This window comes from Enterobacter sp. CCUG 70166 (assembly GCF_020224095.1).
Classification (GTDB): Bacteria; Pseudomonadota; Gammaproteobacteria; order Enterobacterales; family Enterobacteriaceae; genus Enterobacter; species Enterobacter intestinihominis.
Window position 1 is genome coordinate 1 of the sequence record NZ_NRIQ01000034.1, and the last position, 56,310, is coordinate 56,310.

58 protein-coding genes (1 of these 58 only partly in view) are annotated in these 56,310 nt (G+C 56.3%); 39 read left to right on the forward strand and 19 right to left on the reverse strand.

The features are described 5' to 3' along the window. Positions 1-56: 56 nt before the first annotated feature. Positions 57-1,673, reverse strand: a complete 1,617-nt coding sequence (gene pckA / locus CKK19_RS13875; protein WP_063853938.1) for a phosphoenolpyruvate carboxykinase (ATP) — start codon at positions 1,671-1,673, stop codon at positions 57-59. A 376-nt stretch (positions 1,674-2,049) separates the two neighbouring features. Here pckA and CKK19_RS13880 point away from each other — a divergent pair, with 376 nt between their 5' ends. Then, positions 2,050-3,807, forward strand: a complete 1,758-nt coding sequence (locus CKK19_RS13880; protein WP_048966605.1) for a DUF4153 domain-containing protein — start codon at positions 2,050-2,052, stop codon at positions 3,805-3,807. Positions 3,808-3,929: 122 nt separating this feature from the next. On the opposite strand, the gene hslO is transcribed toward CKK19_RS13880, so the two are convergent. The 4 genes from hslO to CKK19_RS13900 form a co-directional block, all read right to left on the reverse strand. Further along, positions 3,930-4,814: an Hsp33 family molecular chaperone HslO gene (hslO, locus tag CKK19_RS13885; RefSeq protein ID WP_225455163.1), complete on the reverse strand. Its 885-nt coding sequence runs from the start codon at positions 4,812-4,814 to the stop codon at positions 3,930-3,932. Positions 4,815-4,832: 18 nt separating this feature from the next. Then, positions 4,833-5,234 carry a ribosome-associated heat shock protein Hsp15 gene (hslR, locus tag CKK19_RS13890; protein ID WP_003861618.1) on the reverse strand — a complete coding sequence of 134 codons (402 nt, stop codon included), beginning with the start codon at positions 5,232-5,234 and terminating at the stop codon, positions 4,833-4,835. Next, positions 5,231-5,914 carry a GMP/IMP nucleotidase gene (yrfG, locus tag CKK19_RS13895; RefSeq protein WP_003861619.1) on the reverse strand — a complete coding sequence of 228 codons (684 nt, stop codon included), beginning with the start codon at positions 5,912-5,914 and terminating at the stop codon, positions 5,231-5,233. Before yrfG ends, hslR begins: the two co-directional genes overlap by 4 nt. A gap of 64 nt (positions 5,915-5,978) precedes the next feature. Next, entirely contained in the window at positions 5,979-8,117 is a 2,139-nt protein-coding gene (locus CKK19_RS13900) for an intracellular growth attenuator family protein (RefSeq protein ID WP_058645889.1), read from the reverse strand. Between the two features lie 327 nt (positions 8,118-8,444). Here CKK19_RS13900 and nudE point away from each other — a divergent pair, with 327 nt between their 5' ends. Next, on the forward strand, positions 8,445-9,005 hold the full coding sequence (nudE, locus tag CKK19_RS13905) for an ADP compounds hydrolase NudE (protein ID WP_003861622.1): 561 nt from the start codon (positions 8,445-8,447) through the stop codon (positions 9,003-9,005). Between the two features lie 93 nt (positions 9,006-9,098). Here nudE and mrcA read toward each other — a convergent pair whose 3' ends face one another. Further along, complete coding sequence (mrcA, locus tag CKK19_RS13910; protein WP_063853937.1) at positions 9,099-11,651, reverse strand: peptidoglycan glycosyltransferase/peptidoglycan DD-transpeptidase MrcA; 2,553 nt, start codon at positions 11,649-11,651, stop codon at positions 9,099-9,101. Between the two features lie 120 nt (positions 11,652-11,771). On the opposite strand from mrcA, the gene pilM reads away from it, so the two are divergent. The 12 genes from pilM to trpS all read left to right on the forward strand — a co-directional run bounded on the left by pilM (position 11,772) and on the right by trpS (position 21,732). After that, the gene (gene pilM / locus CKK19_RS13915) at positions 11,772-12,545 is read left to right on the forward strand and encodes a pilus assembly protein PilM (RefSeq protein WP_032626799.1); all 774 of its coding nucleotides are present in this window, start codon (positions 11,772-11,774) and stop codon (positions 12,543-12,545) included. After that, positions 12,545-13,039, forward strand: coding sequence for a PilN domain-containing protein (locus CKK19_RS13920; RefSeq protein ID WP_023307110.1), 495 nt, complete (start codon positions 12,545-12,547; stop codon positions 13,037-13,039). Before pilM ends, CKK19_RS13920 begins: the two co-directional genes overlap by 1 nt. Before the next feature lie 3 nt (positions 13,040-13,042). Continuing rightward, positions 13,043-13,495 carry a hypothetical protein gene (locus CKK19_RS13925; protein ID WP_023298776.1) on the forward strand — a complete coding sequence of 151 codons (453 nt, stop codon included), beginning with the start codon at positions 13,043-13,045 and terminating at the stop codon, positions 13,493-13,495. Beyond that, complete coding sequence (locus tag CKK19_RS13930) at positions 13,485-13,889, forward strand: HofP DNA utilization family protein (protein WP_032621951.1); 405 nt, start codon at positions 13,485-13,487, stop codon at positions 13,887-13,889. Before CKK19_RS13925 ends, CKK19_RS13930 begins: the two co-directional genes overlap by 11 nt. Continuing rightward, positions 13,801-15,039, forward strand: a complete 1,239-nt coding sequence (hofQ, locus tag CKK19_RS13935; protein ID WP_063853936.1) for a DNA uptake porin HofQ — start codon at positions 13,801-13,803, stop codon at positions 15,037-15,039. Before CKK19_RS13930 ends, hofQ begins: the two co-directional genes overlap by 89 nt. A gap of 286 nt (positions 15,040-15,325) precedes the next feature. Beyond that, positions 15,326-15,847, forward strand: coding sequence for a shikimate kinase AroK (aroK, locus tag CKK19_RS13940; protein WP_003861630.1), 522 nt, complete (start codon positions 15,326-15,328; stop codon positions 15,845-15,847). A gap of 57 nt (positions 15,848-15,904) precedes the next feature. Beyond that, the gene (gene aroB, locus CKK19_RS13945; RefSeq protein WP_022649622.1) at positions 15,905-16,993 is read left to right on the forward strand and encodes a 3-dehydroquinate synthase; all 1,089 of its coding nucleotides are present in this window, start codon (positions 15,905-15,907) and stop codon (positions 16,991-16,993) included. 92 nt (positions 16,994-17,085) lie between these two features. Further along, entirely contained in the window at positions 17,086-18,384 is a 1,299-nt protein-coding gene (gene damX, locus CKK19_RS13950) for a cell division protein DamX (protein ID WP_063853935.1), read from the forward strand. Positions 18,385-18,451: 67 nt separating this feature from the next. Continuing rightward, positions 18,452-19,264, forward strand: coding sequence for an adenine-specific DNA-methyltransferase (dam, locus tag CKK19_RS13955; protein ID WP_022649620.1), 813 nt, complete (start codon positions 18,452-18,454; stop codon positions 19,262-19,264). A gap of 39 nt (positions 19,265-19,303) precedes the next feature. Beyond that, complete coding sequence (gene rpe, locus CKK19_RS13960) at positions 19,304-19,981, forward strand: ribulose-phosphate 3-epimerase (protein ID WP_003861634.1); 678 nt, start codon at positions 19,304-19,306, stop codon at positions 19,979-19,981. Then, complete coding sequence (gene gph, locus CKK19_RS13965; protein WP_063853934.1) at positions 19,974-20,735, forward strand: phosphoglycolate phosphatase; 762 nt, start codon at positions 19,974-19,976, stop codon at positions 20,733-20,735. The genes rpe and gph overlap by 8 nt, the downstream gene beginning before the upstream one ends. Continuing rightward, positions 20,728-21,732, forward strand: coding sequence for a tryptophan--tRNA ligase (gene trpS / locus CKK19_RS13970; RefSeq protein WP_023298773.1), 1,005 nt, complete (start codon positions 20,728-20,730; stop codon positions 21,730-21,732). Before gph ends, trpS begins: the two co-directional genes overlap by 8 nt. A 137-nt stretch (positions 21,733-21,869) precedes the next feature. Here trpS and CKK19_RS13975 read toward each other — a convergent pair whose 3' ends face one another. The 5 genes from CKK19_RS13975 to tsgA form a co-directional block, all read right to left on the reverse strand. After that, positions 21,870-22,040, reverse strand: a complete 171-nt coding sequence (locus CKK19_RS13975) for a YhfL family protein (RefSeq protein WP_003861638.1) — start codon at positions 22,038-22,040, stop codon at positions 21,870-21,872. A 146-nt stretch (positions 22,041-22,186) separates the two neighbouring features. Then, complete coding sequence (gene cysG / locus CKK19_RS13980) at positions 22,187-23,560, reverse strand: siroheme synthase CysG (protein ID WP_063201600.1); 1,374 nt, start codon at positions 23,558-23,560, stop codon at positions 22,187-22,189. A 134-nt stretch (positions 23,561-23,694) separates the two neighbouring features. Continuing rightward, complete coding sequence (gene nirD, locus CKK19_RS13985; RefSeq protein WP_022649617.1) at positions 23,695-24,021, reverse strand: nitrite reductase small subunit NirD; 327 nt, start codon at positions 24,019-24,021, stop codon at positions 23,695-23,697. Then, positions 24,018-26,561: a nitrite reductase large subunit NirB gene (nirB, locus tag CKK19_RS13990; protein WP_022649616.1), complete on the reverse strand. Its 2,544-nt coding sequence runs from the start codon at positions 26,559-26,561 to the stop codon at positions 24,018-24,020. The genes nirD and nirB overlap by 4 nt, the downstream gene beginning before the upstream one ends. A gap of 260 nt (positions 26,562-26,821) precedes the next feature. Beyond that, on the reverse strand, positions 26,822-28,006 hold the full coding sequence (gene tsgA / locus CKK19_RS13995; RefSeq protein WP_022649615.1) for an MFS transporter TsgA: 1,185 nt from the start codon (positions 28,004-28,006) through the stop codon (positions 26,822-26,824). 278 nt (positions 28,007-28,284) lie between these two features. On the opposite strand from tsgA, the gene ppiA reads away from it, so the two are divergent. From ppiA to argD, 4 genes are all read left to right on the forward strand, one after another. Next, entirely contained in the window at positions 28,285-28,857 is a 573-nt protein-coding gene (gene ppiA / locus CKK19_RS14000) for a peptidylprolyl isomerase A (RefSeq protein WP_022649614.1), read from the forward strand. Between the two features lie 105 nt (positions 28,858-28,962). Beyond that, positions 28,963-29,547, forward strand: a complete 585-nt coding sequence (locus CKK19_RS14005) for a putative adenosine monophosphate-protein transferase Fic (protein ID WP_063853933.1) — start codon at positions 28,963-28,965, stop codon at positions 29,545-29,547. Positions 29,548-29,577: 30 nt separating this feature from the next. Further along, entirely contained in the window at positions 29,578-30,141 is a 564-nt protein-coding gene (gene pabA / locus CKK19_RS14010) for an aminodeoxychorismate synthase component 2 (RefSeq protein ID WP_023307105.1), read from the forward strand. Between the two features lie 87 nt (positions 30,142-30,228). Continuing rightward, positions 30,229-31,449, forward strand: coding sequence for a bifunctional acetylornithine/succinyldiaminopimelate transaminase (gene argD, locus CKK19_RS14015; protein WP_202816192.1), 1,221 nt, complete (start codon positions 30,229-30,231; stop codon positions 31,447-31,449). Here argD and CKK19_RS14020 read toward each other — a convergent pair. Both CKK19_RS14020 and crp read right to left on the reverse strand, forming a co-directional pair. Next, positions 31,446-33,533: a YccS/YhfK family putative transporter gene (locus tag CKK19_RS14020; RefSeq protein WP_046620320.1), complete on the reverse strand. Its 2,088-nt coding sequence runs from the start codon at positions 33,531-33,533 to the stop codon at positions 31,446-31,448. The two genes, argD and CKK19_RS14020, sit on opposite strands and share 4 nt — an antisense overlap. A gap of 57 nt (positions 33,534-33,590) precedes the next feature. Beyond that, entirely contained in the window at positions 33,591-34,223 is a 633-nt protein-coding gene (crp, locus tag CKK19_RS14025; RefSeq protein WP_000242758.1) for a cAMP-activated global transcriptional regulator CRP, read from the reverse strand. Between the two features lie 310 nt (positions 34,224-34,533). On the opposite strand from crp, the gene CKK19_RS14030 reads away from it, so the two are divergent. Beyond that, positions 34,534-34,938 (forward strand): OsmC family protein, encoded by a 405-nt coding sequence (locus CKK19_RS14030; RefSeq protein WP_022649609.1) that lies wholly within the window; start codon positions 34,534-34,536, stop codon positions 34,936-34,938. An 85-nt stretch (positions 34,939-35,023) separates the two neighbouring features. On the opposite strand, the gene CKK19_RS14035 is transcribed toward CKK19_RS14030, so the two are convergent. The 3 genes from CKK19_RS14035 to CKK19_RS14045 are packed head-to-tail and all read right to left on the reverse strand — an operon-like array spanning position 35,024 to position 37,160. Next, positions 35,024-35,893: a phosphoribulokinase gene (locus CKK19_RS14035; RefSeq protein ID WP_003861663.1), complete on the reverse strand. Its 870-nt coding sequence runs from the start codon at positions 35,891-35,893 to the stop codon at positions 35,024-35,026. Positions 35,894-35,922: 29 nt separating this feature from the next. Continuing rightward, positions 35,923-36,141, reverse strand: coding sequence for a YheU family protein (locus CKK19_RS14040; RefSeq protein ID WP_022649608.1), 219 nt, complete (start codon positions 36,139-36,141; stop codon positions 35,923-35,925). After that, positions 36,138-37,160, reverse strand: coding sequence for a hydrolase (locus CKK19_RS14045; RefSeq protein ID WP_063853931.1), 1,023 nt, complete (start codon positions 37,158-37,160; stop codon positions 36,138-36,140). The genes CKK19_RS14040 and CKK19_RS14045 overlap by 4 nt, the downstream gene beginning before the upstream one ends. A 228-nt stretch (positions 37,161-37,388) precedes the next feature. Here CKK19_RS14045 and mdcA point away from each other — a divergent pair, with 228 nt between their 5' ends. From mdcA to mdcH, 8 genes are all read left to right on the forward strand, one after another. Then, the gene (gene mdcA / locus CKK19_RS14050; protein ID WP_023298766.1) at positions 37,389-39,044 is read left to right on the forward strand and encodes a malonate decarboxylase subunit alpha; all 1,656 of its coding nucleotides are present in this window, start codon (positions 37,389-37,391) and stop codon (positions 39,042-39,044) included. Beyond that, positions 39,044-39,901, forward strand: a complete 858-nt coding sequence (locus CKK19_RS14055) for a triphosphoribosyl-dephospho-CoA synthase (protein WP_022649605.1) — start codon at positions 39,044-39,046, stop codon at positions 39,899-39,901. Before mdcA ends, CKK19_RS14055 begins: the two co-directional genes overlap by 1 nt. A 9-nt stretch (positions 39,902-39,910) precedes the next feature. Continuing rightward, complete coding sequence (gene mdcC / locus CKK19_RS14060) at positions 39,911-40,210, forward strand: malonate decarboxylase acyl carrier protein (protein WP_000411786.1); 300 nt, start codon at positions 39,911-39,913, stop codon at positions 40,208-40,210. Then, the gene (locus CKK19_RS14065) at positions 40,203-41,036 is read left to right on the forward strand and encodes a biotin-independent malonate decarboxylase subunit beta (protein ID WP_003861672.1); all 834 of its coding nucleotides are present in this window, start codon (positions 40,203-40,205) and stop codon (positions 41,034-41,036) included. The genes mdcC and CKK19_RS14065 overlap by 8 nt, the downstream gene beginning before the upstream one ends. Further along, a complete protein-coding gene (gene mdcE / locus CKK19_RS14070) occupies positions 41,036-41,836 on the forward strand; it encodes a biotin-independent malonate decarboxylase subunit gamma (protein ID WP_003861675.1) in 801 nt (266 codons plus the stop codon). The genes CKK19_RS14065 and mdcE overlap by 1 nt, the downstream gene beginning before the upstream one ends. A gap of 123 nt (positions 41,837-41,959) precedes the next feature. Next, on the forward strand, positions 41,960-42,919 hold the full coding sequence (locus tag CKK19_RS14075) for an AEC family transporter (protein WP_063853929.1): 960 nt from the start codon (positions 41,960-41,962) through the stop codon (positions 42,917-42,919). A 2-nt stretch (positions 42,920-42,921) separates the two neighbouring features. Continuing rightward, entirely contained in the window at positions 42,922-43,539 is a 618-nt protein-coding gene (locus CKK19_RS14080; RefSeq protein WP_022649601.1) for a malonate decarboxylase holo-ACP synthase, read from the forward strand. Next, positions 43,539-44,435 carry a malonate decarboxylase subunit epsilon gene (gene mdcH, locus CKK19_RS14085; protein ID WP_063853928.1) on the forward strand — a complete coding sequence of 299 codons (897 nt, stop codon included), beginning with the start codon at positions 43,539-43,541 and terminating at the stop codon, positions 44,433-44,435. The genes CKK19_RS14080 and mdcH overlap by 1 nt, the downstream gene beginning before the upstream one ends. A 102-nt stretch (positions 44,436-44,537) precedes the next feature. Here mdcH and CKK19_RS14090 read toward each other — a convergent pair whose 3' ends face one another. Continuing rightward, positions 44,538-45,470 (reverse strand): LysR substrate-binding domain-containing protein, encoded by a 933-nt coding sequence (locus CKK19_RS14090; RefSeq protein WP_022649599.1) that lies wholly within the window; start codon positions 45,468-45,470, stop codon positions 44,538-44,540. A gap of 15 nt (positions 45,471-45,485) precedes the next feature. Next, positions 45,486-47,390, reverse strand: coding sequence for an ABC transporter ATP-binding protein (locus CKK19_RS14095; RefSeq protein WP_063152845.1), 1,905 nt, complete (start codon positions 47,388-47,390; stop codon positions 45,486-45,488). Between the two features lie 132 nt (positions 47,391-47,522). Between CKK19_RS14095 and kefG the strand changes: the two genes are divergently transcribed. The 4 genes from kefG to slyD all read left to right on the forward strand — a co-directional run bounded on the left by kefG (position 47,523) and on the right by slyD (position 50,778). Beyond that, on the forward strand, positions 47,523-48,074 hold the full coding sequence (gene kefG, locus CKK19_RS14100; RefSeq protein WP_003861686.1) for a glutathione-regulated potassium-efflux system ancillary protein KefG: 552 nt from the start codon (positions 47,523-47,525) through the stop codon (positions 48,072-48,074). Next, on the forward strand, positions 48,074-49,879 hold the full coding sequence (gene kefB / locus CKK19_RS14105; protein ID WP_003861688.1) for a glutathione-regulated potassium-efflux system protein KefB: 1,806 nt from the start codon (positions 48,074-48,076) through the stop codon (positions 49,877-49,879). The genes kefG and kefB overlap by 1 nt, the downstream gene beginning before the upstream one ends. Before the next feature lie 13 nt (positions 49,880-49,892). Continuing rightward, positions 49,893-50,093, forward strand: coding sequence for a YheV family putative zinc ribbon protein (locus tag CKK19_RS14110; protein ID WP_022649597.1), 201 nt, complete (start codon positions 49,893-49,895; stop codon positions 50,091-50,093). A gap of 94 nt (positions 50,094-50,187) precedes the next feature. After that, on the forward strand, positions 50,188-50,778 hold the full coding sequence (slyD, locus tag CKK19_RS14115; protein ID WP_003861691.1) for a peptidylprolyl isomerase: 591 nt from the start codon (positions 50,188-50,190) through the stop codon (positions 50,776-50,778). Between the two features lie 51 nt (positions 50,779-50,829). Here the strand turns inward: slyD and CKK19_RS14120 are convergent, their stop codons facing one another. Then, positions 50,830-51,048, reverse strand: a complete 219-nt coding sequence (locus CKK19_RS14120; RefSeq protein WP_023298761.1) for a protein SlyX — start codon at positions 51,046-51,048, stop codon at positions 50,830-50,832. A gap of 238 nt (positions 51,049-51,286) precedes the next feature. On the opposite strand from CKK19_RS14120, the gene fkpA reads away from it, so the two are divergent. From fkpA to fusA, 8 genes are all read left to right on the forward strand, one after another. Beyond that, entirely contained in the window at positions 51,287-52,105 is an 819-nt protein-coding gene (gene fkpA / locus CKK19_RS14125) for an FKBP-type peptidyl-prolyl cis-trans isomerase (RefSeq protein ID WP_003861695.1), read from the forward strand. Positions 52,106-52,272: 167 nt separating this feature from the next. After that, positions 52,273-52,995: a transcriptional regulator gene (locus CKK19_RS14130; RefSeq protein WP_003861697.1), complete on the forward strand. Its 723-nt coding sequence runs from the start codon at positions 52,273-52,275 to the stop codon at positions 52,993-52,995. Further along, entirely contained in the window at positions 52,995-53,381 is a 387-nt protein-coding gene (gene tusD / locus CKK19_RS14135) for a sulfurtransferase complex subunit TusD (protein WP_003861699.1), read from the forward strand. The genes CKK19_RS14130 and tusD overlap by 1 nt, the downstream gene beginning before the upstream one ends. Then, positions 53,381-53,740, forward strand: coding sequence for a sulfurtransferase complex subunit TusC (gene tusC / locus CKK19_RS14140; protein WP_023298759.1), 360 nt, complete (start codon positions 53,381-53,383; stop codon positions 53,738-53,740). The genes tusD and tusC overlap by 1 nt, the downstream gene beginning before the upstream one ends. Positions 53,741-53,747: 7 nt before the next feature. After that, on the forward strand, positions 53,748-54,035 hold the full coding sequence (tusB, locus tag CKK19_RS14145; protein WP_063853927.1) for a sulfurtransferase complex subunit TusB: 288 nt from the start codon (positions 53,748-53,750) through the stop codon (positions 54,033-54,035). 124 nt (positions 54,036-54,159) lie between these two features. After that, positions 54,160-54,534 (forward strand): 30S ribosomal protein S12, encoded by a 375-nt coding sequence (gene rpsL, locus CKK19_RS14150; RefSeq protein WP_000246815.1) that lies wholly within the window; start codon positions 54,160-54,162, stop codon positions 54,532-54,534. 96 nt (positions 54,535-54,630) lie between these two features. Next, positions 54,631-55,101, forward strand: coding sequence for a 30S ribosomal protein S7 (gene rpsG, locus CKK19_RS14155; RefSeq protein WP_003861706.1), 471 nt, complete (start codon positions 54,631-54,633; stop codon positions 55,099-55,101). 96 nt (positions 55,102-55,197) lie between these two features. Further along, on the forward strand, positions 55,198-56,310 hold the 5' portion of the coding sequence (fusA, locus tag CKK19_RS14160; RefSeq protein ID WP_022649591.1) for an elongation factor G. The gene runs 1,002 nt beyond the window's last position; the window shows 1,113 of its 2,115 coding nt (coding positions 1-1,113); its start codon is at positions 55,198-55,200; its stop codon lies beyond the right edge, outside the window.

Consider the following 56,310-nt stretch of genomic DNA (forward strand, 5'->3'; position numbering starts at 1 on the left):
CCCACGGGGAGAGGGAGAAAACATTAAAAAAGGCAACTTTCGTTGCCTTTTTGCTTTTACCTTGGTCCCGCACTCACCAGCGCAGCACCCGCCGGGGTGTCGGTATACTTCTCGAAGTTTTCGATAAACAGTTTCGCCAACGATTCTGCCTTCTCACGCCACTGTTCCGGTGAACCATAGGTGTTGCGCGGATCGAGGATACGCGTATCCACGCCAGGCAGCTCTGTTGGGATCGCCAGATTGAACATCGGCAGCGCAAAGGTCTCGGCGTTATCCAATGAACCATCCAGAATCGCGTCGATGATGGCGCGTGTATCTTTGATGGAGATACGTTTGCCCGTCCCGTTCCAGCCGGTGTTCACCAGGTATGCCTGTGCGCCGGATGCCTGCATGCGTTTCACCAGCACTTCCGCATACTGCGTTGGGTGTAGCGACAGGAACGCCGCGCCGAAGCAGGCGGAGAAGGTTGGGGTTGGCTCGGTCACACCGCGCTCGGTACCCGCCAGTTTAGCGGTAAAGCCGGAGAGGAAATGGTACTGAGTCTGGCTGGCGGTCAGGCGGGAAACCGGTGGCAGCACGCCGAACGCATCCGCGGTCAGGAAAATCACCTTCGTGGCATGACCCGCCTTCGACACCGGCTTCACGATGTTCTCGATGTGGTAAATCGGGTAAGACACGCGGGTGTTTTCGGTTTTGGACGCATCGTCGAAGTCAACAGAGCCATCGGCACGCACGGTGACGTTTTCCAGCAGCGCATCGCGGCGAATCGCGTGGTAGATATCCGGCTCTGCCTCTTCAGACAGGCGAATGGTTTTCGCGTAGCAGCCGCCTTCAAAGTTAAACACACCGTCGTCGTCCCAGCCGTGCTCGTCGTCGCCAATCAGACGACGTTTTGGATCGGTGGACAGCGTCGTTTTACCGGTGCCGGAAAGGCCGAAGAACACCGCCACGTCACCTTTTTCACCGACGTTTGCCGAGCAGTGCATGGAGGCGATACCGCGCAGCGGCAGCAGGTAGTTCATGACCGAGAACATCCCTTTCTTCATTTCGCCGCCGTACCAGGTACCGCCGATCAGCTGGATACGCTCGGTCAGGTTGAAGGCGATGAAGTTTTCGGAGTTCAGACCCTGCTCTTTCCACTGCGGGTTGGTGCATTTCGCGCCGTTCATCACGATAAAGTCAGGGGTGAAGTTTTGCAGTTCTTCATCGGTCGGACGAATGAACATGTTCTTCACGAAATGCGCCTGCCAGGCCACTTCAGTGATAAACCGAACGGAGAGACGGGTGTCGGCGTTAGCGCCGCAGAAAGCATCGACGATGAACAGACGCTTGCCGGAAAGCTGATGGGTGACGAGCCCTTTCAGATGTTGCCAGGTTTCAGGAGAGAGCGGTTTGTTATCGTTCTTCCCTTTGCCTTTATCGGCCCACCACAGCGTATCGCGGGTGGTATCATCTCGGACGATGTATTTATCTTTCGGCGAACGGCCGGTAAAAATACCGGTATCGACGGCGATGGCACCAAGATTCGTCAACACACCTCGCTCGTACCCTTCCAGTGCCGGATTGAGCTCTTCCTGATACAGCGTATCGTAATCGGGGTTGTAGACCACTTCCTGGACGTCGTGAATACCATAAGCCTTGAGATCTTGCGGGGTTAAACCATTAACACGCATATCACTGCTCCTTAGCCAATATGTACTGCCTGAAATTGTAGGGTTTTTCTGGGGATGTTAACCGCGACGGGGCTCATAGATTTACGTATCTGGTCAAAACCCTTACTAACGGAAAACGCTGCGACTCCAGTCACAGGGCGGGCAGATTATCGCAGGAATCGCTTTTTGGTTGGGGAAAATGTTCTTAAAAGGTTAATCTCTGGTGAATTTATCCAGAAGAATGTGAATGTAATCGCATACATGAAAGAAAATTACGTAAGAGTTACATTGGGAAAACGATTCAGGTCTCTTGGGTCAGCTATTTTCAGAGTTTGAGGTGGGGGCCAGAGTTTTGCCTTGATGAGACAATAGATTTTTCATGAACAAGGGATGAGAAATGGAAAACCGTGAGACGTTATCTCCTTCAACGCGCGTAGCCGTCGTGCTGGCGGGGGCTCTACAGGGCGTAATTTGCTATGTAATTACGTGGTATATCGAGTACGCAAAATTGCCATCGGATACGCTGTGGCTGATGTGTGTAGTACCTGCCACCGTGGTAATGACAACCACGTTGTCTCTTGCCATGACGTCATTCAGAAAGCCATTTTTGTGGCTGTCACTCGGGATGATCGGCGCGGCAGTCGCGGGTATGGGCGGCTGGCTTAAGTGGAGCGTTGCAGGACTCGAAAGCTGGAATCTCAGAGATGAGATGCTCGTTTTCGGTTTTCATCTGCTGCTGATGACGCTGTTCGTGTTGCCATGGCTTCAGCGGCGTCTGGATCCCGTCCCGACTACCTCGTTCTACAGCGACTTTTATCAACGAAACTGGCATAACGCGCTGACGCTGCTCATTATTTTTGTTTCGAATGGTCTCTTCTGGCTGGTGCTTTTCCTCTGGGCCGAGCTTTTCGAACTTATCGGCATCGGCTTTTTTGATCGGCTTTTCTTTCATTCTGACGGATTTATTTCAGTGGCGATTGGCGTGGTTTCAGCCAGTGCGGCCGTGCTCACGCGCATGCAGGTAAGGTTAATCCTTGCCCTGCAAAATCTGCTGACCCTCATAGCCACCGGTCTGCTTCCCCTGATGGCGGCGCTGGCGCTGCTCTTTATTGGCGCGTTGCCTTTTGTCGGCTTTGAATCCATTTCAGCCAGAATATCCGCCGCGGGCTTGCTGACCACCTTAGCGCTGCTGCTGTTATTCCTGGTGACGATAGTGTGGCATCCACAGCGTCAAACGCTGCCTTACTATGCCCCGCTGCGAGGGATGATTCGCCTTGCTGTGGCTATCGTACCCGCGTACCCGGTTCTGGCGGGGTGGGCGCTGTGGCTACGCATTTCGCAATACGGCTGGTCACCCGAGCGTCTGTACGGGGTATTGATAACCATCGTGGCGCTGGTCTGGGCGGTCGGTTTTTGCGCCAGCGTTCTGATTCAGCGCCGTGAACCGCAGAAGATCCATGCGTACGTCATCCCGACGACCGGGCTGCTTTCCCTCATCTTCCTGGCGTTGATCCATACCCCCGTGCTGGATCCGTGGCGAATAAGCGTTGCAAGCCATATGGCCCGCTATCAGGACGGCAGAATAACGGCGGATCAAGTCAGCCTGTATATGCTCAGTAACGCTGGACGAAAGGGGCGGGAGGCGATGCTCACGCTGCAAAACGATCCGCAGTTTATCTCTAACCCAAAACGCCAGCGTGAAATAAATGGTCTTCTCTCCAGGAACGCTGGCGGAGCAGGTAAGATGACCGCCGCGATGCTGGAAAAACAGGTCCAGCTCGCACCGGGAATGGCTCGTCCTGATAAGACATTGTGGCAAGCCATGCTCAGCAATCAGTATCGCTTTGAGAGCTGCGATAGCGCCCAGAGTAACTGTTTACTCATGCCGCTGGATCTTAACGGCGACGGCAAGCCTGAGGCCGTGCTATTTCAATTTACCGATCGCACGATCGTGGCTTACACACAAACCAACACGGGCTGGAGGATCGCCGGGGACGCGTGGAAAATGCCGGAGGCATTGACCAGAGAAGAACTTGACCGCGCATTAAGGCAGAGGAAAGTGAAATCTGTCGTGAAGCCCTGGGCGGATATTGATATTTTTGGGGAGCGTGTCGATATGAGCTACGACAGTTACAATAATGCGCAGCGGCGTTAGTGCTCTTTCTTGCCGGGTGGCGCTACGCTTACCCGGCCTACAATTAGCAATCATATCAAAAAATTGCACAATTCATTGTAGGCCCGTGCAAGCGTAGCGCCGCCGGGCAACAGGCTCAGAGCTTAGTGAACCTGCGGATCCGCCGGAGAGGCGTTATTGCGGATCTCCGCGATATCCATCGAATTGAACACGTAGTGCGTACCGCAGTAGTCACAGTGCATATCGATTTCACCGTCTTCCGCCATGATGCTGTCGATCTCTTCATCCGGCAGCGTTTTCAGGGCGCCAGCACAACGCTCGCGGGAGCAGGTGCACTTAAATTCCACCGCCTGCGGATCGTAAACCGTCACTTCTTCTTCGTGGTAGAGACGCCACAGCACGTCGGTCGCCGACAGGGTGAACAGCTCTTCCGCTTTGATGGTTTCCGTCAGCGTTGCCAGATGTTCGAAATCATTGGTCTGCGCATCCTGCGCAGGCAGAACCTGAAGCAGCATACCGCCGGCAGCAGGCTGGCCATCCACTTCACCGGTGCGGATGAACAGACGGGTTGGCAGCTGTTCGGAACGCATGAAGTAATCTTCCAGGCAGGCGGCAGGCGTATCGCCTTCGAGACCGACAACGCCCTGATAGCGCTCACCTTCTTCAGGCGAAATCGTGATGACCAGGTAGCCGTTACCGACCAGCGTTTTCAGATCCGCATTTTCAGGGATATCGCCCTGAACGCGCGCCACGCCGCGCATCTGCTGCTGGTTATTGCCGTTGATCACCGCCAGCGACATTGGGCCATCGCCCTGCAACTGGACGGTAATATCGCCAGCAAACTTCAGCGTGGCGGTCAGCAGGCTGGTGGCAACCAGCAGTTCGCCCAACAGGGTTTTTACCGGCAGCGGGTAGTTGTGGTTTTCCAGAATCTGTTTCCAGGTTTCGGATACGGTGACCAGCTCGCCGCGCACGGCGAATTGTTCAAACAGATAGCGGTGTAATTGGTCGTGTTGGGCCATTTTCATCTCTCATGCAGGTGAGGGTTACTCGCTCTCACCGTGTTTAAATTTCATCAGATCGCGGCGCTCTTTTTTATCCGGTCGCCGGTCCGGGTGAGGCATCGTCAGCGCGTTCATTTTGCGCGCCAGCGCGGTTTTCTCGCGCTTCTCTATGCTTTCGGCCGTCTCTTCATACAGCAAAACGGCTTCGGTTGCGGGCCGCCGCTGTTCGGTAATGGCTTTCACCACCACCGTTTTCTCATCGTTGCCCTGGCGAAGCGTTAACGTGGCATTCAGTTCAACCAGCTTGCTCGGTTTGCTGCGCTGACCGTTGTAATGCACCTTTCCGCCGTCAACCATTTCTCGGGCAAGGGCGCGCGTTTTGTAAAAACGGGCGGCCCACAGCCATTTATCCAGTCTTACCCCATCAGAGGGTTTTTCTTTCATGGCGTCTCCTTCACGGTGAGTGAGGGGATCATCCGGCGATAGTCGTTCAGCCCCGGATGTCGCAGATAGCTTTTTTCAGCCAGGCCGGAATCAGGATTGGTCACGCCCAGACAATAGCGAATGCCAAATGCGGCCGCAGAATCCAGAATCGGCTCGCTGTCGTCAATGAACAGCGTGCGTTCCGGCTGTAAACCGGTCTCTTCCACCACGGCATGCCACAACCGCTGATCCTCTTTCGGATAACCAAATGTGTGGGTGGAAAGCAATAAATCAAGGTGCGAAGCAAGACCGGTATGTTCCAGCTTCACGGCCAGGTTATGGGGATGCGCATTTGTCAGCAAAATACGGCGCTTACCGCAGGCTTTCAGCGCGTCCAGGAACGGGACCGTATCTTCGCGTAGTACGGCGCGTGCGCCCTGGGCGGTGGTCATGGCGCAAATATCCAGACCGAGTCGCTCGCTCCAGTAGTCAAGACAGTACCAGTTTAGCGTATGCTGCACCGCGCTATATTGCGAACGAATGAATTCCTGCGCTTCCGCCGGGGAGATCCCCTGCTGTTCACCGTACGTTTCCGGAACCAGCTTTTGCCAGAAATAGTTATCAAAGGCGAGATCAAGCAGCGTGCCGTCCATATCAAGCAGGACGGTATCAACCGCCTGCCAGTCGATATTAAGATGCATAAGGGGGAACTCCAGCCAGAAGAAACGTGCGCGACAGGGTAGCACAACTTGTCGCGCAGGGACGTTATCCGATTAGGCTCTCAGAAGAGGAGACCAGTTTCGGGTTTAGGCAATTTTCGTAGTAGGCCTGGATTTCTGCCAGTCGCGTGCGGGAGCGCTGATAGCGGCGTACGGCCTGATAACCGTTCCAGATAATACACGCCAGCATCGCAATCAGCAGCAGGGATGTCCCTACATAGCGCCACAGGCCAGCGCTATCCGGCATACGGTGCAGGCCAATATGACGCGTGCCGTTGGCATCGGTAAAGAGGGTAGTGACGATCCCTTCCGCGCTGAATGGCGTCTGCATCAGCATCTGCGCCAGACGCTGGAATTCGCTCCACTGCTCCTGGGCAGGATAGTCATACAGCGAAACCTGCGGATAGGGTTGATCCACCAGGTCGCTGCCTTCATCGCTGGCAATCACAAAACCACCCGGCGCCGGGCTGTTAAGCGCCTGGGCGGCACGGGTGGTTTCACGCATCACGAAGGGGGCGGTAGAGGTCGCCACCAGGTTATCCAGCGACTCGGCGCTGACCGGACGCAAAAGCACATTCACACCATCGAGGCGTCCCGCTTCGGCGCGTTTCACCAGCGCGTCCCAGTCTTTGCTGTTGCCGAGGTTGACCAGCGCGTTCTTCAGCCGGATACAGTCATCCTGAGCTGAGCAGAGATCTTCTGTTTTCAGGACGATTTCGCCAAAGTCATCCAGCAGCACCATGCCGGACTTCTGAATGGCCGAACGCAGGGCAGGGCTGACGCGAGAATCATCATCCGGTTTTGGATGGAGCTGGCGATTAATCGTCTGGGTGAGCGCGGTGGCCTTATTGACCACATCCGATTCCGGAAGCGGCAGCGGAGAGGCGTCATTCCAGATGATCTGAGAGCAGTCGAACGGCGCGAACGGCGAGTTCTGGCGCGTGTTCCAGGCGCCCGGTGAGTGGATATTACACATCCCGGTGCCTTTCAGCCGCAACGTATCCCCCACGCGTACACCCGCTTCTTCGAGCTGCTGTACGCTGGTGGCTTCCACGGTTTGCGCCCCTTTGATCCATGACAGGGTAAATTTAATCGGCATATCCAGCGGCACGAAAAGCAGCAGCATGAGGAAGATTAACGCGGCGCCACCGGCAATCACCGCGCTGCGAAGCCAGTGCTGAAGCGGGAAGTTTTTTACTTCGTCGTGCAGGGATAAGTAACGTCCCTGGCGTACAACGTGGCGGTCGAGATAGATATCAATATCCGTTTTGTGGCCCAGGTCCTGCGCAATCCACGGCTGCCAGTGGCGCGGATAGATGAGATCGATGATCCCGAGCGAGATATTGTTGATATGTTCCTGATCGTTTTCGCCGAACAGTCCCCAGCGTTTTGGGGTTCCGCGCAGGCAGTGAATTTCGCGTAATGACGTTTTTGCCGGCGGGGCAAATATGCCCCACAGCCCGGCGGCCAGAAGCAGTACTGCGCCGCCCGCGAGCCACGGAACAAACACGTCCGGCGTCAGCAGGCAGATGAAAAAGAGCAGGAACGAGACGACAATCAGCACCGCTTCGCGAATACCATCCGGGCGGCTCAGGACGTACTCTTCATGCGTTTCCTGGCGGATGTTGAGCAGTTCAATCTGCTCTGTCTCTTCACCACGAATAGAGGCCTGCGTTCCGCTCGCGCGTTCCAGCGCAAAGCGTGGCGCTTCCTGAACATATTCGCTCAGAGTATGACCATTAAGGGAGATAACCAGCGGCAGCGTATCGGTATGGATGAGCTCGACGCTGTTTTCGTCGTTGATATACTGCTCCCAGAAGGGAGGCAGGTGCACTTCAACAGAGTCGAGATAGTAACGCCATTTGTTGGGATCGTCGGTTGTGATGCCGTAGCGGGTAATAGAGCGCGTTACGCACAAAACGGTGTCGCTTTGTGCGTTAAGGTTGAGCGATACGGGGGCGGCGCTGGCGCCGGTAGGGCCAGGCGAAAGCCGGGATCGGTTCAGCGTGTCGAGATACTGCTCAACGGTGCTGCGTTCCTCTGGCGAAAGCTTGCGCGTGTTTGCCCCGGCAAACGCGTTCAAAAAGGGCAGCCGATAACGGCGATGTACGCGGCGCCTGAATACCCACACCGCAATCGACGCGCAGGCCAGCACAGCAGCGAGAAAAATCAAAATGGTGCTCATGCTTTCCCCATCTTACTTATCTTCTTACAGGTGTTGTCAGTCGCACCTTTTGTACAATGAATGAGATTCTGTGGTCGGCTATCGGCAAGTATGGAGTCTAACTTGAGCATGTTGACGCGCATCCCAGTGACCGGTAATGATAACAAAGCCTGTTCCGGCGCGATATCAGCAAATTCCTGGAAACTTTTCAACCTCTTGACATTTGTTTTGAAATGAGAATTGCCTACAGTTACGTTGCATAAATGTAAATAAAGAGCAATTGACATTGCCGAAACCGTGCGGCGTATCGCACAATAAAGCCAGTTTACCCAGCAAAGACCCGTCAAGATGACCAAACCCTTACAAAAGCCCACCATTCTGAATGTTGAAACCGTCGCAAAATCGCGTCTGTTTAATGTTGAAAGCGTGGATCTGGAGTTCAGCAACGGTGTGCGTCGTGTTTATGAGCGTATGCGCCCCTCCTCGCGTGAAGCGGTGATGATAGTGCCTATCGTCGACGAGCACCTGATCCTCATTCGTGAATACGCCGTGGGCACAGAATCCTACGAGCTGGGCTTCTCCAAAGGACTGATCGATCCGGGCGAAACGGTGTTTGAAGCGGCAAACCGGGAGCTGAAAGAAGAGGTCGGCTTTGGCGCGAAAGAGCTGACGTTCCTGAAAAAGCTGAGCATGGCGCCGTCCTATTTCTCCAGCAAAATGAACATTGTTGTCGCGGAAGATCTCTATCCTGAATCGCTGGAAGGAGACGAGCCGGAACCGCTGCCGCAGGTTCGCTGGCCGCTGGCTCATCTGATGGATTTGCTGGAAGATCCTGACTTTAACGAGGCACGCAACGTGAGCGCACTTTTCCTGGTGCGGGAGTGGCTGAAGGGGCAGGGGCGTTTGTAGCGCCACCCGTAAAAACGGCAACCGATGGTTGCCGTTTTGCATTACGCTGTAGGCCGGGACAGGCGTCGCCACCGCCCGGCTTTTTTGTTGGCGTCAGAACAGTTCGTGCGTTTCGCCGTTATCAATGATTTCGGTACCCACCTCATGCACCGCCTGCGTGGTTGGCTGCGTACCCTCGATGAAATACTCGGCACGGCTGTTGCCGCCATTCGCGAGCTGTCCGGTGCTGCGGTCAATATTGATCGTGACAATGCCCGGCGGAGGCGTTAGCGGCTGCTCCGGCACGCCCTCGAGAGCGGCCTTCATGTAAGCATCCCAGGCCGGTTGCGCACTCTTAGCCCCACCCTCGTAACCGGAAATCTGATCTTTAATCGCGCCAGAAGCGGTTGTGCGCCCCAGAGTGCGGCGGTGATCGTCAAAACCAATCCAGACCGAGGTGACAACGCCCGGGCCATAACCTGAGAACCAGGCATCTTTTGAGCTGTTGGTTGTGCCTGTTTTGCCGCCGATGTCGCGGCGTTGCAAATCGCGGCCCGCTCGCCAGCCGGTGCCTTGCCAGCCCGGTTCGCCAAAGATGTTGGTGTTCAGCGCGCTCTTAATCAGGAACGACAGCGGCGTGCTGATCACGTGCGGAGCATACTCCTGCGCGCCACTCTGGGCGACCAGCGCCTGATTGGCCTGTTCCAGCTGAGGCTGCGGCACCGCCAGATTCTGACGTTCCTGAGAGATGGCAACATCTTCCATATCCTTGTTTTCAAGGACATTGGATTTTGGCGTGTCGCCGTAAATCACCGGAATATCGCATTCAGGGCAGGCAATTTTCGGCTTCGCTTCAAACAGTACGCCGCCCTGATCGTTCTCGATTTTGCTGATGAAATACGGATCGACCAGGAAGCCGCCGTTTGCCATTACCGAGTAGCCACGCGCGACCTGGAGCGGCGTGAAGGACGCGGAGCCGAGCGCCAAAGATTCGGTATGAACGATGTTTTGCGCCGGGAAGCCGAAGCGTTGCAGATACTCTGCCGCATAATCAACGCCCATCGCACGCATCGCGCGAACCATGACCACGTTCTTCGACTGGCCAAGGCCCTGACGCAGACGGATAGGGCCAGCGTATTGCGCCGGAGAGTTCTTCGGCTGCCAGTCAGAGCCCGCACCGGCATCCCATCGGGAAATAGGCACGTCGTTGAGAATGCTGGCGAGCGTTAGCCCCTTGTCCATCGCCGCGGTATACAGGAACGGTTTGATGTTCGAACCGACCTGACGCAGCGCCTGGGTTGCGCGGTTAAATTTGCTCTGGTTGAAATCGAACCCGCCAACCAGCGCCATCACGGCACCGTTCTGCGGATTGATGGAGACCAGGGCAGAGTTGACGTCCGGCACCTGTGCCAGCCACCAGGCATCGCCTACCTGACGCACCCAGATTTGTTGTCCGGTTTGTACCACATCCGTCACTTTACGTGGAGTAGGCCCCTGAAGGGTGTCAGAACGGTACGGACGCGCCCAGCGGATACCCTCCATACGCAGCGAAACGGATGTACCATCGGCCATCATCGCCACCGCTTCCTGCGGATCGGCCTGGGTGACCACCGCCGGACGCAGCGGGCCATAGGTCGGCAGCGCTTTCAGGGAATCAGTGATTTTTTTGCTGTCCCATGCGCCTTCGCCCACTCTCCACAGCACGTTGGACGGGCCGCGATAGCCGTGACGCATATCGTAATCCATCACGTTATTACGCACCGCCTGCTGGGCAGCCTGCTGCACCTTGCGGGTCACGGTGGTGTAAACGCGATAGCCGTCTTCATATGCTTTGTCGCCGTAGCGGCGCACCATCTCCTGGCGAACCATTTCCGTCAGATACGGCGATGAGAAAGCAATTTCCGGTGCATGGTAATTGGCATCAATCACATCGCTGAGTGCCCGATCGTACTCATCCTGGCTGATGTAGCCTTCGCTCAACATACGCGATAGCACAACGTTACGGCGCGCGGTGGCGCGGTCCAGCGAGTAGAGCGGGTTAAACGTTGATGGCGCTTTTGGCAGGCCGGCAATGGTCGCCATTTCGCTCAGCGTGAGCTGATCGATCGACTTACCGAAATAGACCTGAGCCGCAGCCCCTACACCATAGGCGCGGTAGCCCAGATAGATCTTGTTGAGGTAAAGCTCAAGGATCTCGTCTTTGCTCAGCAGTTGCTCAATGCGGATCGCGAGGAACACTTCTTTGATCTTACGTATCAGCGTCTTTTCCGGGCTGAGGAAGAAGTTACGCGCCAGCTGCTGGGTAATGGTACTTGCCCCCTGAGAGGCATGACCGGAGAACAGCGCCACGCTTGCCGCACGGAAAATACCGACCGGATCGACACCGTGGTGCTCGTAAAAACGGCTGTCCTCGGTGGCGATAAAAGCCTTCACCATCACGGGTGGAATTTGATTTAAGGTCAGTGGGATACGACGTTTCTCGCCGTATTGCGCCATCAGTTCACCATCGGCGCTATAGACCTGCATAGGGATCTGAAGCCGCACATCACGAAGTGTGGCGACATCAGGGAGTTGCGGCTCGACATATTTGTACAAACCAATAATCGAGCCTGCTCCCAGCAGAATGCAACAGACTGCAAGGATCAATAAATACTTTACGAACTTCACCGGAGATTTCCCATTTGGTTTAGCCTGGGCAGTTTCTAAACAATCGCGCGGTAGTATAAAGGCAAGCCTGATTCATTGATATAGCCGTCACTCCGACGGGCGATAAGGAGATCGTGAAGTATGGCTTTTAAAACGTGGCAAACAGGCGTTCATATTCAACAGGATAAGGTGATTGCCGTGGCGCTGACCAGAGAGCGGGCCGGCTGGCGTTTACGGCGCTGGTGGGCGGTGCCGCTGTCGGACGGGGTTATGGGTGAAGGCAAAATACTTAAGCCAGAACAACTGGTTAACGCATTACGTGGCTGGCGGAAAACATTGCCGCACTCGCATCGGGTATTTCTCTCATTTCCGGCAACGCGCGTTCTGCAACGCGCGTTGCCCCGTCCATCCGTTAACTTGCGTGACAGCGAACAGCTCACCTGGGTAGGCGCCGCATTAGCGCGTGAGCTGGAGATGCCTCCCGATACGCTCTGCTTTGACTACGCGCAGGATACGTTCAGCAACACTTTTCAGGTTACCGCCGCGCAAAACAGAGAGGTCGATACCCTGTTGTCGCTGGCGAAAGCGCTGCGTTTGCGCCTGGCCGCAATCGTCCCGGATGCCGGCGCACTGGCTAATCTTCTCTCTGCTGTTGCCCCCGTCCGGTGCGTAGCCTGGAGGGATAAAGACCAGTGGCTGTGGGCGATGCGTCACCAGTGGGGGCGGCGCTACACCACAGAAGCGGCGACGGTGAATGAGCTGGCGGCGTTGCTTGCACTTTCTCCTTCTGATATCGCCGTGTTTGATGCTGCCCGCGATCCGTGGGAAGCGGTGACGCTGTGTCAGCCGCCGTTGCCAGAATGTGGTGCTGATTACACCGTCGCCCTGGCGCTGGCCATGAGCGAGGCGCCGTAATGAGCATGCCCAATCTTTTACCCTGGCGTCGGCAGCAACGTAATCAGCGCCTGCGTTTTTGGGGGCTGCTGTTTACTGCCTCATTGTTGGTGATGCTGGCGGGAGGCGTCAGCCTTCGGGCGACGCAGACTCTCGCGTCACAGGCGTTGCAGAGCGATCTGGCGGGAACGCGTGCGGTGCAGAAGGTATTGAAAGCCCGTCAGCCGCAGTCTGCGGGGCTGGAACCCCTTTCGCAGCCGCCTGAGACGGTGGCATGGCAACCCGCGCTTGAATCCCTTGCCAGTGCAATGCCCCGGCAGGCGTGGCTGACGGCGCTGCGTTATCAGCCACCCTCGCTGATCCTGACGGGCTATACCACCTCACTCCCGACGCTCTCCGCCATGACCGATGCGCTGAAAAGGGTGACGGGGTTTAACCCCGGACCGGCAGGCGAACTGCAACAGGATAGCCAGGGGCGATGGATGTTCTCTTTTCAACTGCATAGCCGGAGGTAGCCAGTGGGCATCTGGTATCAACGCTGGACAGATGCACGTCCTTCCCGGCGCGTCCTTTGCTGGTTGATCGCGTCGGGGATTGTTGCGTTTGCGATTTGGGGAGCGCTGCTCAGACCCGCTGCTCTGTGCTACGCCGATATTCAGGCGCAGGCCAGCAGTGCGAAGCGAATCAACGCCTCGCTGTGGCCAAAGGCCGGGCGGCGACCTGTGGTTACGCAAGTGAAGCCGGTGCAGCCCTTTTCTCCGCTGGCATTTCAGCGTGAGGACGCAAGGCTGGTGTACTGGAAACCGCAGCAGAGTGGGGGAGAGCTGGCGCTGGATGCCTTATGGGGCGCAGTTCCGGCGCTCTTTTCCCGGCTGGCGCTTGAGAACGTGCGGGTGAGCGCGTTTTCCATCACCCCACAGGGAAAACAGCTACGCCTTAGCCTGCAACTGGAGATAGGTCATGCGCAGTAAAACCCGTTTGCTGATCCTGCTTTCTCCGCTTTTCCTGACCGGGATGCGGGATCCCTTCTCCGTGCCGGAAGAGCGTTGCGCAGCAGGGCAACTCAGCCAGTGGCGGTATCAGGGAGTCGTCAGCGGCAGCAGGGATATCGGCCTTATGCAGGACGGGCAGAACCGCTGGCACCGTGTAAAAACGCAGATGCGGTTACCGCCAGGCTGGCGGGTGAGTGCGATAGATACACAACAACTGACCGTTGATGTCGGCGAGATGTGCGAGCCGAAGCGATGGACATGGCAGCGAGAAGGAACGAAAAAAAGTGAAGATATGGATAGGGCTGTTACTGGCGGCACTCAGCCAGCCCCTGTGGGCCGCGACGCCAAAACCGGTCACCCTGCTGGTGGATGATGTCCCGGTGGTGCAGGTATTACAGGCGATGGTAGCGCAGGAGGATCGCAATCTGGTGGTGTCGCCGGATGTCAGCGGTTCGCTTTCGCTGAATCTAACGCGGGTGCCCTGGAGGCAGGCGCTTCAGACGGTAGTGAACAGTGCCGGGCTGGTATTGCGGGAAGAGGGCGGCATTTTTTATGTGCATACGGCGGCCTGGCAGCGGGAGCAACAGACGCGTAAAGAGCAGGAGCGGGCCCAGCGTCTGCTCGACGCTCCGCTGCTCTCTCACAGCATTCCGTTTGCTTATGCGGATGCGGCCGAATTGCAAAAAGCGGCGGAAAAGCTCTTAAGCCCGAAAGGCAGTCTCTCCGTCGACAAGCGCACCAACCGTCTCCTGGTCAGGGATAACAAGTCGGTGGTGGATATGCTCAAGCGCTGGGCAGCGCAGATGGATCTGCCCGTCGAGCAGGTAGAACTGGCGGCGCAGATTGTGACCATTAGTGAAAAAAGCCTGCGTGAACTGGGGGTGAAATGGAACCTCGCTGACGCAACGGAGGCCGGTAAGGTGGGTCAGGTCACGACGTTGGGCGCTGACCTGTCGGTGGCCAGTGCAACCACACACGTTGGGTTTAATATCGGGCGCATCAACGGCAGGATGCTGGATCTTGAGTTGTCGGCGCTTGAGCAAAAGCAGCAGGTGGATATCATCGCCAGCCCGCGGCTACTGGCGTCGCACATGCAGCCGGCCAGCATCAAGCAGGGCAGCGAAATCCCGTATCAGGTTTCCAGCGGCGAAAGCGGAGCGACCTCCGTTGAGTTTAAAGAGGCGGTATTAGGCATGGAGGTCACGCCGGTGGTGCTCCCGGGCGGCCGCGTTCGTCTGAAGCTGCATATCAGTGAAAATATGCCTGGCCAGGTGCTGCAACAGGCGGACGGCGAAACGCTGGCGATTGATAAGCAGGAGATCGAAACGCAGGTAGAGGTAAAAAGTGGGGAAACGCTCGCGCTGGGCGGGATCTTTTCGCAAAAGAATAAAACCGGACGCGACAGCGTGCCCGTGCTGGGCAACATTCCGTGGCTGGGTCAGTTGTTCCGCCATGACGGAAAAGATAACGAACGGCGCGAGTTAGTGGTGTTTATCACGCCACGTCTGGTCAGTATTCATTAATGGGTAACGATCCCCGCAATGATTTTGCATTCAGTTTGTTGCAGATGTTTGACGTGGGGCATGAATTAGCATACAAGGAGTACCGATTTGAGTTGGACTTACGTCTTATTTCCTTATGCGCCGGGAACGGTGATTTAATCAGTTGCCAAACAAGCCGGAGTATTGAGATAATTTTTCGTCTGACTCTCGCTCTATTGCAAATGAGGTTTCAGTTCATGTCCTGCTACGCCGGGTGTCTGCGCAGCGGGGATTACCATTAACGAATAGTCTTAGTAGTACCGAAAAAATGGCAGAGAAACGCAATATCTTTCTGGTTGGGCCTATGGGTGCCGGCAAAAGCACTATTGGGCGTCAGTTAGCTCAACAACTCAATATGGAATTTTACGATTCTGATCAAGAGATTGAGAAACGAACCGGAGCGGATGTGGGCTGGGTCTTCGACGTAGAAGGCGAAGAAGGTTTCCGTGACCGAGAAGAAAAAGTGATCAACGAACTCACGGAAAAACAGGGCATTGTGCTGGCAACAGGCGGCGGCTCTGTAAAATCTCGCGAAACCCGCAACCGTCTCTCCGCCCGTGGCGTAGTGGTCTATCTTGAGACGACCATCGAAAAACAGCTGGCACGCACGCAGCGTGATAAAAAGCGCCCGTTGTTGCAGGTTGAAACACCGCCACGTGAAGTTCTGGAAGCTTTGGCCGATGAACGCAATCCTCTGTACGAAGAGATTGCTGATGTGACCATTCGTACTGACGATCAAAGCGCTAAAGTGGTTGCAAACCAGATTATTCATATGCTGGAAAGCAACTGATTCTGGCTTTATATACACTCGCCTGCGGGTAAAAGCATTTAAGGTGGATGTCGCGTCATGGAGAGGATTACAGTTACTCTCGGGGAACGTAGTTACCCTATCACCATCGCGGCTGGTTTGTTTAACGATCCAGCTTCCTTCTTACCACTGAAAGCGGGTGATCAGGCGATGCTGGTCACCAACGAGACGCTGGCTCCGCTTTATCTCGACCGTGTACGCCACCTGCTTGAGCAGGCGGGCGTGAAGGTCGACAGTGTGATTCTGCCCGATGGCGAGCAGTACAAAAGCCTGACGGTACTGGATACCGTCTTTACCGCACTTCTGCAAAAACCGCACGGTCGTGATACAACACTGCTTGCCCTGGGCGGCGGCGTTGTGGGCGATCTGACCGGTTTTGCAGCCGCCAGCTACCAGCGCGGCGTGCGCTTTATTCAAATTCCAACCACGTTGCTCTCACAGGTCGATTCTTCTGTGGGCGGTAAAACGGCGGTTAACCATCCGCTCGGCAAAAACATGATTGGCGCGTTCTACCAGCCTGCATCGGTGGTGGTGGATCTCGACTGTCTGCAAACCTTGCCAGCGCGCGAACTGGCGTCCGGCCTTGCAGAAGTGATCAAATACGGCATTATTCTTGACGGTGAGTTCTTCACCTGGCTGGAAGAGAATATGGATGCGCTGCTGCGCCTCGATGGGCAGGCAATGGCCTACTGTATTCGCCGTTGCTGTGAGCTGAAAGCAGAAGTCGTTGCCGCAGATGAGCGTGAAACCGGCTTACGTGCTTTACTGAATCTGGGGCATACGTTTGGTCATGCGATCGAAGCCGAAATGGGCTACGGTAACTGGCTTCACGGTGAAGCTGTCGCTGCCGGAATGGTCATGGCGGCCCGTGCCTCTGAACGTCTGGGGCAGTTCAGGCCGGAAGAGACAGCACGTATCATCACGTTGCTTAAACGTGCTGGCTTGCCGGTGAGTGGTCCGCAGGAAATGTCTGCGCAAGCGTACCTTCCCCACATGATGCGCGATAAAAAAGTATTGGCAGGTGAGATGCGTCTGGTACTCCCGCTTGCAATAGGGAAAAGTGAAGTGCGCGGCGGAGTGCCGCACGAAGTCGTACTTGGCGCTATTGCTGATTGTCAGCAGGCGTAACAACTAGAAAGGTCAGGCTGCTTTAACAGGTGGTCGTTTTAGCTTCAGGTAAATGCAGAGTCGTTGGCAGAAGCCTTTGAGTGGGGTGTTAAATGGATGAATTCAAACCAGAAGACGAGCTGAAACCCGATCCCAGCGATCGTCGTACTGGTCGTTCTCGTCAATCTTCAGAACGTGATAACGAGCCGCAGATCAACTTTGACGATGTCGATCTGGATGCAGACGATCGTCGCCCTTCGCGTAGCCGTAACGCGCGAAATGAGCGTGAAGACGAGGAGTATGAATCCGAAGAAGAGTTAATGGATGAACAGCCTGTTGAACGTCGTCCGCGCAAACGTAAAAAAGCGGTAGCGGCAAAACCGGCCTCCCGTCAGTACATCATGATGGGCCTTGGCGTTTTGGTTCTGGTATTGCTGATTGTCGGCATTGGTTCCGCGCTAAAAGCACCTTCTACCCATTCTACCGAGCAGACAGCGTCTGCCGAGAAGAGCATCGACCTGTCTGGTAACGATGCGAGCAACCAGGCGAATGGCGCTCAGCCAGCGCCGGGCACCACTTCCGCAGAGCAGACCGCAGGTAACACCAGTGCCGGTCAGGATATCTCTCTGCCGCCCGTCTCTGCGACCCCAACTCAGGGCCAGGCGCCTGTTACGCCGGAGGGCCAGCAGCGTGTTGAAGTTCAGGGCGATCTGAATAACGCGCTGACGCAGCCGCAGAATCAGGAGCAGGTTAACGCTGCCGTGGTGAACTCCACGCTGCCTACTGAACCTGCCACCGTTGCGCCAGTTCATGGCAGCAATGCCCAGCAGCAAACGGCGGCAACGGAAACCAAACCGCGCCATACCCAGACTGCGCCGCGTCAGGAGCGTAAGCAGGCTGTGATTGAGCCGAAGCGTGAGACGAAACCGCAGACCGTGGCAAAAGCGCCAGAAACGAAAGCGCCAGCGCAGACAAAACTTGCGGTGAGCCAACCGGTTAAAGCGCCAACGCCTGCGGCAACCGCTGCACCTAAAGCAACGGCGACCACAACCGCGCCTGCTGCAACTGCGGCACCGGCTGCTACGCCAACCGCTAGCGCATCCAGCACCGCGGCAGGTAAAACGACGGGTAACGTGGGTTCTCTGAAATCCGCATCATCCAGCAACTACACGTTGCAGCTGAGCAGTTCGTCTAACTACGACAACCTCAACGCCTGGGCGAAGAAATCGAATCTGAAAAACTATGTGGTTTATCAGACGACCCGTAACGGACAGCCTTGGTACGTTCTGGTAAGCGGAGTTTATGCCTCAAAAGATGAAGCAAAACGAGCCGTCTCCACGCTGCCTGCCGATGTGCAGGCGAAAAACCCGTGGGCGAAGCCAATTCATCAGGTGCAGGCCGATCTGAAGTAATGTTTAAAGCGCAGGATGCTGTCGGAGCTTTCTCCACAGCCGGAGAAGGTGTAATCAGTTAGTCAGCATGAAAAAAAATCGCGCTTTTCTTAAATGGGCAGGGGGGAAATACCCCCTGCTCGACGATATTAAAAAGCACCTGCCGAAAGGCGAGTGTCTTATCGAGCCCTTCGTGGGTGCTGGATCGGTATTCCTGAATACCGATTTTTCTCGTTATATCCTGGCGGATATCAACAGCGACCTTATCAGCCTCTATAACATCGTGAAACTGCGTACCGATGAGTATGTGGAAGAGGCGCGGAAGCTGTTTACGCCAGAGAACAACAACCCGGACATTTACTATCAGTTCCGCGCTGAGTTTAATCAGAGCCAGGACCCGTTCCGTCGCGCGCTGTTGTTTCTTTATCTCAACCGCCATGGCTACAACGGTCTGTGCCGGTATAATCTGCGTGGCGAGTTTAACGTGCCGTTTGGCCGCTATAAGCGTCCCTATTTCCCGCAGGACGAGCTGTATCACTTTGCTGAAAAAGCGCAGAATGCCGAGTTCTACTGTCTCTCCTATGAAGAGTGCATGGAGCTGGCGGGTGTAAACTCGGTGGTCTACTGTGACCCGCCTTACGCGCCGCTGTCTGCCACGGCAAATTTCACCGCCTACCACACCAACAGCTTCAGCCCGGCCGAGCAGGCGCGTCTGGCTGAGATGGCGGAAAAGCTGGTCAGCAAAAGAATTCCGGTGTTAATTTCGAATCACGACACGCCTGATACGCGCGAATGGTACAAAGCCGCGAAGCATTTTCAGGTAAAAGTGCGGCGTAGCATTAGCAGCAACGGCGGCACACGTAAAAAGGTGGACGAACTTCTGGCGCTTTATCGACCCTGAGCCTTTGCCCGCCGGTAAACACATTTCAAGGAGATGCGGATGAAACAGTTTTTGATTGCCCCCTCAATTCTGTCGGCCGATTTTGCCCGCCTGGGTGAAGACACTGCCAAAGCTCTCGCGGCTGGCGCGGATGTCGTCCATTTCGACGTTATGGATAACCACTACGTTCCCAACCTGACCATCGGTCCGATGGTGCTTAAAGCACTGCGTAACTACGGGATCACCGCGCCCATTGACGTGCATCTGATGGTGAAACCGGTTGACCGCATCGTGCCTGATTTCGCCGCGGCGGGTGCCAGCATCATCACTTTCCACCCGGAAGCCTCCGAACACGTTGACCGCACGCTACAGCTGATCAAAGAGAACGGCTGTAAGGCGGGACTGGTCTTTAACCCGGCGACCCCGCTGAGCTATCTCGACTACGTGATGGACAAGCTGGACGTGATCCTGCTGATGTCCGTCAACCCGGGCTTTGGCGGCCAGTCGTTTATCCCTCAGACCCTCGACAAACTGCGTGAAGTGCGCCGCCGTATTGATGAGTCTGGCTATGATATTCGCCTGGAAGTGGATGGCGGCGTGAAGGTCAATAACATCGGTGAGATTGCGGCGGCAGGAGCGGATATGTTCGTCGCAGGCTCCGCCATCTTCGATCAACCGGATTACAAAAAAGTCATTGATGAAATGCGCCGTGAACTGGCGAAGGTAAGTCATGGATAAATTGCAGGCTATTCGGGGTGTAGCATTTGACCTCGACGGCACGCTGGTCGACAGCGCGCCAGGATTAACCCGCGCCGTCGATCAGGCGCTGTATGCCCTTGAACTCCCCGTTGCGGGCGAAGAGCGCGTTGTGACGTGGATTGGTAACGGTGCAGACGTGCTGATGGAGCGCGCGCTGACCTGGGCTCGTCAGGAGCGTGCCTCCCAGCGTTCCGCGCAAGGGAAACCGAGTGTTGACCACGCGGATATTCCCCAGGATGAGCAGCAGCGTATTCTGCGCAAACTGTTCGACCGTTTCTACGAAGAGACCGTCGAAGAGGGCAGCTTCCTGTTCCCGGATGTCGCTGAAACGCTGAGCGCGCTACATGCGAAAGGCATCCCGCTGGGGCTGGTGACCAACAAGCCAACACCGTTCGTTGCGCCTCTGCTGGAAGCGCTGGATATCGTGAAATACTTCTCCGTAATTGTGGGCGGCGATGACGTGCAGAATAAAAAGCCGCATCCGGAACCGCTATTGCTGGTGGCAGGAAAATTATCCTTAGCGCCTGCGGAGCTGCTCTTTGTCGGGGATTCCCGCAATGATATTCTGGCTGCCAGAGCGGCAGGTTGCCCGTCTGTTGGGTTGACCTACGGCTACAACTACGGTGAAGCCATTACGCTGAGTGAGCCGGACGTTGTGTTCGACCACTTCAATGATTTGTTGCCCGCACTCGGGCTCTCGCACAGTGAACATCAGGAATTGAATAATGACTAAGCCCATCGTTTTTAGTGGCGCACAGCCTTCAGGTGAACTGACCATTGGTAACTACATGGGTGCGTTACGTCAGTGGGTGAGCATGCAGGATGACTACCACTGCATTTACTGCATCGTAGATTTGCATGCTATCACCGCGCGTCAGGATCCCGAGAAGCTGCGCAAGGCGACGCTCGATACGCTGGCGCTGTACCTGGCGTGCGGTATCGATCCAGAGAAGAGCACCATTTTCGTTCAGTCTCACGTGCCAGAGCACGCGCAGCTGGGCTGGGCGCTGAACTGCTACACCTATTTCGGCGAGCTGAGCCGCATGACCCAGTTCAAGGATAAATCTGCGCGCTACTCTGAAAACATCAACGCCGGTCTGTTTGATTATCCGGTGCTGATGGCGGCAGATATTCTGCTGTACCAGACCAACCAAGTACCAGTGGGCGAAGATCAGAAGCAGCACCTGGAGCTGAGCCGCGATATCGCCCAGCGCTTCAATGCGCTTTACGGCGACGTGTTCAAAGTGCCTGAGCCGTTTATTCCGAAATCCGGCGCGCGCGTGATGTCGCTGCTGGAGCCGACCAAAAAGATGTCCAAGTCTGACGATAACCGCAACAACGTTATCGGCCTGCTGGAAGATCCGAAATCGGTGGTGAAAAAGCTCAAGCGTGCGGTGACCGACTCCGACGAGCCGCCAGTGGTGCGCTACGACGTGCAGAACAAAGCGGGCGTATCCAACCTGCTGGACATTCTCTCCGGTGTGACCGGACAGAGCATCCCTGAGCTGGAAAAACACTTTGAAGGCAAGATGTACGGCCACCTGAAAGGTGAAGTGGCAGACGCCGTTTCCGGCATGCTGACCGAGTTGCAGGAGCGCTATCACCGTTACCGTAACGACGAAGCTTTCCTGCAAAAAGTGATGAAAGAGGGCGCGGAAAAAGCCAGCGCGCGCGCCTCCGAAACCCTGAAAGCGGTGTACGAGGCGATTGGGTTTGTGGCGAAACCTTAAGCCGCTTTGCCGGGTGGCGCTTACGCTTACCCGGCCTACGGGACCGTGTAGGTCGGGTAAGACGGAGCCGCCACCCGACAAAACTGACGAAACAAAAAAACCGGGAAATCCCCGGTTTTTTTACGCCTGAAAAACGCTTACTGCTGTGCCGCCGGGCCGCAACCGCCAATGATCTTCGAAATGGAGATCGCCGGATGCAGCAGGTAATCGTAGCTGCAATTATTTTTAGTATTTTGAACGTGACCGGTGCAGGCCGTCAGAGTTGTTAACAGGCCGACCAGAACGGCAGCTTTTGCCAGTTTGAACATACGCATTCCTTGTCAATAAAATCAAAAAATTGGATGTAACACGAGGGAATAAATGGAAAAGTTCCATTACGCGGGCGGTATGTTATCGACTGAGGTAAGAAGGGAGTAGTCCGCTTCAAGACTACTCCCGGGAGAGAGATTGTGCGTTAGTGGCTGGAGAACCAGTTCAGTTTTTCACGCAGTGCTACCACGCGGCCCACCACGATCAGCGCCGGGCTTTCAACCTGCTGCGCCAGCTCGCCCAGCTGCGTCAGTACGCCATCGACCACGCGCTGCGTAATGGCGGTACCGTTTTCTACCAGCGCGACCGGCATATCTGCTTCCATGCCGTGCTCCAGCAGTTTCGCCTGAATCGTGGCTGCCTGATTTAGCCCCATGTAGAAGACCAGAGTCTGCTTTTCAGCGGCCAGATTATGCCAGTCCAGTTCGCTGCCGGTTTTCAGGTGGCCCGTCACCAGGCGCACGCTCTGGGCATAGTCGCGATGGGTTAACGGAATGCCGGAATAGGCAGAACAGCCGGATGCCGCCGTAATGCCCGGCACCACGGAGAACGGAATGCCCGCGTTGCAGAGAGTTTCCAGCTCCTCGCCGCCGCGACCAAAGATAAACGGATCGCCCCCTTTCAGACGCACCACGCGCTTACCTTTTTGCGCTTCCCGCAGCAGGATCTGGTTGATCTCCTCCTGCGGTACGCAGTGATAACCTGCCCGTTTGCCGACGAACACGCGGTCAGCATCGCGGCGCACCAGATTCATGATGTCATCAGAGACCAGACGGTCATATACCACGATGTCCGCCTGCTGGATCTGCTGGAGACCCTTCAGCGTCAGCAAGCCCGCATCGCCGGGACCTGCGCCCACCAGTACCACTTCACCGCGATGATCCAGCGGTTCAGAGAGGAGTTGCTCGGTCGTCTCTTCAACCGCTTTGGTGTCCTGATTGGCCAACGACTGCGCCAGCCTGTCGTTGACAAAGAACTTCTCCCAGAAGCGACGGCGTTCGCCCACGGTTGCGAAGGTTTGCTTCACGCGGGAACGCAGCTGCCCGGCATAATGGGCAATCTGACCAAGGTGTTGAGGCAGCACGGCTTCCAGTTTTTCCCGCAGCAGACGGGCAAGAACGGGCGAGCGGCCACCGGACGACACCGCAATCATCAGCGGCGAGCGGTCGATAATGGATGGCATGATAAAGCTCGCCTCTTTCGGCGCATCCACCACGTTACAGAAGATGCGGCGCGCTTCGCAGGCGTCGCTGACGCGCTGGTTAACGTCATCGTTATCCGTTGCGGCGATGGTCAGCCAGCAAGTATCCAGCAGGGATTCATCAAATTCGCCCTGCACCTGCGTGAGCATCCCTTCCTGCGCCCAGACGTCAAACTGTGGGGCGAAGGTGAGGGCGTTAACGGTCAGTTGGGCGCCCGCCTCTAACAGCAGGCGCGCCTTGCGTTCAGCCACATCGCCGCCGCCCACGAGCAGGCAGTCGCGGTTGCGTAATTGACAAAAAATCGGCAGGTGATCCACGACGTTACCTCACAGCATTCATGGCGGGGGAAGAATTGACGTCAGGATAACAGCAGGAATCGTACAGAACATACGGTTTTTCCTGCCGTTACCCATAAGGGGTCATAAGCCTTTCCTATTGAAAAGGCGAGGGGTTACGCTTTCAGCTGCACCTCGCCGTCCTTCACGCGGACGTCGTAGTGTTTGACCGAGAAGCTTTCATCTTCCATGCAGCGCCCGTCGGTTAAGCGGAAGCGCTGCTTTTTCAGCGGGCTGGCAACCCACAGTTCGCCCTGGTGCTCCGCAATCAGACCGCGGGAGAGCACGCTGGCCTCGAAGAACGGGTCGATATTGCTGATGGCAAAAACCTGTTCATCGTGGCGAGGGCGGAAAATCGCCACCTGCTCGTTGCCCAGCAGGGCACAGACGCCGGTTGCTGGCAGAATGTCGTTAATGTTGCAGATGTTTACCCACTGGCTCATGCGTTTTCCTCCACCAGCATCACCGGAATACGTTCATACGGGGTCGCTGGACGATGCTGTTCGCGCTCCGGCACCACCTGCACGTTCGGGTCGCGCTGGGTGCTGTTGATAAAGTGTTTGAAGCGCGTCTGCGCCGCTGGCGTGTTCACGGTTTCGGTCCACTCGCAGATCACCGCCTCGCGCAGGCGAGTCATCTCGGATTCCAGCTGTTCATTCAGGCCCAGCTTGTCGTCGATAATGACTGACTTCAGATAGTCGATGCCGCCTTCGAGATTATCCAGCCAGGACGCGGTACGGGTCAGCTTATCGGCGGTACGAATGTAGAACATCATGAAGCGGTCGAGGTATTTGATCAGCGTATCGCGATCGAGATCGGCAGCCAGCAGATCGGCGTGGCGAGGTTTCATCCCGCCGTTACCGCACACGTACAGGTTCCAGCCTTTCTCGGTGGCGATAATACCCACGTCTTTACCCTGTGCTTCCGCACATTCACGGGTACACCCTGAGACGCCGAACTTCATTTTGTGCGGCGTACGGATGCCTTTGTAGCGGTTTTCCAGCTCGACGCCGAAGCCCACGCTGTCGCCCACGCCGTAGCGGCACCAGGTGCTACCCACGCAGGTTTTCGCCATGCGCAGCGCCTTAGCGTACGCGTGACCGGTTTCGAAGCCCGCCTCAATCAGCTGACGCCAGATTTCCGGCAGATCATCTTTCTGCGCACCAAACAGGCCGATACGCTGGGAACCGGTGATTTTGGTGTACAGATTAAACTCACGGGCGATACGGCCCACGGCGACCAGCCCTTCAGGGGTAATTTCCCCCCCGGCAGAACGCGGGATCACCGAGTAAGTCCCGTCTTTCTGAATATTGGCCAGGAAGTTATCGTTGGTGTCCTGAAGCGGAGTGTGTTCTGGTTTGAGCACATATTCGTTCCAGCAGGACGCAAGCAGGGAACCGACGGTAGGCTTACATACTTCACAGCCATAGCCCTGGCCGTGTTTCTCCAGCAGTTCGTCGAAGGACTTAATGCCTTCCACGCGGATCAGGTGGTACAGCTCCTGGCGAGAGTAAGCGAAGTGCTCGCACAGGTTGTTGTTCACTTCAATGCCCTGTTTTGCCAGCTCGGCGTTCAGCACCTGAGTGACCAGCGGGATACAGCCGCCGCAGCCGGTCCCGGCTTTAGTTTCCGCCTTCAGCGCCGCAACGGTGTGGCAGCCTTTGTTAATGGCGGAGATCAGCATGCCTTTGGTGACGTCGAAGCAGGAGCAGATTTGCGCGCTGTCCGGCAGTTTATCCACGCCAATGGACGGCTTACCGCTGGAGGCGTGCGCCGGGAGGATCAGCGCGTCTGGGTTTTCCGGCAGCTCAATGGCGTTCAGCACCAGCTGGAGCAGGTTGCCGAAGTCGCTGGTGTCGCCCACCAGCACCGCCCCGAGCAGGGTTTTGTTATCCTGGCTGACGATAAGACGTTTGTAGACTTCTTTGCTTTCGTCCAGATAAACATAGCTGCGGGAGTTCGGGGTGCGACCATGCGCATCGCCAATACCGCCCACGTCCACGCCCAGCAGCTTCAGCTTCGCGCTCATGTCTGCGCCGGTGAAGGCATTTTCGCTGCCGAGGATATGGTCAACGGCGACCTGCGCCATTTTGTACCCAGGTGCAACCAGACCGTATACGCGGTTATTCCAGCTGGCGCATTCGCCGATGGCGTAGATGTCCGGATCGGAGGTCTGGCAGGTGTCGTTGATCATGATCCCGCCGCGCTGCGCAACGGCCAGACCGCACTGAGTAGCCAGCTTGTCGCGCGGGCGAATGCCGGTGGAGAAGACGATGAAATCCACTTCCAGCTCGCTGCCGTCGGCAAAGCGCATGGTTTTACGCGCTTCAGTGCCTTCCTGCACGATCTCTTTGGTGTTCTTGCTGGTGTGAACCTTCACGCCCATGCTTTCGATTTTACGGCGTAACTGGTCGCCACCCATATGGTCCAGCTGTTCCGCCATCAGCATCGGGGCAAATTCGATGACGTGGGTTTCAACGCCGAGGTTTTTCAGTGCGCCTGCCGCTTCCAGACCCAGCAGACCACCGCCGACAACCGCGCCACGTTTGCTTCGACGTGCGCAGGATTCAATGGCGTTGAGGTCTTCAATGGTACGGTAAACGAAGCAATCCTGGGTTTCCGAACCTTTAATCGGCGGGATCCACGGATACGAGCCTGTCGCCATGATCAGCTTATCGTAAAAAACCGTGCGTCCGGCGCTGGAGTGGATCACTTTCTCCTGACGGTTGATGGTGATAGCGCGTTCGCCCACCAGCACTTTTACGCCATGCTTCTCGTAGAAACCTTCGCGCACCAGAGAGAGTTCTTCGGCGGTATGGTGAGAGAAGTAGGAAGACAAGTGCACACGGTCGTACGCCTTGCGGGGTTCTTCACAGAACACGGTAATATCGAACTGGTTAGCATCGGCTTTATCGAGAAGATCCTCAATAAAGCGGTGGCCGACCATGCCGTTACCGATGATAGCGAGTCTGACTTTGCTCATTTTTGCCTCGATTTCTTTTCTATTACTGCCTACCTTAACGATTCAGCAGGGGCACTTATTGATGCAAATCAAATACGCCTTCACCTACCCCTTAGGGGGTATATCTATGATTTGTCAGGATTTTTATAAGTGACGGATATTGTTTGATTTTTGTGCTTGCTTGTTTTTCACACAATTTTGGTGGGGTTTTTTACCCATCGGCGGGCGGGGCGGGTGAGCAGGGGAAAACCCCTTTGCAGTACGCAAAGGGGTTACGGCGATTAGTGGGTAGCTGTTGCCGGGTTGTGTTGACGGTGACGGGTCACAAAGCCCAGCACGAAGCACATGATGAACACCACGGCGTACAGACCGTTAGCGGTATGCAGCGCCGCCAGCGGGCCGCTGTGCGCCACAATTGGGCCCGTGACCACGAAGGTCAGCATGGTGCCGATGGTGCCGCAGGTCAGCACGAAGTTCACCAGCTTTGGCGAGGCCACTTTGGTCTGAAGAGAGCCAAGGGTGATGATCGAGGTATAAATCGCGCTGGAGAAGAAGCCCAGGGTCAGGATGAACCACGGCATATGCTCCGGGGAACCGTTGATGAACAGATACATCAGCACGGTTGCCAGACCCGCCAGAACGGTCAGGATCCGTTGCAGGTCGAAGAAGCGCAGGATAAAGCTAAACGCCCACATGCCGAACATGTAAGACATCCAGAAATCGCTCACCAGTTTACCCGCGTCGTTCAGACTCATGCCCAGACCTTTCGCATACTCAGGAACCCAGGAGATAAAGCCCAGCTGGCCCAGGATGTAACACAGCGCGGCGATGGAAAGGAACAGCACGCCGATACCCCATTTTTCTTTCGCAACTGGCTCAGACGTGGTCTGCGCTTTTTTGCCCAGCACCGGGAACTCGCAGCCGAAGGTGAGAATAAAGATCGCGACATAGACCAGACCAATGCAGGCGTACACCCAGTACCACTCAATGCTGCGCGCCAGAAGATACGCGGCGACCATCGGGAAAATCATCCCGGCCATGCTGAAGAAGGAGTCGGTGAACAGCAGACGCGCGCCGCGCTGGCGACCTTCATACATATGGGTGATCAGGAACGTACCGATCGACATGGTGATCCCGCTCACCAGGCCCAGCACGAACATGGCGGCAGAGAAGAGGGCGATGCTGTGGCTCAGCACCAGGCCCGCCACGGCGGCAACCATTAGCACGAAGCCGAAGCGCAGCTGGGTTTTCAGCGGCACGATTTCCATCAGCCAGGCATTAAGGAAAATAGAGATCAGGATCCCCGCGTTCAGGAAAGTGAAGGTGTTGCTCATGCTGGAAACGGGCAACTGGAAGTAGTCTGCGATATTTCCCATCACCATCCCGGTGACGATCACCAACGCGCCGGTCAGGGCGTAGGAGAAGAAGCTGATCCATGTGAGCTTGATGCGATTGCTGTTAGTCATGTCTGGCCTGTTAAAAGTAAAGAAAAACGCAATGACTGCGTTTGAGCGGGCAGATTTTAGTCGCGAAAGTGATCTAATTAAATCTTTTCAGAAAATATTGAGCACAATTGCAGGCTTTAACGTGATGGAGATCACATTATATCGCGGGGTGAACAATCGTTTGCGCGGTAATAATTGTTTCAATTTCGTAAAATTAGGTAAAAGACTGGTCTGGGGTCATACTGCTCTTTAGAATCAAGCCATTCGCTTTTTATACTGCGCTTTGTTAAGGAATTCTCATGCTCAAATCAACACTGGCGGCTGTCGCAGCTGTGTTTGCTCTTTCTGCCGTTTCCCCTGCTGCGCTGGCAGCTAAAGGAGACCCTCACGTCCTGCTGACTACCTCTGCGGGGAATATTGAGCTGGAGCTGGATAGCCAGAAAGCCCCTGTTTCCGTGAAAAACTTCCTCGACTACGTGAACAGTGGTTTTTATAACAACACCACGTTCCACCGCGTGATCCCGGGCTTTATGATTCAGGGCGGCGGTTTCAACGAGCAGATGCAGCAGAAAAAGCCTAACCCGCCAATCAAAAATGAAGCGGATAACGGCCTGCTGAACAAGCGCGGCACCATTTCTATGGCGCGTACGGCGGATAAAGACAGCGCCACCAGCCAGTTCTTCCTCAACGTGGCGGATAACGCCTTCCTGGACCACGGCCAGCGCGACTTTGGCTACGCGGTGTTCGGTAAAGTGGTGAAAGGCATGGACGTGGCGGACAAGATCTCTCAGGTTCAGACTCACGATGTCGGTCCATACCAGAATGTGCCGTCTAAGCCAGTGGTGATTCTCTCCGCGAAAGTGCTGCCGTAATCGTTCCCTCACACGGGCACATCCTGCCCGTGTCTTTCCGCCCTCCCTGCGAAAGCGCGTTTTGCTGCTTATACTTGTGGCAAACGGACTATTCAGGGAGGCGTAGTGAAAAAACTCACCGACAAGCAAAAATCCCGACTCTGGGAGCAACAGCGTAGCGTCAATCTTCAGGCCAGTTGCCTCCTTGAAAAAGGCAAGGGTCCCGCTGAATCCGATATCGAGACGCTGGCACTGGGGCCTTCTGCACCGGGTTTACCCCATCTGTGCCTTATTCACCGCCATTTATTCCGCAACGAAATGAAAGGCGCTGGCGAGCTGCGCACCGCCGATATCTCCAAGGGCGACATTCCATTTTGCCATTTCGAGTACATCGAGAAGGTGGGTAATGAGCTGATGGCTTCGCTGGAAAGCGATAAATATCTGGTGGGCCTTCAGAAAGAAGAGTTTACAGACAGAATCAGTCATTACTACTGTGAAATCAACATGCTACATCCGTTTATGAGCGGTAATGGCGTGGCTCAGCGGATCTTCTTTGAACAGCTGGCGATCCATGCGGGCTACGTGCTGAACTGGCAGGGGATCGACCCGGACGGCTGGGCATCCGCCAACCAGAGCGGGGCGATGGGTGATCTGACCGCCCTGAATGCTATCTTTGCCAAAGTTGTGAGCGAAGCGCGGGGATCTGAGTAAAATAGGGCGGCCATTTTTTCAGGAGCCGCCATGATTCTGCTGATTGATAACTACGATTCCTTTACCTGGAACCTTTACCAGTATTTTTGTGAGCTGGGGGCAGAGGTGGTTGTCCGCCGTAACGATGAGATCGCGCTGGCTGACATTGACGCGCTGGCGCCCCAGAAAATCGTGATTTCGCCCGGGCCGTGTACGCCGTCGGAGTCCGGTATCTCGCTGGAGGTAATCCGCCACTATGCGGGCAAGCTGCCGATTCTGGGCGTCTGCCTGGGTCACCAGGCCATTGCGCAGGTCTTTGGCGCCACCATTGTCCGTGCCGCGAAAGTCATGCACGGCAAAACCTCACCGATCACGCACACCGGTACCGGCGTATTCCTGGGGCTAAACAATCCGTTAACCGTGACGCGCTACCATTCTCTGGTGATTGATCCGCCGACCCTGCCCGCAGACTTTGAAGTGACCGCCTGGAGTGAGACCCGGGAAATCATGGGCATTCGCCACCGCGAGTACGATCTGGAAGGGGTGCAGTTCCACCCGGAAAGCATTCTCAGCGAACAGGGGCACGCACTGCTGGCCAATTTCCTTAATCGCTGAATATCTGTTGCCTTGTTGTGATTTTTTATGCATATTTTGTGATTATATTTTCACAATCACTGTGACATAAAAATGGATGGTCATGACATGGCAACTGAACAACCAGCAATTACCCGCGCGACATTCGATGAAGTGATCCTGCCGATTTATGCACCGGCTGAGTTTATCCCGGTGAAAGGGAGAGGCAGCCGCGTCTGGGATCAGCAGGGCAATGAGTATGTTGATTTCGCAGGCGGTATTGCGGTGACGGCGCTGGGCCATTGCCATCCTGCGCTGGTGGACGCGCTGAAAACGCAGGGCGAAACGCTGTGGCACACCAGCAACGTGTTCACTAACGAACCGGCGCTGCGTCTGGGGCGTAAGATCATCGATGCCACCTTCGCCGAACGCGTGCTGTTTATGAACTCCGGCACCGAAGCCAATGAAACCGCCTTTAAGCTTGCGCGCTACTACACAACCACGCGTCATAGTCCGTACAAAACCAAAATCATCGCCTTCCATAACGCCTTCCACGGTCGCTCGTTCTTTACCGTTTCCGTTGGCGGCCAGCCGAAGTATTCCGACGGCTTTGGTCCGAAACCTGCGGATATCATCCACGTGCCGTTTAACGATCTGCACGCCGTTAAAGCGGTGATGGACGATCACACCTGTGCCGTGGTGGTCGAACCCATTCAGGGGGAAGGCGGCGTCACGGCGGCCACCCCGGAATTTCTGCAAGGGCTACGCGAACTGTGCGACGAGCACCAGGCGCTGCTGGTGTTTGATGAAGTGCAGTGTGGGATGGGGCGTACCGGAGACCTGTTCGCTTATATGCACTACGGCGTAACGCCGGATATTCTGACCAGCGCGAAAGCGCTCGGCGGCGGTTTTCCGGTCAGCGCGGTGCTAACCACCCAGGATATCGCTTCCGCATTTCATGTGGGCTCACACGGCTCCACTTACGGCGGTAATCCGCTGGCGTGCGCCGTGGCGGGAGCGGCGTTCGACATCATTAATACGCCGGACGTCCTGAATGGCGTGAATGCGAAACGCGCCCTTTTTGTGAAACATCTTCAGCAGATTGACGAACAGTTTGATGTCTTCAGTGAAATCCGCGGGATGGGACTGCTGATCGGCGCCGAGCTGAAGCCTCAGTACAAAGGCCGCGCGCGCGATTTCCTGCACGCCGCCGCGCACGAAGGCGTCATGGTGCTCAACGCCGGGCCGGACGTGATGCGCTTCGCGCCGTCGCTGGTGGTGGAAGACAAAGACATCGAAGACGGGTTAACCCGTTTTGCCGCGGCGGTCGCGAAGATCGTCAGAGGCTAATACGCGGTTCGTTTTAACCGGCGCGTTAACCAAATCCCGTGATGCGGACGCTGACGCCATGCCACCGACGAAATGGTGTGCATGGTGTTGAGATGCCCGAGAACGCGCTGTAAATGCTGCTCCAGGGTGCTCATCGGCCCGTGGGTCAGCGTCTCCGGCGCTTCCAGAATGTTCGAATCCCCTGACTCGCCCGGCGCGTCGTACTCCAGACGCTGCTGACAGCGCTGGAGGGCAATTTCACACGACTGCAAATAGCGCTGCGCCAGATCCGGCGTCAGCATGGTGTGCTCGCGCGCCAGCGTGGTCATGGCATTGATGTGTTCGACGATAAACTGGCTGTGCGTGACCCACAGCTTCATGTCTGCCAGATAGTGCGAGTTGAAGCCCGGCTCCTGCATGGCCTGGTTAAGGGAGTTGAACAGGGCATTATGCGCCTGGTTGACCTTCATGCGCTCGTAGGCCAGTGGAGACGGCTGCGGGTCGTCGCTCAGGATCAGGCGAATGGCCTGCTGATCCGCCTCCAGCGCGTCGTGGGCGTTTTGCCTCAGTAATCCACTTTGCCACTGCGGCCACAGCCAGACCATGCCGCCAAAGGCGATCAGGCAGCCAATCAGGGTATCGACCAGGCGGGCAATAATTAACTGATCGGCGTTGAGCGTAAGCAACTGCAGGGTGTACACCGCCGTTACCGTAAAGCCCACCGTCGCCCAGCCGTAGTTTTTACGGATGATCAGATAACTCACCATCGTAATCGCCAGCATGCCGACCAGCGTATACCCTTCCGGCACGTGGAAGTGCAACGTTACGCCCGCGATAATCAGCCCCGCCATCGTGCCGCCCGCCCGATGCAGAATGCGCACCCGCGTGGCGCCATAGCCGTTCTGGGTGACAAACAGCACGGTCATTAAGATCCAGTAGGGTTTCGGCAGGTGCAGGGCCATTCCCATCAGGCTGGCGATGCTGAGCATGACGCTAATTCTTGCGGCGTTGCGCAGGGCGGAAGACTTCAGCGACAGGTAGCTTTTGAGCGCAGGCAGCAACGGCAGTCGTTTTTGCTTATCGGCCATCAGGTCCCGGGCATAAAGCGGGCGCTGGGTGCGCAACACCCGGGCGATGCGGCTGAAATGCCAGGCGGCAAACTGCCCGACCGGGTTATCCGCGTGCTGACGCGCAATCTTTTCCAGCGCGCCGAGCTGTTTGTCCATGTTAAAGCGCGTCGGATAGCGGTGATAGAGGATATCGTCAGCCAGCACCCGCAGGCGCGCCGCGACGGTCTGCGCGTTCCAGCGGATCACCGCTTCCGCATGGCTGCGCTCCACCAGCTTTTGCACCTCTTCCGGATTATGAAGGCTGACGGAAATATGCTCCTGCAAATCCAGCCCGACCTGGAAGGTACGCAGCAGCCGCTTATATTCATGATTTTTGTTGGCGGCAAGCATGTGCAACTGCTGATAGCACTGGCTGATCAGATCCACCACTTTTTGCTGGCGTGCCAGCAGCGGCGGCAGGGATTTTTCCGGGTCGGTATGTTGCGTGAGCAGGGTGTATTTTGCTTCGCAGTATTCAGCAAGCTGCACGTAGAGCAGGCTCAGGGATTCGCGAAGCGGCTGTTCCCGCCACAACCAGAACCAGAACCAGTTAAACAGCCCGTACCACAGCGTGCCGAGGGCGTAGATCAGCAATGGCTCCCACACCGGCATATTGCCCGCAAGGCTTAAGGTGAAGATGGCGGCAATCAGCGACGCAGGAAGCAGGCGGGCGTGCAGCGAGCTGATTTCAGCGGTTACGCCAAGCGTCATCGCCAGCACGGTCAGGATCAGCGGCAGAGGAATGTCGCGGGCCAGTAAGAGTTGCACGGCAAGGCTACAGCCGGCAAACAGGCAGCCGCCAATAATCAGGCGTTTGAAAAAGCGTTTATGCGGGGTGTCCAGACCGGCAATGTTGCAGCAGGCGGGCACGAGGGAAAACAGCAGGCCTTGCTGAAGATGTCCGAGGATCAGGCCCACGGCCACGGGAAGACACAACACCAGCGTTTGTCGCAGTGCGTAGTTAACTTCCGGGTGATAGATCAGCCTGCGCCACATAAGGAGTAGAGACAAAAACGGCGTGCCACCCTGCGGCGGCACGCCGTTTTACCGGAATTAACGGGTCCCGTAAACCACGATGGTTTTACCGTGGGCGGAGATCAGGTTTTGATCTTCCAGCATCTTCAGGATACGGCCCACTGTTTCACGGGAGCAGCCGACGATCTGACCGATTTCCTGGCGGGTAATTTTAATTTGCATACCGTCAGGGTGGGTCATGGCGTCTGGCTGTTTCGCCAGGTTCAACAGAGTCTGCGCGATACGACCGGTCACGTCCAGGAAGGCGAGGTTACCCACCTTCTCAGAGGTCACTTGCAGACGGCGTGCCATCTGGGAAGAAAGACGCATCAGGATGTCAGGGTTGACCTGAATCAGCTGACGGAATTTCTTGTAAGAAATTTCAGCCACTTCACATGCTGTTTTTGCACGAACCCAGGCGCTACGTTCCTGGCCTTCTTCAAACAGGCCCAGTTCACCGATAAAATCGCCCTGGTTCAGATAAGAAAGGATCATCTCTTTCCCTTCTTCATCTTTGATCAGCACGGCCACCGAGCCTTTAACGATGTAATACAACGTTTCCGCTTTTTCACCCTGGTGAATCAGCGTGCTCTTTGATGGGTACTTATGAATGTGGCAATGAGACAAGAACCATTCGAGAGTCGGGTCTGTTTGCGGTTTGCCAAGCACCATGCGCTGTTATCCTCTGTTATAAGCTGTCACCAGAGTCATAAGATGCATCCGGACTCTGGGGTTGCAATCGAATTCTTACCCATACCTGGGAAGTCGGCTGTCGTAACGTTTCGCAGCCAGTAAAGTTTGATGTCCTCTGCATACATGTGTAACGTCAATGTATTACTGTAGCATCCAGAGTGTTTTAGCATAGCTTTCGCCGCGTGTCTCCTGGTGTCTCGCTTCAGCATGACGCAGGTCGCCTTCCGTTGCGAGAAATGTAACGTACACGTAATCTGTCATAAAAAATGCAACGTTGGAGTGAGTGAATATGCAAGCGCGTGTGAAATGGGTTGAAGGGTTAACGTTCCTGGGCGAGTCTGCTTCCGGGCACCAGGTTTTGATGGATGGCAACTCCGGCGATAAAGCCCCAAGCCCGATGGAAATGGTGCTGATGGCGGCAGGTGGATGCAGTGCGATCGACGTGGTGTCGATCCTGCAAAAAGGCCGTCATGACGTGACCGATTGTGAAGTGAAGCTGACGTCAGAACGTCGCGAAGAGGCGCCACGTCTGTTCACGCATATTAATCTGCACTTTATCGTCACCGGCAAAGAACTGAAGGATGCGGCGGTCTCGCGTGCGGTTGACCTGTCTGCGGAGAAATACTGCTCTGTGGCGCTAATGCTGGAGAAAGCGGTAAACATCACCCATTCGTATGAAGTGATCGAGGCTTAATTTTTGGCGGGTGGCGCTTCGCTTACCCGCCCTACAAAAGCACGCCCGTAGGCCCGGTAAGCGTAGCGCCACCGGGCAAAACAACTCACGCGATTTGCTTTCCTTCCATCAGCCGCTGCACCAGCGGCGTCATGATCAGCTCCATCGCCAGCCCCATTTTTCCGCCCGGTACCACTAACGTATTCATGTGCGAAATAAACGAACCTTGTAGCATCGCCAGCAGCCAGGGGTAATCGATGCCTTCCAGGTTGCGGAAGTGGATCACTACAAAGCTCTCGTCCAGGGAAGGGATGCTTTTTGCGGCGAACGGGTTGGAGGTGTCCACGGTGGGGACGCGCTGGAAGTTAATGTGGGTTCGGGAGAACTGCGGCGTCAGGAAGTTGATGTAATCTTCCATGGAGCGCACCACCGAATCCATTACCGCCTCTCGCGAATGGCCGCGCTCGCTCATGTCACGCGTCAGCTTCTGGATCCACTCAAGGTTAACAATCGGCACCACTCCCACCAGCAAATCCACATGGCGCGCCACGTCGTGCTGAGGCGTCACCACGCCGCCGTGCAATCCTTCGTAAAACAGCACGTCAGTCGGTTCCGGCAGCGGCTGCCAGGGCGTGAACGTGCCGGGGACCTGGTTCCAGGGCACGGCTTCATCGTAGGTATGGAGATACTTGCGGGACTGCCCGGTGCCGCTCTGCCCGTATTCACGGAAGGTTTGCTCCAGCAGGCCGAAGTCATTGGCCTCCGGGCCAAAATAGCTGATGTGTTTACCCAGATCGCGCGCCTTGCGGATGGCCATATCCATCTCCGGGCGCGTGTAGCGGTGAAAGCTGTCGCCCTCTACCTCTGCCGCCCGTAAGTTAAGCTGGGCGAAAATCTTGCGGAAGGCGAGGCTGGTGGTAGTGGTTCCCGCCCCACTCGAACCCGTAACGGCAATAACCGGATGTCTGGCAGACATAGCAACTCCCTGACTGGAAAAGTGTAAGATCAGCCATGAAACGCGTTGCGGGGCATGATATTCACCGTCTCATGCAGTTCGGACCATACCAGCACCACGTCGCCGCTTTTAAGCTGGCGCTTCACATCGCTGACCTTTTGTTCAAGCGAACGTTCATGTTCACCATAATCGGTGCCTTCGCGCAAGACAAAGCTTTCAATCAGATTATCGAGCGTGTCGGGAGAGAGATCCTGCCAGGGAATAATCATTTTTTACCGTCCAGATAGGCCGTTAACCAGTCGGGTATACGCGTCTCAAGCCACATTTTTGGCCGACGCAGCGTGCCGCCAACAAAGCCGACGTGCCCGCCGAACTCGGTGAGCTGATACTCCACGTTATCCGGCAGATAGTCAGGGGCGGGGATCGAGTGATGATCCATAAACGGATCGTCTTTGGCGTGGATAATCAGCGTGGGTTTCGTGATTTGATTCAGTAAAGGCATGGCGCTGCACTGACGGTAATAGTCAATCGCATCGGCAAAGCCGTGAATTTTCGAGGTGATCAAATCATCAAATTCGCGCAGGCGCTTCACGCGTTTGAGCTGTTGCAGCGTCACAGGCAGCGTATCCGGATAGGCCTTAAGTTTACGTGCGGCGTTGGCTTTCAGCAGGTTGAGCAGATAACGCTGATAGACCCGCGAAAACCCCTTTTCCATATGATAACTGCACTGCTCCAGCATAAAGGGCGCAGAGACAATCACCGCCGCATCCAGCGGTACGGCGTCGCTCTCCTTCGCCAGCAGGCAGGCCAGCATATTCCCGCCCAGCGAATACCCCACCGCTGCCGTTGGTGCTTCGCCGAAATTGTCTCTTAGCCAGCGCAGGAACCAGGAGCCGTCCTCGGTTTCACCCGAGTGATAAATGCGTTTCTGACGGTTAGGCTCGCCGCTGCATCCGCGAAAATGCATCACCACCCCAAGCCAGCCGCGGGCTTTCGCCGCCTCAATGAGACCGTGTGCGTAAGGGCTGTGCAGGCTGCCTTCCAGGCCGTGAAACACCACCAGACGGGGCTTATATCTGGCCCGATCCGGATCTTCGCTCCAGGCGAGATCCAAAAAGTCACCGTCCGGCAGGTCAATGCGCTGCCAGTGGGGGTTGAACTGCACCTTGCGGCGGATCAGGCGCGGCAGCATGGTTTGCAGGTGAGGGTTAGCCACACCGCGCATGGGCACGAACTCTGCGCTCTCTTCGGCTGCAATGTCGAAGTCTGAGGGAATGATTTGGGTCATAAGGGCGATGCTGATTCTTGTCAGAAATTAACTATACCTTCCGAATTGTACCCCGTTTAGCCCGTTTTTCCGAAACATGAACTGATCCCGATCACATTTCTTTACCTTGATTATTACTCTCAGGCTAATGATTACGTCCTACGCTTAATTGATGCCTTTCTCACCAGAGCGCACACTTTACTCAACGTTAAGCAAATCAGAATGATGTGCTGAATCAGGAGGTTAATAATGTTATCTGGGCAAACACCCACCCGGCAATGGAACACCCGACGCAGCGAGAAAGCGCGTCGTCTGGCGTCCGTACCGGTGCAGGGCAAGGTACTGCCAACCGGCGATCTTGTCGCCATGCTGGAAAAACTGATCGCACCAGGCGACAAAGTCGTTCTGGAAGGCAACAACCAGAAGCAGGCGGATTTCCTTTCCCGTTCACTGGCCGAAGTGAACCCGCAAATCGTGCACGATCTGCATATGATCATGCCGAGCGTGGGCCGCAGCGAACATCTGGACATCTTTGAGAAAGGCATCGCCCGCAAGCTCGACTTCTCCTTCTCCGGTACGCAAAGCCTGCGCATTTCGCAGCTTCTGGAAGATGGTCAGCTCGAAATCGGGGCGATTCACACCTACATCGAACTCTACTCACGTTTATACGTCGACCTTTCGCCAAATGTGGCGCTGATTGCCGGTTTTAAAGCGGACCGTAAAGGTAACCTCTACACCGGGGCGAGTACCGAAGATACCCCGGCGCTGGTGGAAGCCGCCGCGTTCCACGACGGCATCGTCATCGCACAGGTGAACGAGCTGGTGGACGACGAGTGCGACCTGCCGCGCGTCGATATTCCGGGCTCGTGGATCGATTACGTGGTGGTGGCGGACAAGCCGTTCTTTATTGAGCCGCTCTTCACCCGCGACCCGCGCCTGATTAAACAGGAACACATCCTGATGGCGATGATGGCGATTAAAGGCATCTACGCTGAACACCAGGTGCAGTCCCTGAACCACGGGATTGGCTTTAATACCGCAGCGATCGAACTGCTGCTGCCAACCTACGGCGAACAGCTCGGACTCAAAGGCAAAATCTGTAAACACTGGACTTTGAACCCGCATCCAACGCTGATCCCGGCCATCGAAAGCGGCTGGGTGGAGAGCGTCCACTGCTTCGGCGGCGAGCTGGGGATGGAAGAGTACATCCGCGCCCGTCCGGACGTGTTCTTTACCGGTGCTGACGGCTCCATGCGCTCTAACCGCGCCTTCTGTCAGCTGGCTGGTCAGTACGCGGTCGACATGTTTATCGGTTCCACGCTACAGGTTGATGGTTACGCTAACTCCTCAACCGTGACCCGCGGCCGTCTCTCCGGCTTCGGCGGCGCACCAAACATGGGCCACGATCCGCACGGTCGTCGCCACGCCACTCCGGCCTGGCTGAACATGATCACCGAGCCTGACCCGATGCAGCGCGGTAAAAAGCTGGTTGTGCAGATGGTGGAAACCTTCCAGGCGGGCGTGAAGCCAACCTTCGTGGAGAAACTCGACGCCGTAGACGTGGCGAAAGCCTCCGGCATGCCGCTGGCGCCGGTTATGATTTACGGCGATGACGTCACCCACGTGCTGACGGAAGAGGGGATTGCTTACCTCTACCGGGCGAAAGATCTGGAAGAGCGTCGCGCCATGGTCGCCGCCGTGGCGGGTATCACCGATATCGGTCTGGGCGTTGACGCCAAACGCGTGGCGGAACTGCGCCAGAGCGGCAAGGTTGTGTATCCGGAAGATATGGGCATTCGTCGTACCGATGCCACCCGCTCTCTGCTGGCTGCGGGCAGCGTGGCTGACCTCGTTGAGTGGTCCGGCGGCCTGTATAACCCACCTGCGAAATTCCGGAGCTGGTAATGAAACTTCTGCCCCAGATCCAGGTTGAAGGCGGTGCCGAATGGCTGGCGCGAACCGCCACGCAGTGTCTGATTGACGAAGCACGTTTAAGCCCGAAGCCCGGTCTGGTGGACAGCCGGGGGAACGGCGCGCATCACGATTTATCGCTTGCGCTGATGGAGCGCTCCGCTCACAGCCTGACCCCCACGTTTCAGGCGCTGGCGCAACAGAGCTGGCAGCGTCCGGCGGATATTGCCCTCAGGCAAACCGTTGGCCGCCTGGGTCGTGAAGGCGAACGGCAGATGATGGCCGCTACCGACGGCGTGAACACACACCGTGGCGCGATCTGGGCGCTGGGATTGCTGGTGAGCGCGGTGGCGATGCTGGGCGGCGATGCCCGGGCGCAAACCGTCGCGAACACCGCCGCTCAGCTGGCGAAACTGCCGGATGACGCGGCGCCGAAAGTATTCAGCAAGGGGTTACGCGTCACGCACCGCTACCGTGTACCGGGCGCGCGTGAAGAGGCTCAGCAGGCGTTTCCGCACATCATGCAGCGCGCGCTGCCGCAGCTTCACCTCAGCCGTCTCAACGGCAGCAGCGAAACGCAGGCCAGACTCGACGCGCTGATGGCGATCATGACCTCGCTCACCGACACCTGCGTGCTGTCGCGCGCCGGCATGGAGGGGCTGGATGCCATGCAGAACGGCGCCCGTGCGGTGCTGAACGCGGGAGGATGCGCAACACTTGCGGGGCAGCAGGCGCTGGCGCGGTTAGACCGTCAGATGCTGACGCTTAACGCCTCGCCGGGCGGAGCCGCAGACCTGCTTGCCGCCACGCTGTTTCTTGACCGCGTCGAAACGCCCTATTCAAAGCATTAAGAGGATGTTATGGAAAAAATCACATTGACCGTGCCCGCCAGCCGCGAAGTAAGCGGCAGGGCGCTGGCAGGGGTAGTCGGTTCCGGGGATATGGAGGTGCTTTTCACCGCCGAACCGGGCCAGACCTTAACCATTGATATCACCACCTCCGTCGACAACAGCCGTGGGCGCTGGGAGGCGTTGTTCAATCGCCTGCAAACCGTCAGCAGCCTGCCCGCAGGTAAGCTGACCATCCACGACTTCGGCGCGACGCCGGGCGTGGCACGCATTCGTATCGAACAGGTTTTTGAAGGGGTGAACCATGCGTGATGACAGCAGCTTTATCGAATTAAAAGCGCGCCAGCGTGCGCAGGCGCTGCTCGACGACGGCAGCTACCGCGAACTGCTGGATCCGTTTGAAGGCATTATCTCTCCGTGGCTTGGGCCACAGGGGATTGTTCCTCAGGCCGATGACGGCATGGTAGTCGCGAAAGGGACCATCAACGGCCAGCCTGCAGTGGTGGTGGCGATTGAAGGCACCTTCCAGGGCGGCAGCATGGGCGAAGTGTCCGGTGCCAAAATGGCGGCGGCGCTGGAGCTGGCGGCGGAAGATAACCGCAACGGCATTCCGACTCAGGCGGTACTGTGCCTCGAAACCGGCGGCGTACGTTTGCAGGAAGCCAACCTTGGCCTGGCGGCGATTGCCGATATCCACGCCGCGATCGTTGACCTGCGTCGCTATACCCCGGTTGTCGGGATTGTCGCCGGGACCGTGGGCTGCTTCGGCGGGATGTCTATCGCCGCGGCGCTGTGCAGCTACCTGATTGTGACCCGCGAAGCGCGTCTTGGCCTCAACGGCCCGCAGGTTATTGAGCAGGAAGCGGGCATTGAAGAGTATGACTCCCGCGACCGTCCGTTTATCTGGAGCATGACCGGCGGCGAAGTGCGCTATGAAAGTGGGCTGGTGGACGCGCTGGTGGGCGACGGCGTGAACGCGGTGAAAGCCGCGATGAACGAGGCCATCGCCAAAGGCGTACCGGCGAAACATCGCACCGATAACTACGACGATTACCTGAACCGTCTGACGAATTTCGACACCCGCAAACAGGCCGATGCCGAACAGATTAAAGCGCTTTTTGCCCGGGAGGTGAAATGATGACTAACTCAATTAGCCGTGGCGAACTCTGGCTGGAAACTCTGGCCCCGAACGCGAAACGTCTGGAGGGGTTATGCCCGTCCGTGCAGGCGGCAGACGGCGAGCTGAACGGTGAAACGGTGCGCTTTGTCGCCGTGGTGCCGGACGCCAACAACCACTTCCCGCGCGCGGCGCAAGGGGAAGTGGGGCTGCTGGAGGGCTGGACGCTGGCAAAAGTGGTCAGCGAAACCGTCGCCGCTGACGCCGATAAAGCCGTGAAGCGCCCGATTGTGGCGGTGATCGATGTCCCAAGCCAGGCCTATGGCCGTCGCGAAGAGGCGTTTGGTATCCACCAGGCGCTGGCCGGCGCCGCTGCCGCCTATGCCAATGCGCGGCTGGCGGGGCATCCGGTGATTGGTCTTATCGTCGGTAAGGCCATGTCCGGCGCGTTTCTGGCGCACGGCTACCAGGCTAACCGCCTGATTGCCTTCAACGATAAAGGCGTGCTGATCCATGCCATGGGCAAAGAGTCTGCGGCGCGCATTACGCTGCGTACCGTGGAGGCGCTGGAAAAACTGGCGGCAACCATTCCGCCAATGGCGTACGACATCAGCAACTACGCCACGCTGGGGCTGCTCTCCGACCTGCTGGATATCAGCAACCCGGATGCCCCTTCCGAAAGCGATCTGACGCGGGTGAAAACTACCCTGCAACAGGCCATCAGCGACGCTCGTCAGGACACCACGTTGAAAAACCGTCTGGGTGCTGACAACCGCCGCAGCTCGGCGCTCGTACGTGAACGTATGCGAGCCAGCTGGTAAGTAAAAAGAGACCTGCCAGATGCATTACCCCGTGGGCGCGCCCGTTGCGTCCACGCGGGAACCTGCATCCTGAAAATAATAAACATCGCGCCAGTGCTTAAACTTTTTTACTACAGGTGATTTATGACTTACGTAATTGTTCATGCTCTTGCACCGATTTTCGTCATCATGCTGCTGGGATTCTGGGCCGGTAAAGCAAAGATGGTCGATAACAAAAATGTTTCCCTGCTGAATATCTTCGTTATGGATTTTGCACTCCCTGCCGCGCTGTTCAGCGCCACCGTGCAAACCCCGTGGACCGGCATTGTGGCGCAGTCGCCGCTGATCCTGGTGCTCACCCTGGCGATGTGGATCACCTATGCGGCCATCTACTTCCTCGCCACCAAAGTCTTTAAAAAATCTCCGCAGGATGCGGCTGTACTGACGCTGACCGTCGCCCTGCCAAACTATGCGGCGCTCGGCCTGCCGATTCTGGGCAGCGTGCTGGGTGAAAGTTCTTCTACTTCACTCTCCGTGGCGGTCTCCATCGCCTGTGGTTCGGTGCTGATGACCCCGTTCTGCCTGCTTATTCTGGAGCGTGAAAAAGCGCGCGCCGAGGGCAATAACTCCGGTTCAACGCTTTCCATGCTGCCGGTGCTGATGTGGCGCTCCATTAAAAAACCGATCGTGATGGGCCCGCTGCTGGGGGTGATCCTGTCCGCTATCGGCATCAAAATGCCAGAGCTGGTACTGGCGGCGATTAAACCTCTGGGACTGTCCGCGACCGCTGCGGCGCTGTTCCTGACCGGGGTGATCCTCTCCGCGCGTAAGCTTCAGATCAACACCATGGTGATCACTTCCACTATCGCCAAGCTGCTGGTCCAGCCAGCGATTGCCTGGGGTATCGTTTTAATCTTCGGTCTGCACGGCTCCGTGGCGATCACCGCCATCCTGATGATTGCGCTGTCTGCGGGCTTCTTTGGCGTGGTGTTCGGTAACCGCTTTGGCGTGCAGTCGCCGGATGCTGAAGCCGTGCTGCTGTTGAGCTCCATACTGTGTATTCTGTCGCTGCCGCTGTTTATCTCGCTGACTTCAGGAATGTAATTATGACCACAACATTACGCCCACACGACCTCATCTGGCTTACCGCGCGCGACGCTCTGGAAGGGATTACCGAATCCTGGGTAGACGCGGCCTGGCATACCGGGCTACCGGTAGTGGTGCGGCGTGATGTTGATAATGAAGGCCGTATTCCCGTTGGCGTGCGCGGATTGCGCCGCGACCAGCGGGCGGCCGGATGGGTGAAGCCTGAGAACGCGTTGCGCGTGGTGTCGCCCGAAGAGTTGAGCGTTGCCGCCGACCTGCTGCGTTCGCCGTTTGTCACTCAGCCGCCGGTTCAGGTGGCACTTCAGCTTGCGCAGCAGTCGTGGCCGTGGACGTGGGGGATAACCGGTAGTACGGGTTACGCGCTGGCGACCGGCATTCCGGTGATCCACGCCGATAGCGATCTCGATCTGCTGATCCGCGCCCCGCGTACCGTTTCCCCTGAGGCGTTTACTGACTGGCAGGCTCAGCTCAACCGTGCGTTGTGCCGGGCGGATACGCAGGTGGACACGCCCGAGGGCGGATTCGCGCTGGCAGAATGGTTACGCGACGGCAAAACGCTGCTAAAAACGCAATGTGGACCGCGCCTGGTAGCGGATCCATGGCACAGGGAGGAGTAATGAAAATACTGTTTACCTTTCCGGGGCAGGGCACACAGCACGAAGGTATGCTGCAAAACCTGCCGGGAACGGAGCTGGAGCAGGCCCGTGCTGTGCTGGCGGCGGAAGTCGATACCCTGGACAGCGCATCCTCGTTAACCCACACCCGTGCGGTTCAGCTTTCACTGCTGATTGCCGGCGTGGCCTGGGCGCGCGAGCTGGAACGTCGCGGCGTGTCGCCGGATATTGTCAGCGGTCTGTCCATTGGCGCTTATCCTGCGGCGGTTATCGCAGGCTCGCTGGACTTTACGGATGCGCTGAAGCTGGTGGCGCTGCGCGGTGATTTGATGGAGCAGGCGTATCCGCACGGCTACGGCCTGACGGCGATTATGGGGTTGACCCTGCCGCAGGTGGAGAACCTGATTCAGGGGACTGGAACCTATATCGCTAACCTGAACGCCGAAACGCAGATCGTGATTGCCGGAACCGATGACGGTATGGCGCAGGTGGCGGAGCGCGCGCTGGCGAAGGGTGCAAGCAAGGCCAAACGGCTGGCGGTGAGCGTGCCATCGCACTGCGCGCTGCTGGCGGAACCGGCGAAGAAGCTGGCAGCGGCGTTTGAATCGGTCACGCTTTCCCGTCCCCGCTGCGCGTACCTGAGCGGCAGTACCGGACGCGTGCTCTGGCAGCCGGAGAAAATTGCCGACGATCTGGCAATGAACATGGCGCGAACCGTGCGCTGGCAGGAGGCGGTGATTTCCGCTAACGAGCGTGAAGCGCGGCTGGCGATTGAGATGCCGCCGGGAGGCATATTAACCTGCCTGACGCGGCAGGCGGCGTGGGAAGGCGAATCCATTTCGCTGGAGCGCAGCGGGGTGGACGTGGCGGTGCATCTGGCGGGTCGACTGCGTGCGTGAGTTTTTTTGCCCGGTGGCGGCTGCGCCTTACCGGGCCTACGGGTTCGGTTGTATTATTTTGTAGGCCGGGTAAGACGCAACGCGTCGCCACCCGGCAAGGCCTCAGGCTCCGTCCTGCAAACTTCTGGCGTACATCCGCCCTTCCGCGGCCAATGCTCGCAGGCTCGGATCCTGCTCGCGGTTGCGGGCAAAGACGATCGCAATCAGCTGCTGCATCTGGTACGGCTGTGCCAGCTTCAGTAGCTGCACCGAATTTTCGTACACTTTCTTCATCCTGCCCGGCATCAGCGTAAACCCGACCCCCGCCTGTACCAGGCTCAGCATCGAGAAAATATCGTTTACCCGCGTCACAATCTCCGGCTCGAAACCGGCAATATGAAACGCTTCCTGAAACCCGGCGTAAGTGGCGAACCCTTCCGCGAGGGCGACAAACTTCTGATCTTTATAGTCACGCAGATCGGCGGGACCGCTGGTATTCAGCGTGGCAGAGGCCGGTGCGGCAAGGAAAATATCGTCATGGAACAGGGGCAGCACTTCGAGGCTGTTACGGTCGATATCGCTCTCGGAGATAGAGATTAAAATCGCATCCAGCGACCCCTCATCCAGCATATGGAGCAGGGTTTCATTCGAGCCCATCGTCAGATCCATCTCCAGATCCGGACGGCGCAGCTTCATGCCCATTATCAGGCGCGGCACGGTTTCCAGCGTCAGCGAGTAAAGCGTACCGACGCGCAACCGTCCCTGGCCGATACCGGCAATCTTGCGCGACTCTTCCAGTCCGCGCTCCATCACCTGCATCACCTCCTGACAATACTCCAGCAGCGTCCACGCGGAGGGGAGGGCAATCAGGTTACGCCCTTTGTGAGCAAAGAGCGGGCAGCGGACGTTCTCTTCGAGGGTATGCAGCGCGCGGTGCACGCTGACACCGCTCAGGCCGAGCGTTTCGGCGGTACGTGCGATATTGCCCTTGTCCATGAACGTCATGAAGATGCTGAGCTTACGGAATGTAATCTCGCTCGTGGTATCGAAGCCCATAACCCTCCCGGCGTGTTAGTCGGCTTGCAGCATCGCTTCCAGCTGTTCCTGCGCGTCCAGCCATGCCATTTCGCACTCTTCGAGACTGGATTTAGTTTTCGCCTGCGTTTGCAGACAGTCCGTCAGCTCCGCTTTGCGGCTCTGATCGTACAGTTCGCTGTCGCCCAGCTTCTCTTCGACGGCGGCAAGCGTGGCGTTAAGCTTTTCCATCTCTTTTTCGAGACGGGTAATCTCTTTACGCAGCGGCTGAGTCTGGGTGCGCAGTTCCGCTTCACGGCGCTTCTGGTCTCTACGCGCCTGGGCGCTGTTGGCGTTGTCTTTCGCTGACTCTTCCGGCTGGTTTTCCTGCTTCTGCACGTCCGTCAGCCACTGCTGGTAATCTTCCAGGTCGCCGTCGAACGGTTCCACTTTGCCGCCGTGAACCAGATAGAGATCGTCGGTGGTGGAGCGGATCAGGTGGCGATCGTGCGAAACGACAACCAGCGCCCCTTCGAACTCGATCAGCGCTTCGGTCAGCGCCTGACGCATGTCGAGATCGAGGTGGTTGGTCGGTTCATCGAGCAGCAGCAGGTTTGGACGCTGCCAGACGATCAGCGCCAGCACCAGACGCGCTTTTTCGCCGCCGGAGAAACGCGCTGTATTTTCAGTCACCTTATCGCCCTGGAAGCCAAAGCCGCCGAGGTAGTCGCGCAGCTTCTGCTCCATCTCCTGCGGCGCCAGGCGCGCCAGGTGCTGGATCGGCGATTCATCGGCGCGTAAAAATTCCAGCTGATGCTGAGCGAAGTAGCCAAGCTTGATGCCCTTCGCCAGCCCGATTTCGCCGCTGACCGGGTTAAGCTCGCCCGCCAGCAGCTTGATCAGCGTCGATTTACCGGCGCCGTTACGCCCCAGCAGACCTATGCGTGAACCCGGCACCAGGTTGAGCTTGATAGAGTCGAGAATAATGCGATCGCCATAGCCCGCGCTCACTTTTTCCATCTTCAGCAGCGGGTTCGGCAGGCTCTCCGGCTCGCGGAAGCTGAAGTGGAACGGGTTATCCACGTGCGCGGGGGCAATCATCTCCATGCGTTCCAGCATTTTGACGCGGCTCTGCGCCTGCTTGGCTTTTGACGCCTTGGCCTTGAAGCGATCCACAAAGCTTTGCAAGTGCGCCACGCGCTGCTGCTGGCTTTCATACATCGCCTGCTGCTGGGCGAGGCGCGTCGCGCGCTGGCGCTCGAAAGAGCTGTAGTTGCCGGTGTACTCGAACAGGCTTTGCTGTTCGATATGAATGATTTTATCCACCACCGGGTCGAGGAAGTCGCGGTCGTGGGAGATCAGAATCAGAGTGCCCTGATAGCTCTTGAGCCACTTCTCCAGCCAAATAACCGCATCGAGATCGAGGTGGTTGGTCGGTTCATCGAGCAGCAGGAGGTCAGAGCGGCAGATCAGCGCCTGCGCCAGGTTAAGGCGCATACGCCAGCCACCCGAGAAATCGCTCACCGGGCGTTCAAGCTGTTCGTTGCTGAAGCCCAGGCCGTGCAGCAGGCTGGAGGCGCGGGAGCGAATGGTCCAGGCGTCGATGGCGTCCAGCTTGCCGTGGACGGTGGCGATGGCGTGGCCGTCGTTGCGTTCGTTGGCGGCGTTGAGCTCCGCTTCGAGCTTGCGGTATTCACGGTCGCCGTCGATAACATAGTCGAGCGCCGGTTCGCTCAGCGCGGGGGTCTCCTGGTTTACCCAGGCGAGCTGCCAGTTGCCCGGGAAGGTAAAGTTCCCGCCATCCGCGCTTATCTCGTTTTTCAGCAGTGCCAGCAGGGTGGATTTACCGCAGCCGTTTTTGCCGACCAGCCCCACTTTCTGGCCCGGGTTGATGGTAGCAGTCGCGTTATCCAGCAGGACGCGCACGCCGCGACGAATTTGTAACGAGGAGAAAACAATCATAGAAGCGCCGTATGTTCCGACTATGTTAATTTGTCATTATGATAATGTAAGGTGTGGGCCAATTTCCCCACCGGGCCGCCATGGTAGCCCAAAACGACAACAATACACAAAAACAGAACCGGGAGGGGAGTGATGTCTCAGACAGCGAAAGTGCTGCTGCTGTATGCCCATCCGGAATCACAGGACTCGGTGGCAAACCGGGTGCTGCTTAAGCCGGCCACACAGCTCAGTAACGTAACGGTGCACGATCTCTACGCGCACTATCCCGATTTCTTTATTGATATTCCTTACGAGCAGGAACTGCTGCGTCAGCACGACGTGATTGTGTTCCAGCATCCGCTTTATACCTATAGCTGTCCGGCGCTGCTGAAAGAGTGGCTGGACCGCGTGCTGAGCCGGGGCTTTTCCAGCGGGGTGGGGGGCAACCAGCTGGCGGGAAAGTACTGGCGGAGTGTCATCACCACCGGTGAGCCGGAAAGCGCTTACCGTCACGACGGGCTGAACCGTTACCCCATGAGCGACATTCTGCGGCCGTTTGAGCTGACGGCGGCGATGTGCCGTATGCACTGGATGAGCCCGATTATTATCTACTGGGCACGGCGGCAGGATCCGAAAGCGCTGGCGAGCCATGCCAGGGCCTATGGCGAATGGCTGGCGTCACCGATTCCGGCGGGAGGACGCTAATGGACGGTTCGAATTTACTCCTCGCCGGGGTGCTGTTTTTGTTTGCCGCCGTCGTCGCGGTCCCCCTTGCCGCGCGTCTCGGCATTGGCGCGGTGCTGGGCTATTTGCTGGCGGGGATAGCCATTGGTCCCTGGGGGCTTGGGTTTATCAGCGATGTGGATGAAATTCTCCACTTCTCCGAGCTGGGCGTGGTGTTCCTGATGTTTATCATCGGGCTTGAGCTTAATCCGTCCAAGCTGTGGCAACTGCGGCAATCTATTTTTGGCGTCGGGGCGGCGCAGGTATTGCTCAGCGCCGCCATTCTGGCGGGCCTGCTGATGCTGACGCAGTTTTCCTGGCAGGCCGCGGTGATTGGCGGGATCGGTCTTGCGATGTCGTCGACGGCGATGGCGCTTCAGCTGATGCGCGACAAAGGGATGAACCGCAACGAGGCGGGGCAACTGGGCTTTTCGGTGCTGCTGTTCCAGGATTTAGCGGTGATCCCGGCGCTGGCGCTGGTGCCGCTGCTGGCAGGCTCCGGAGACGATCATTTCGACTGGATGAAGATCTCCATGAAGGTGCTGGCCTTCGCGGGGATGCTGATCGGCGGACGGTTTTTACTGCGTCCAGTGTTCCGGTTTATTGCGGCATCCGGCGTACGCGAGGTCTTCACCGCCGCAACGCTGCTGCTGGTGCTTGGTTCAGCGCTGTTTATGGATGCGCTGGGGCTGTCGATGGCGCTCGGGACGTTTATCGCCGGGGTGCTGCTTGCGGAAAGCGAGTACCGCCACGAGCTGGAGACCGCCATCGATCCGTTTAAGGGGCTGCTGTTAGGGCTGTTCTTTATCTCGGTGGGTATGGCGCTTAATCTTGGCGTGCTCTATACCCATCTGCTGTGGGTTATTGCGAGTGTCGCCGTGCTGGTGGCGGTCAAAACGCTGGTGCTGTATCTCCTCGCGAGGATTTACGGGCTGCGCAGCTCGGAAAGGATGCAGTTTTCCAGCGTGTTAAGTCAGGGCGGAGAGTTTGCGTTTGTGCTGTTTTCCACTGCGTCGTCACAGAAGCTGTTTAAAGATGACCAGATGGCGCTGCTGCTGGTGACGGTCACGCTGTCGATGATGACCACGCCGCTGCTGATGAAGCTGGTGGACAAACTGCTGTCGCGCCGTCTTAATCCCGCAGACGATGAAGACGAAGCGCCGTGGGTGGAAGATGATAAACCGCAGGTGATCGTCGTGGGCTTTGGCCGCTTCGGACAGGTGATTGGTCGCCTGTTGATGGCAAATAAAATGCGCATTACGGTGCTGGAGCGCGATATCAGCGCCGTCAACCTGATGCGCAAATATGGTTATAAGGTGTACTACGGGGATGCGACGCAGCTTGAGCTGTTGCGCTCGGCGGGCGCAGAGGCTGCGGAGTCCATCGTCATCACCTGTAACGATCCGGAAGACACAATGAAGCTGGTGGAGCTGTGCCAGCAGCATTTCCCGCATCTGCATATTCTGGCGCGTGCGCGCGGACGTGTTGAGGCTCACGAACTTTTGCAGGCGGGTGTGAAACACTTCTCCCGCGAAACCTTCTCCAGCGCGCTGGAGCTGGGGCGCAAGGCGCTGGTTTCGCTGGGTATGCATCCTCACCAGGCGCAACGCGCCCAGATGCATTTCCGCCGGCTGGATATGCGAATGCTGCGTGAACTGATGCCTGTGCACAGCGACACGGCGCAGATCTCCCGCGTGCGGGAAGCGCGTCGCGAACTGGAGGAGATCTTCCAGCGTGAGATGCAACAGGAACGACGCCAGCTCGACGGCTGGGATGAATTTGAATAAAGGGTAACGAAAGATGGCTTTACGTAAACGCTTTATCGCGGGCGCAAAATGCCCGTCCTGCCAGGCGCAAGATACGCTGGCCATGTGGCGGGAGAATAATATCGATATTGTTGAATGTGTTAAGTGCGGTCACCAGATGCGTGAGGCCGACAAAGAAGCCCGCGATCACGTTCGCAAAGAAGAGCAAGTGATCGGCATTTTTCATCCAGACTAGCGATATGCTCTGAGTTTTTTTAAGCTTAAGGGTACACGGGTGCAGAATTCCGCTACAATCTGCGCCAGCAATTTTCCCACGCTCAGGAGATATCATGAAAGTAGCAAAAGACCTGGTGGTCAGCCTGGCCTATCAGGTACGTACAGAAGACGGTGTGTTGGTTGATGAGTCTCCGGTGAGTGCGCCGCTGGACTACCTGCATGGTCACGGTTCCCTGATTTCCGGCCTGGAAACGGCGCTGGAAGGTCATGAAGTTGGCGACAAATTCGACGTTGCTGTCGGCGCGAACGACGCTTACGGTCAGTATGATGACAACCTGGTTCAGCGCGTTCCTAAAGACGTGTTCATGGGCGTTGACGAGTTGCAGGTTGGCATGCGCTTCCTGGCTGAAACTGACCAGGGTCCGGTTCCGGTTGAAATCACAGAAGTTGAAGACGACCACGTTGTGGTTGACGGCAACCACATGCTGGCTGGTCAGAACCTGAAGTTCAACGTAGAAGTTGTTGCTATCCGTGAAGCGACCGAAGAAGAGCTGGCTCATGGCCACGTTCATGGTGCGCACGGTCACGACCATGACCACGATCACGGCCACGACGGCTGCTGCGGTGGTCACGGCCACGATCATGGTCATGACCACGGCCACGGTAAAGGTGGTTGCGGTAACGGCGGCTGCGGCTGCCACTGATTCCGTACTGCGGAAAATAAAAAAGCGGGATAATCCCGCTTTTTTTACGCCTCAATAATGAGGTGGTGGCGTCTCTTCAGCCTGAGAGGCGATGTGCGACGACTGCGTTGCCTTCACTTTTTCAGTGAGAAGTCGCATCAAATCGCGCATTTTTGCCATTTCAAGCTCATGAGCCGTCACGGTCTGGTTCAGTTCTTCGATGGTGATGTCCTGAAAAGCCAGGCGGCTTTCCAGCTCAGCCAGTCTCGCTTCGATCGTTGTATCCTTCATCATTCACCTCGTTTATCTCTCATGCGCCATAATGGACCAGCGGCGGCGAAGTTTATCTGACTTTTTCCTTAAGTACAGTATCCATCTCCCTGACAAGAAACTTATTTAAACAAAAATAGTCTGAAAAGAAGCGACATTCGGGGGAGTCTGTCTGTAGATTTCTTCCACAACGTTTTATAGTACGTCACTCATTTACGTTTAACACTGGGGTGAGAGACCTCAGGTCCTGGAGATATGGATGAAATCACTGTTTAAAGTTACGCTGCTGGCGACCACTATGGCTGTAGCGCTCAATGCGCCGCTGTCTTTCGCTGCTGATACTGCTGCGAAGCCTGCTGCGACTACAGACAGCAAAGCGGCATTCAAGAATGACGACCAGAAATCCGCCTACGCACTTGGCGCGTCTCTGGGCCGTTACATGGAAAACTCTCTGAAAGAACAAGAGAAACTGGGCATCAAACTGGACAAAAACCAGCTGATCGCAGGGGTTCAGGATGCGTTCGCAGACAAGAGCAAACTGTCTGACCAGGAAATCGAGCAGACTCTGCAAGCGTTTGAAGCGCGCGTGAAAGGCGCCGCTCAGACCAAGATGGAAGCAGACGCTAAAGATAACGAAGCGAAAGGCAAAGCCTACCGCGATAAGTTCGCTAAAGAGAAAGGCGTTAAAACGTCTTCTACTGGCCTGATCTATAAAGTTGAGAAAGAAGGTACCGGCGACGCGCCTAAAGACAGCGACACCGTTGTAGTTAACTACAAAGGTACGCTGATCGACGGTAAAGAGTTCGATAACTCTTATACTCGCGGTGAGCCTCTCTCCTTCCGTCTGGACGGTGTGATCCCGGGCTGGACCGAAGGCCTGAAGAACATCAAGAAAGGCGGTAAAATCAAGCTGGTCATCCCACCGGATCTGGCTTACGGCAAAACCGGCGTTCCGGGTATCCCGGCTAACTCTACGCTGGTATTTGATGTAGAACTGCTGGACATCAAACCGGCGCCGAAAGCGGATGCGAAAACAGACGCACCGGCTGACGACAAAGCCGCAGCAGCTAAGAAGTAATGCTGAAAAAAACCGCCGCCTTTACAGGCGGCGGTTTTTTTATTGTGGGGCAGATATAATTAACACTGGAAAGCGTTATACACGCTGTATTAATTTAGTTGTCCGTGTAGATAATGAGCCTGCCCTGAAAACCTAACGACAGGCTCCTGAAAAGGAGTGTTTTTTTCATGTCCAGGTCGCTTTTAACCAACGAAACCAGTGAACTTGATTTGCTGGATCAACGTCCATTTGACCAGACCGACTTCGATATTCTGAAATCCTACGAAGCGGTAGTGGACGGGTTAGCGATGCTCATTGGTTCCCACTGCGAAATCGTATTGCATTCCCTGCAAGATCTTAAGTGTTCCGCTATCCGCATTGCGAATGGTGAGCACACTGGCCGTAAAATTGGTTCGCCAATCACCGACCTTGCATTGCGTATGTTGCATGACATGACCGGCGCGGACAGCAGCGTCTCAAAATGCTATTTCACCCGCGCCAAAAGCGGCGTGCTGATGAAATCAGAAACTATCGCGATTCGAAACCGCGAACACCGGGTGATCGGTCTGCTGTGCATCAACATGAACCTTGATGTGCCATTCTCGCAAATCATGAGCACTTTCATTCCGCCAGAAACGCCGGACGTGGGCTCATCGGTGAACTTTGCCTCTTCTGTTGAGGATCTCGTGACACAGACGCTGGAGTTCACCATTGAAGAGGTGAATGCCGATCGCAACGTATCCAACAACGCCAAGAATCGTCAGATCGTCCTGAACCTCTATGAGAAAGGGATTTTTGATATCAAAGATGCCATCAACCAGGTGGCCGATCGCCTGAATATCTCCAAACACACGGTTTACCTCTATATTCGCCAGTTCAAAAGCGGCGACTTCCTGGGGCAAGACAAGTAATGCGTTTTGCGTTAATGGTGACGGGCCCGGCGTACGGTACCCAGCAGGCCAGCAGCGCGCTACAGTTTGCCCATGCGCTGCTTGATGCCGGTCATGAACTGGCAAGCGTCTTCTTCTATCGTGAAGGGGTCTATAACGCGAACCAGTTTACGTCCCCGGCGAGCGATGAGTTTGACCTTGTGCGCGCCTGGCAAAAATTAAACGAAACGCAGGGCGTCGACCTGCATATCTGCGTCGCGGCGGCACTGCGTCGCGGCGTGACGGATGCGACTGAAGCCGAACGCCTTGGTCTGGCAGGGGCTAACCTGCAACCGGGCTTTTCGCTCAGCGGATTAGGCGCATTAGCACAGGCGGCGTTGACCTGCGACAGAGTGGTGCAATTTTGATGAAGCGCGTAGCGTTTGTTTTTACTTCTGCCCCGCATGGCAGCGCTTCAGGCCGGGAAGGGCTGGATGCATTGCTCGCGACCTCGGCTTTAACCGAAGATATTGGCGTCTTCTTTTTAGGCGATGGCGTATTCCAGCTTCTGGCAGGCCAACAACCGCAGGCCATTCTTGCGCGCGACTACATTGCGACCTTTAAAGTTCTGCCGCTCTATGACATTGAAACCTTCTATGTGTGCGCCGACTCGCTGGCCGCTCGTGGGTTAAATGAGAAAATACCGTTCGTGCTGGACGTGACGATCCTGACATCTTCTGCGCTGCGCGAACAACTTTCTCACTACGATACCGTTCTGACTTTCTGAGGCTATCATGCTCCATACCCTGAGCCGTTCACCGTGGCAATGCGATATCGACACGTTACTGAGCATGCTGCGCGAAGGCGATGATCTGCTGCTGATTCAGGATGGTGTGCTCGCGACGCTTGACGGCAGCCGTTTTGTTGAAATCCTCGCTAATGCCCCCATAACAGTCTCTGCGCTTAAAGAGGATCTGGATGCGCGGGGTCTTTCTGGTCAAATTTCAGCCAAAATTGACGTGGTTGGCTATACTGATTTCGTCAATCTTACTGTGACGCACGCCAGTCAAATGAACTGGTGATTTGAGATCGCTGTATATTTCTTGACACCTTTTCGACGTAGCCCTAAAATTTCGCGTCCTCATATTGTATGAGGTCGTTTTATTACGTGTTTACGAAGCAAAAGCTAAAACCAGGAGCTATTTAATGGCAACAGTTAACCAGCTGGTACGCAAACCACGTGCACGCAAAGTTGCAAAAAGCAACGTGCCTGCGCTGGAAGCCTGCCCGCAGAAACGTGGCGTATGTACTCGTGTATATACCACCACTCCTAAAAAACCAAACTCCGCACTGCGTAAAGTATGCCGTGTGCGTTTGACTAACGGTTTCGAAGTGACTTCCTACATCGGTGGTGAAGGTCACAACCTTCAGGAGCACTCCGTGATCCTGATCCGTGGCGGTCGTGTTAAAGACCTTCCGGGTGTTCGTTACCACACCGTTCGTGGTGCGCTGGACTGCTCAGGTGTTAAAGACCGTAAGCAGGCTCGCTCCAAGTACGGCGTGAAGCGTCCTAAGGCTTAATGGTTCTCCGTTAAGTAAGGCCAAACTGATTTATCTTAATGTCAAACTAAACTCGTAGAGTTTTGGACAATCCTGAATTAACAACGGAGTAATCCCATGCCACGTCGTCGCGTCATTGGTCAGCGTAAAATTCTTCCAGATCCGAAATTCGGATCAGAACTGCTGGCAAAATTTGTAAATATCCTGATGGTAGATGGTAAAAAATCTACTGCAGAAGCAATCGTATACAGCGCGCTGGAGACCCTGGCTCAGCGTTCTGGTAAAAATGAACTGGAAGCTTTCGAAGTCGCTCTCGACAACGTGCGCCCGACTGTAGAAGTTAAGTCTCGCCGCGTTGGTGGTTCTACTTATCAGGTTCCAGTTGAAGTTCGTCCGGTTCGTCGTAATGCTCTGGCAATGCGTTGGATCGTTGAAGCTGCTCGTAAACGCGGTGATAAATCCATGGCTCTGCGTCTGGCGAACGAACTTTCTGATGCTGCAGAAAACAAAGGTACTGCAGTTAAGAAACGTGAAGACGTTCACCGTATGGCAGAAGCCAACAAGGCGTTCGCACACTACCGTTGGTAATCCCTTCGGAGTCGTAGTCACCAGGCGGGCGCTTCAGAGAAGCCGCCCGCTCTGGGTAACTTAACTGAACGCCTAAAGATATAAACGAGGAATCAAATGGCTCGTACAACACCCATCGCACGCTACCGTAACATCGGTATCAGTGCGCACATCGACGCCGGTAAAACCACTACTACCGAACGTATTCTGTTCTACACCGGTGTAAACCATAAAATCGGTGAAGTTCATGACGGCGCAGCCACCATGGACTGGATGGAACAGGAGCAGGAGCGTGGTATTACTATCACCTCCGCAGCGACTACTGCTTTCTGGTCAGGTATGGCTAAGCAGTACGAACCGCATCGCGTAAACATCATCGACACCCCAGGGCACGTTGACTTCACCATCGAAGTAGAACGTTCCATGCGTGTTCTTGACGGCGCGGTAATGGTTTATTGCGCAGTTGGTGGTGTTCAGCCACAGTCTGAAACCGTATGGCGTCAGGCTAACAAATATAAAGTTCCACGCATCGCGTTCGTTAACAAAATGGACCGTATGGGTGCTAACTTCCTGAAAGTTGTTGGCCAGATCAAAACCCGTCTGGGCGCGAACCCTGTTCCGCTTCAGCTGGCAATTGGTGCTGAAGAAGGCTTCACCGGTGTTATCGACCTGGTGAAAATGAAAGCCATCAACTGGAACGAAGCAGATGCGGGCGTTACCTTCGAATACGAAGATATCCCGGCAGAGATGCAGGACCTGGCTGACGAATGGCACCAGAACCTGATCGAATCCGCAGCAGAAGCTTCTGAAGAGCTGATGGAGAAATACCTGGGTGGTGAAGAACTGACTGAGCAAGAGATCAAATCTGCTCTGCGTCAGCGTGTTCTGAACAACGAAATCATCCTGGTAACCTGTGGTTCTGCGTTCAAGAACAAAGGTGTTCAGGCAATGCTGGATGCGGTAGTTGACTACCTGCCATCCCCGGTTGACGTTCCTGCGATCAACGGCATCCTGGACGACGGTAAAGATACTCCGGCTGAGCGTCACGCAAGTGATGACGAGCCGTTCTCTGCGCTGGCGTTCAAAATTGCTACCGACCCATTCGTGGGTAACCTGACCTTCTTCCGCGTTTACTCTGGTGTGGTTAACTCCGGTGACACCATCCTGAACTCCGTGAAATCGGCGCGTGAACGTTTTGGCCGTATCGTACAGATGCACGCTAACAAACGT

Excerpts from the sequence above, each read along its gene's own strand:
- tsgA (WP_022649615.1), bottom strand. The coding sequence starts at position 28,006 with ATGACTAACAGCAATCGCATCAAGCTCACATGGATCAGCTTCTTCTCC.
- pilM (WP_032626799.1), top strand. The coding sequence starts at position 11,772 with ATGGCTTTTAAAACGTGGCAAACAGGCGTTCATATTCAACAGGATAAG.
- CKK19_RS13880 (WP_048966605.1), top strand. The coding sequence starts at position 2,050 with ATGGAAAACCGTGAGACGTTATCTCCTTCAACGCGCGTAGCCGTCGTG.
- kefG (WP_003861686.1), top strand. The coding sequence starts at position 47,523 with ATGTCTCAGACAGCGAAAGTGCTGCTGCTGTATGCCCATCCGGAATCA.
- CKK19_RS14045 (WP_063853931.1), bottom strand. The coding sequence starts at position 37,160 with ATGACCCAAATCATTCCCTCAGACTTCGACATTGCAGCCGAAGAGAGC.
- CKK19_RS14130 (WP_003861697.1), top strand. The coding sequence starts at position 52,273 with ATGTCCAGGTCGCTTTTAACCAACGAAACCAGTGAACTTGATTTGCTG.
- nirB (WP_022649616.1), bottom strand. The coding sequence starts at position 26,561 with ATGAGCAAAGTCAGACTCGCTATCATCGGTAACGGCATGGTCGGCCAC.
- tusD (WP_003861699.1), top strand. The coding sequence starts at position 52,995 with ATGCGTTTTGCGTTAATGGTGACGGGCCCGGCGTACGGTACCCAGCAG.
- CKK19_RS14055 (WP_022649605.1), top strand. The coding sequence starts at position 39,044 with ATGAAACTTCTGCCCCAGATCCAGGTTGAAGGCGGTGCCGAATGGCTG.
- CKK19_RS14110 (WP_022649597.1), top strand. The coding sequence starts at position 49,893 with ATGGCTTTACGTAAACGCTTTATCGCGGGCGCAAAATGCCCGTCCTGC.
- rpsL (WP_000246815.1), top strand. The coding sequence starts at position 54,160 with ATGGCAACAGTTAACCAGCTGGTACGCAAACCACGTGCACGCAAAGTT.
- CKK19_RS13930 (WP_032621951.1), top strand. The coding sequence starts at position 13,485 with ATGCGCAGTAAAACCCGTTTGCTGATCCTGCTTTCTCCGCTTTTCCTG.
- aroK (WP_003861630.1), top strand. The coding sequence starts at position 15,326 with ATGGCAGAGAAACGCAATATCTTTCTGGTTGGGCCTATGGGTGCCGGC.
- ppiA (WP_022649614.1), top strand. The coding sequence starts at position 28,285 with ATGCTCAAATCAACACTGGCGGCTGTCGCAGCTGTGTTTGCTCTTTCT.
- CKK19_RS14040 (WP_022649608.1), bottom strand. The coding sequence starts at position 36,141 with ATGATTATTCCCTGGCAGGATCTCTCTCCCGACACGCTCGATAATCTG.
- yrfG (WP_003861619.1), bottom strand. The coding sequence starts at position 5,914 with ATGCATCTTAATATCGACTGGCAGGCGGTTGATACCGTCCTGCTTGAT.
- CKK19_RS14020 (WP_046620320.1), bottom strand. The coding sequence starts at position 33,533 with ATGTGGCGCAGGCTGATCTATCACCCGGAAGTTAACTACGCACTGCGA.
- CKK19_RS13920 (WP_023307110.1), top strand. The coding sequence starts at position 12,545 with ATGAGCATGCCCAATCTTTTACCCTGGCGTCGGCAGCAACGTAATCAG.
- rpsG (WP_003861706.1), top strand. The coding sequence starts at position 54,631 with ATGCCACGTCGTCGCGTCATTGGTCAGCGTAAAATTCTTCCAGATCCG.
- argD (WP_202816192.1), top strand. The coding sequence starts at position 30,229 with ATGGCAACTGAACAACCAGCAATTACCCGCGCGACATTCGATGAAGTG.
- CKK19_RS14090 (WP_022649599.1), bottom strand. The coding sequence starts at position 45,470 with ATGGGCTTCGATACCACGAGCGAGATTACATTCCGTAAGCTCAGCATC.
- CKK19_RS14035 (WP_003861663.1), bottom strand. The coding sequence starts at position 35,893 with ATGTCTGCCAGACATCCGGTTATTGCCGTTACGGGTTCGAGTGGGGCG.
- tusB (WP_063853927.1), top strand. The coding sequence starts at position 53,748 with ATGCTCCATACCCTGAGCCGTTCACCGTGGCAATGCGATATCGACACG.
- trpS (WP_023298773.1), top strand. The coding sequence starts at position 20,728 with ATGACTAAGCCCATCGTTTTTAGTGGCGCACAGCCTTCAGGTGAACTG.
- nirD (WP_022649617.1), bottom strand. The coding sequence starts at position 24,021 with ATGAGCCAGTGGGTAAACATCTGCAACATTAACGACATTCTGCCAGCA.
- nudE (WP_003861622.1), top strand. The coding sequence starts at position 8,445 with ATGACCAAACCCTTACAAAAGCCCACCATTCTGAATGTTGAAACCGTC.
- CKK19_RS14080 (WP_022649601.1), top strand. The coding sequence starts at position 42,922 with ATGACCACAACATTACGCCCACACGACCTCATCTGGCTTACCGCGCGC.
- fkpA (WP_003861695.1), top strand. The coding sequence starts at position 51,287 with ATGAAATCACTGTTTAAAGTTACGCTGCTGGCGACCACTATGGCTGTA.
- CKK19_RS13900 (WP_058645889.1), bottom strand. The coding sequence starts at position 8,117 with ATGAGCACCATTTTGATTTTTCTCGCTGCTGTGCTGGCCTGCGCGTCG.
- hslO (WP_225455163.1), bottom strand. The coding sequence starts at position 4,814 with ATGAAAATGGCCCAACACGACCAATTACACCGCTATCTGTTTGAACAA.
- CKK19_RS14120 (WP_023298761.1), bottom strand. The coding sequence starts at position 51,048 with ATGAAGGATACAACGATCGAAGCGAGACTGGCTGAGCTGGAAAGCCGC.
- mdcH (WP_063853928.1), top strand. The coding sequence starts at position 43,539 with ATGAAAATACTGTTTACCTTTCCGGGGCAGGGCACACAGCACGAAGGT.
- CKK19_RS14075 (WP_063853929.1), top strand. The coding sequence starts at position 41,960 with ATGACTTACGTAATTGTTCATGCTCTTGCACCGATTTTCGTCATCATG.
- CKK19_RS14095 (WP_063152845.1), bottom strand. The coding sequence starts at position 47,390 with ATGATTGTTTTCTCCTCGTTACAAATTCGTCGCGGCGTGCGCGTCCTG.
- pabA (WP_023307105.1), top strand. The coding sequence starts at position 29,578 with ATGATTCTGCTGATTGATAACTACGATTCCTTTACCTGGAACCTTTAC.
- rpe (WP_003861634.1), top strand. The coding sequence starts at position 19,304 with ATGAAACAGTTTTTGATTGCCCCCTCAATTCTGTCGGCCGATTTTGCC.
- tusC (WP_023298759.1), top strand. The coding sequence starts at position 53,381 with ATGAAGCGCGTAGCGTTTGTTTTTACTTCTGCCCCGCATGGCAGCGCT.
- pckA (WP_063853938.1), bottom strand. The coding sequence starts at position 1,673 with ATGCGTGTTAATGGTTTAACCCCGCAAGATCTCAAGGCTTATGGTATT.
- CKK19_RS13975 (WP_003861638.1), bottom strand. The coding sequence starts at position 22,040 with ATGTTCAAACTGGCAAAAGCTGCCGTTCTGGTCGGCCTGTTAACAACT.
- slyD (WP_003861691.1), top strand. The coding sequence starts at position 50,188 with ATGAAAGTAGCAAAAGACCTGGTGGTCAGCCTGGCCTATCAGGTACGT.
- damX (WP_063853935.1), top strand. The coding sequence starts at position 17,086 with ATGGATGAATTCAAACCAGAAGACGAGCTGAAACCCGATCCCAGCGAT.
- gph (WP_063853934.1), top strand. The coding sequence starts at position 19,974 with ATGGATAAATTGCAGGCTATTCGGGGTGTAGCATTTGACCTCGACGGC.
- hslR (WP_003861618.1), bottom strand. The coding sequence starts at position 5,234 with ATGAAAGAAAAACCCTCTGATGGGGTAAGACTGGATAAATGGCTGTGG.
- aroB (WP_022649622.1), top strand. The coding sequence starts at position 15,905 with ATGGAGAGGATTACAGTTACTCTCGGGGAACGTAGTTACCCTATCACC.
- kefB (WP_003861688.1), top strand. The coding sequence starts at position 48,074 with ATGGACGGTTCGAATTTACTCCTCGCCGGGGTGCTGTTTTTGTTTGCC.
- mdcE (WP_003861675.1), top strand. The coding sequence starts at position 41,036 with ATGACTAACTCAATTAGCCGTGGCGAACTCTGGCTGGAAACTCTGGCC.
- mdcC (WP_000411786.1), top strand. The coding sequence starts at position 39,911 with ATGGAAAAAATCACATTGACCGTGCCCGCCAGCCGCGAAGTAAGCGGC.
- dam (WP_022649620.1), top strand. The coding sequence starts at position 18,452 with ATGAAAAAAAATCGCGCTTTTCTTAAATGGGCAGGGGGGAAATACCCC.
- mdcA (WP_023298766.1), top strand. The coding sequence starts at position 37,389 with ATGTTATCTGGGCAAACACCCACCCGGCAATGGAACACCCGACGCAGC.
- CKK19_RS14030 (WP_022649609.1), top strand. The coding sequence starts at position 34,534 with ATGCAAGCGCGTGTGAAATGGGTTGAAGGGTTAACGTTCCTGGGCGAG.
- CKK19_RS14065 (WP_003861672.1), top strand. The coding sequence starts at position 40,203 with ATGCGTGATGACAGCAGCTTTATCGAATTAAAAGCGCGCCAGCGTGCG.
- crp (WP_000242758.1), bottom strand. The coding sequence starts at position 34,223 with ATGGTGCTTGGCAAACCGCAAACAGACCCGACTCTCGAATGGTTCTTG.